Origin of the sequence: Acinetobacter sp. R933-2, assembly GCF_030325485.1 — a bacterium.
Lineage (GTDB): Bacteria > Pseudomonadota > Gammaproteobacteria > Pseudomonadales > Moraxellaceae > Acinetobacter > Acinetobacter sichuanensis.
Genome location: NZ_JACAIJ010000001.1, coordinates 332,712 through 390,382, shown reverse-complemented (window position 1 = coordinate 390,382; position 57,671 = coordinate 332,712). Strand labels below are relative to the sequence as shown.

The window sequence follows — 57,671 nt, the reverse complement described above, 5'->3', positions numbered from 1 at the left end:
TTCTTTACGAATCAAAAGCTGAAGCTTTGGGCAGCCGAGTGCGATTAAACGTTTTTCCAATTGTTGAATCAGTGCAGTTGCAACACCATTGCGCTGTGCATGTGGATGAACTGCCAAATAATTCACCCAACCACGATGCCCATCATAGCCGCCCATAACGGTTGCAATCAGTTGCTCATCTTTGACAGCCAATAAAAATAAGCCATCTTGCTGCGCTGTTTTGCGGAAAATATCAATTTCAGGATTATTCCACGGACGGGTTAAATCGCAGAGCTCCCAAAGGGCGATGACATTTTCCAGATCATTTTCCTGAAACTGACGAATCATAAACATAAGGTGTACTGACCTCTTGTTTTTTTAATGTTATTTGCTACAGATTAATCGAAAAATCAGGCAATGATAAGTGTGATTTTTATACAAATGAATCGAAAAATTATTGTTGCACATCATCATAATTGTTGAATTGTTCGGCTAAAATGATTCTTTAAACAGCAAATATGTGCATAATGAAAAAAAGCGTAAATTTAAAACAACAAGGATATCACGTGAATAAAATGGAATTTGATTACATCATCATTGGTGGGGGCAGTTCGGGCTGTGTTTTGGCTGGGCGTTTATCGGAAGACCCAAATGTCTCGGTCTGTTTACTTGAAGTTGGTGGTGGAGGCGATGGTTGGAAAGTGGAAGTGCCCTGTGCAGCGGTGATCAGTATTCCCACCAAGATCAATAATTGGGCATTTGAAACGGTACCGCAAAAAGGACTGAATGGACGCAAGGGCTATCAGCCTCGTGGTAAGTGCTTAGGAGGGTCATCTGCGATTAATGCCATGGTGTATATCCGTGGCAATGCACAGGATTATGATCATTGGGCAGCCTTGGGCAATGATGGATGGTCATATCAGGAAGTTTTGCCCTATTTTATAAAATCTGAGAATAATCAGCGTATTCACAATGCCTATCATGGCAATGAGGGTCCATTATCTGTCACCGATTTACAAAGTGAAAATCCTTTACAAGCGCGCTATTTGGCTGCGGCAAAAGAGCAAGGCTATAAAATTTTAGATGATTTTAATGGCGCAGAACAAGAGGGCTTAGGCGTTTATCAGGTCACACATATCAATGGTGAACGTTGTAGTTCAGCACGTGCATATTTATTTCCGCACCGTGAACGTAAAAATTTAACAGTTGAAATTCATGCACAGACCCAACGGATTTTGATTGAAAATGGTGTCGCTGTTGGTGTGGAATATAAACAAGCGGGTCAAGTGAAACAGATTTATGCACGCCGTGAAGTGTTACTGAGCGCAGGTGCGATGCAATCGCCTCAAATTCTGATGTTGTCAGGGGTGGGGGATCAGAAGGAATTGGCTCAACACGGCATTGAAGTGAAAAAGCATTTGGCAGGTGTAGGTAAAAATTTCCACGATCATCCTGACTTTATTTTTGGTTATAAAGTCGATGCCATCCCAGGCACATTTGGTCTTTCATTGAAAGGTTCGATGGATTTATGGGGGCAGATTCAGCGTTATCGTAAGGAACGTAAGGGACTCATTACTACTAACTTTGCTGAGTGTGGTGGTTTTTTAAAAAGTCCGTCTGAACAAACTTTACCGAATTTACAGTTACATTTTGTCGTAGCACTTGTCGATAACCATGCGCGGACCATGCATATGGGACATGGAATTTCTTGCCATGTGTGTTTACTCAATCCGAAAAGCCGTGGCACGATTAAAATCAGTGGTGCGAGTATTGATGATCCATTATTAATTGACCCTAATTTTTATAATGATGAGTCTGACTTGGAAGAAATGGTCAAAGGATTCAAACTGACTCAAAAATTGATGCATTCACAGGCATTCAAAGACATCATTAAAAAAGATTTATTCACTGCGGATGTGCAAACCGATGAAGAGATTCGCCACATTCTCAGAGAGCGTTCAGATACGGTTTACCATCCTGTCGGGAGTTGTAAGATGGGTGTGGATGAGATGGCGGTGGTTGATGCGCGTTTACGGGTTTATGGAGTTCAAAACCTACGTGTAGTTGATGCCTCGATTATGCCAACGGTGGTTAATGGCAATACCAATGCACCTGCCATTATGATTGCTGAAAAAGCGGTGGATATGATTCGTCAGGATCAGGCGAGTGTGGCGTTTATTGACAAGAAAGTACGAGTCGGTGAAGTTGCATAATTGATTGATCAATATTGAAAAAGTCCTCTCTCCCTTTGGGAGAGAGTTAGAGAGAGGGGCATATAAATTTTCTCCTACTTGTGCAATAAAAAACGCCCTCACGGGCGTTTTTTATTTCAACTCAAAACTGAAAATCTTAAGCAGATTTTTTCTCTTGAGTTTGTGCAGTCAACATATGACCTGTTTCTTCAAAGTTTGAGTGCCAAGAAAGCGCTTCACGAAGAATATGAGGAGTTTGACCACCTTTTTCACATGCACGATCAAAGTAATCATTCAATGCATCACGGTACATTGGGTGTGCACAGTTATCGATGATGGCACGAGCACGTTCACGTGGTGCAAGACCACGTAAGTCAGCAAGACCTTGTTCAGTCACAAGGATGTCAACGTCGTGTTCTGCATGGTCAATATGAGAAGCAAATGGAACAACAGAAGAAATGTCGCCACCTTTTGCAATTGATTTAGTAACGAAGATTGCAAGGTGAGCATTACGTGCGAAGTCACCTGAACCACCGATCCCGTTCATCATTTTGGTACCACAAACGTGAGTTGAGTTTACGTTACCGTAAATATCGAACTCTAATGCAGTATTAATACCAATAATACCTAAACGACGTACCAATTCAGGATGGTTTGAGATTTCTTGTGGACGTAATACAAGTTTGTCTTTGTATTGCTCAAGGTTATTAAATACTTTTTCGCCATATTTAGCAGAAAGTGTAATCGAAGAACCTGAAGCGAACTTCATTTTACCTGCATCGATTAATTCAAAAGTACAGTCTTGCAGTACTTCAGAATACATCACTAAATCTTCAAAATTAGAATCTTTAAGACCTGTTAATACCGCATTGGCAATAGAACCAATACCTGCTTGTAATGGACCTAAGTTTGGTGGTAAACGATCTTCAGCTACTTCTTTTTCAAGGAAAGCGATCAAGTGATTTGCAATACCTTGAGTTTCATCATCTGGTAATGTCACAGTTGATGGAGAATCATGGTATTCGCTGTTAATCACGATACCCACGATTTTCGCTGGATCGATATTGATTGCAGGTGTACCAATACGCTCATCGACTTGAGTCAATGGAATTGGTTGGCGTGTTGGGCGATAAGTTGGGATATAAATATCGTGTAAGCCTTCAAACGCAGGGCTTAAATTAGTGTTGATTTCAACAATCACTTTTTCAGCAAAAATTGCAAAACTTGCAGAGTTACCTACAGAAGTTGTTGGAATGATGCCACCATCTTCAGTGATCGCAACAGCTTCAATGACTGCAACATCAGGCTTTTTCAATTGAAGATTACGCATTTGTTCAACAGTTTCAGACAAGTGTTGATCGATGAACATTACTTCACCTTTGTTGATCGCTTTACGTAAAGTGTTATCAACTTGGAAAGGCAAACGACGTGCAAGCACACCAGCTTCTGTTAGTTGCTTATCTAGATCATTCCCCAGACTTGCACCCGTGATTAATGTGATTTTCAACGGGTTAGTTTGGGCTTGTTTAACTAGCGCTAAAGGAACAGCTTTCGCTTCACCTGCACGAGTAAAACCACTCATACCTACTGTCATACCATCTTGGATAAAAGTGGCAGCTTGTTCTGCACTCATGATTTTGTCATGGAGAGATGCTAAACGAATACGATCTAAAGACATGGTTTACGCTCAATTCTTGTTCAAAACTAGACGGATTGTACCGCCCTAAAAGTAAATTGTGCATGCCTCTAATGCTAAGGTCTAATTTTTTCAGTAAATGTGGGTATAAATTTTGGTGATGGTTTTTAAGTTGCTATTTTAAAAGGAAATAATAGTACCTGTTTGTTAAACAAACAATACTAAGTGTTTCTTTATTGAGCAATAGTTAAAAACGATCACTCAATGTTTGTTTAATCTTTTGAATTGGATTGTGATTTGGATTTTCTTCTGGCTCTACTGGGGAAATGGGTAAGGAAATAATTGCCTGTAAACCGCCTTCTGAACGATTGTGAATATCGAGTTGACCCTGATGAATATCGACAATTCTTTTTACAATAGCCAAGCCTAAACCACTGCCTTGTACAGTTCTTGCAGCATTTCCACGTACAAAAGGTTGCATCAGATCTGCAATTTGATCTTCAGGAATCCCTTCACCATGATCTGAAACACTGATTTTAATTTGCTCACCTTCTACATAGGCAGCCAGTTCAATCGGTTCAGCTCCATAGCGTTTTGAGTTATTAATCAAGTTACCAATCAGACGTTTTAACGATAATGAGCGGGCTGTAATTGTTGGAATTTCATGTGGAGTAAAACGGATATCTAAAGGTTTAAACTGAATGCTGAGCTCTTGCAAAAGGCTGTTGATATCCGTTTCTTGTAATTCTTCATCTGAACCATCACGCATATAAGAAATAAACTGATTTAAAATTGCATCCATATCCTCAACATCATAAATTAAGCCTTCTTTTAAAAAGTCTTCGTCAGGCATCATTTCAGCACTTAAACGAATACGTGTCAGTGGGGTACGCAAGTCATGAGAAATCCCTGCGAGCATGATTTGACGATCACGTTCAGTTTGCTCCAAGGTGTAAATCATATGGTTAAATGCTTGGTTTACTTCACGAATTTCTTGAGGTCCATGGTTGGTTTCCAGATAGGGCGCTTTTCCTGTTTTACTGTAGCTATTTGCTGCATTTTGCAAACGGCGTAATGGTCGATTTAACTGTCGAACCAAGGTCAAAATAATGGCTGCTGCAATGAGTGGAATACCCAAAAGCCAACCTAAAATGAGTTCAGGGCTATAATTTGCATAGGTTTTTAATGGCTCACGAACCCAATTGCCATTCATTTCAGGTGTTTGTACCCAAATACGTGGGCTTGGTTTAAATTGGAAATACACAGTTACATCTTTCATATCGAGTTCTTGTGCTAATTGATGCTCGATACGATTAGTAAAAAAGTCAGCAATCACTTTATCTTTTACATTTGGATATTCTTTAGGATCAGTGATGTATTCAACACCTACCCGCTGTTTTAGCCATTCATCAATATCAAGTTGAACTTCATCATGATAAATCTGCAAACGTGGGTTATTGACCATTTCTAATTCAACTGCTAAAAAACGTGCATGTTGTTGAATTTCAGGTAAATACAAGGTTTTCCAAAAAAACCACAAAGACATAAATAAACTGAAAAATACGACAAATAAAACCAAAACTGTTGTGCGCATGGCTGCCGAACGCGGTTTGATTTTATCGAGGAAACGTTCCCAAGGTGTACGTTTCTTTTCTTGATAAGCAGAAAATTCTGAAAAAGCTTGTGGGTCGATTGGATCTAATTTCACAGTGGCATTCCAATGCTGTGCAATATTTTGATTGATTTCAGTGTAATGTACGTGGCGTGTAGGTCAAGATCAAATATGTTGGGTTGTGCTTGTTTCAGCCATTATTGATAGCCAATCGTAAGATTGAGATGAGCTAGAGCTAAACTGAAAATAATAGAAATGAGCTTGGTTAAAATTAACTTATTAAATAAAATCAAAGTACTTAAGCTAGATAGAAGTAATGAACTAATGGTAAAAAGTTGCTCAAATGCAAAACTATAATGATTGTTATTGGTAGAAATTGATCAACCTAAAAGCAAAAAAATGCTGATGATATTCAAACTAGAGAATAGGATCAGCACTTTTTTACATAGACTCATAGCAATGAATCAGAGTGACTTATTCAGCACCATCTGGAACAAAGACGTAGCCCACACCCCAAACCGTCTGAATATAACGTGCACGTGCAGGATTTTCTTCAATCAAGCGACGTAAACGAGATACTTGAACATCAATAGAACGTTCCATTGCACCCCATTCACGACCACGCGCCAGATTCATCAGTTTATCGCGAGTCAAAGGCTCACGTGGATGCTGTACTAAAGCCTTGAGTACAGCAAATTCACCTGTCGTTAAAGTCACAACCTGACCTTCGCGCGTCAAGGTACGTGTAGATAAATCTAATGACCATGGACCAAATGAAACCACTTCAACATTTTGACTTGGTGCGCCTGGTACTTCACGCACTTGGCGACGTAAAACTGCACGAATACGTGCCAACAACTCATTTGGGTTAAATGGTTTTGGTAAATAGTCATCAGCGCCCGCTTCTAAGCCAGCAATACGGTCTGAGTCACTACCACGTGCGGTTAGCATGATGATCGGTGTGTCAATGTTAGATGAACGTAAACGACGACAAATGCTTAAACCATCTTCTACAGGAAGCATGAAGTCTAAAACAATCAATGAAAATAATTCACGTTGTAATAAACGATCCATTTGAGTGGCATCGTGGGCTGTTTTCACCACAAAGCCTTTATCTTCCAAGAAACGCTGCAAAAGGGTACGTAAACGCACATCATCATCGACAACTAAAATGCGTTCGACACGGTCAGTTTCATTTTGTACGACATCTGTATTTTCAGCAGGTACAACTAAACTCATGATGCACTCCCTTAATGTTGTAAATTATAAATATCGTAATCTCAGTATAATGCCTAAGTTCTTGTTAAGACTATGTATCAATTTGCTCAAAATTACAATTCTAAGCCTGTTTTTAAACCAAAAAACAACACCAAGCAATATTTAGAATGATTCTATGTTTATAAATAAAAAACGTGATCTATTGCAAACAAAATTTTCAAGTATTTTAGTATAAGTATTTCTTTCAATGGATGTAATTGAAACTTTATTGTCATCTGAAACCGTGTTGTGATATTGGAAATATTCATAAAACAAGAATGATTGAAATATATCACTAAAATAAACGATTATAGATGAGATTTTTTCTCATTTAAATGCAAGATCATCGCCTCTTTTGCCACGATTTAACTGCTTAAAATTGCTTTTCTGGACAAGAATAACGAAAAAGAATGAAATAATCGAAGCTGTCAGTCACATTAAATAAAAATATAGATGATAAAATAATGCCAGAATTATGTGATTACACGATGAAAAAACCAGAAATATGACCTTTTATCAATTTTTTCACTACTAATTTGCAAAACAATTGTGGATTTTATGGTCTTGGTCTTTATAATCACTAACTTTTAGTCCTTATCCTTGTGGAATTAAACACGATGACTGACTTAGTTCAGCAGTTGGCAAGTGAGCTTGCCGTACGAACAAACCAAGTAGAAGCTGCCATTAAACTGATTGATGAAGGTTCTAGTGTTCCATTTATTGCACGTTACCGTAAAGAAGTAACGCAGGGTTTAGATGACATTCAACTACGTCAACTTGACACACGACTCGTTTATTTACGTGATTTATTTGAACGCCGTGAAAAAGTCATTGAGTCGTTAAAAGAACAAAACAAATTATCTGATGATCTACTTGCACGTGTGAATGCAGCAGAAACAAAAAATGCATTAGAAGAAATTTACGCACCGTACCGTCCAAAACGTACCAGTAAATCATTTAAAGCAAAAGAAGCAGGGCTTGGTGCTATTGCTGAAAAAATTATTGCAGAAAATGTGGATCCAACTGAAGCATTGGCAGGTTTTAGCCATGAAGATTATGCCGATGTTGAAAGCCAACTTGATGCCATTCAGCACATTATTATTGATGATTGGGCGCAAAATATTGCGTTGACTACAGAGCTAAAAGCAACATTTGCAAAAACTGCGGTGCTAAAAAGCTTAGTGGCTTCAGATGAGAAAAAAGAAGTTGGTAAAAAATTCCGTGATTACTTCGATTTCTCTGAAAACTTAAATAAAGTCCCTTCACATCGTTTATTGGCGATGCTCCGTGGTCGTCAAGAAAATGTTTTAGGTTTAAAAGTGGATGGTGAAGACAATGCACCATTGACACGTATTGAAACTGAATATGATTTAGAGACTGTACAGCCACAATCTCGTCAGGATTTCCTAAAACAAACTGCGAAATTATTTTGGTTAGGTAAAGCTCGTCCAACGATTGAGCATTCATTGTTAACTGAAAAACGTCTTGCTGCCGAATCAGAAGCGATGGACGTTTTTGCAGAAAACTTACGTCATTTGTTACTTTCTGCACCTGCGGGTTCACGTACAACATTGGGTGTAGACCCTGGTATTCGTACTGGTGTGAAACTGGCTGTTGTGTCTAACTCAGGCGATGTTTTGGCACACAGCACAATCTATCCATTTGCGCCGAAAGAAGACAAAGAAGGTTCAATTGCTGAACTTGCTCGTCTTTGCCGTGAATACAATGTTGATTTAATCGCCATTGGTAATGGTACTGCAAGCCGTGAAACTGAAGCTGTGATCGCTGAAATGATGGCTGCAAATGCTGATCTGAAAATGACTCGTGTGACTGTGTCTGAAGCAGGTGCGTCAGTGTATTCAGCGTCAGAATTAGCATCTGCTGAGCTTCCTGAACTTGATGTTTCGATTCGTGGTGCAGTGTCTATTGCACGTCGTTTACAAGATCCTTTAGCTGAACTTGTGAAGATTGATCCTAAATCGATTGGTGTAGGTCAGTATCAACATGATGTGAACCAAACCAATTTGGCGAAAACACTTGATGCAGTGGTTGAAGACTGTGTGAATGCGGTTGGTGTTGATGTAAATACTGCATCTCCTGCAATTTTGGGTTATATCGCAGGTTTGAACAAAGCCATTGCGCAGCAAATTGTGGAATTCCGTAAAGAAAATGGTCGTTTTGATAATCGTCAAGCATTGAAAAATGTGCCTCGTTTAGGTGAGCGTACCTTTGAACAAGCGGCAGGTTTCTTGCGTATTCAGGATGGTTCTGAGCCATTGGATGCATCTTCTGTTCACCCAGAGTCTTATGGTTTAGTGAACAAGATTGTTGAAGCGAAAGCGACGACAGTGAAAGACATCATTGGCAATACTGAAATCATTCGTCAGGTCAATGCTGAAGAATTTGTTGATGAAACAGTAGGTTTACCAACGATTCAAGACGTATTAAGCGAACTGGAAAAACCAGGTCGTGACCCACGTCCAGAATTCCGTACAGCAAAATTCCGTGAAGACATTACCCAAGTCAGCCAATTGACCGAAGGTATGCAGCTTGAAGGTGTGATCACGAATGTGACGAACTTCGGTGCATTTGTCGATGTGGGTGTGCATCAGGATGGTTTGATTCATATTTCTGAACTTGCCAATGAATTCGTTTCTGATCCGCATAAAGTGGTGAAACCTGGTCAAATTGTTCAGGTTCGTGTATTGACTGTGGATGCTGAACGTAATCGTGTCAATATGTCGATGCGTCCTGAAGGTTCAGAAGCGCCAGCGAAAGCACCACGTCAAAAGCGTGAGTTTAATAATGCTAATGGCGAACAACGTGGCGAGCGTAAACCTCAGGGCAAACGTCCTCAAGGTGATCGTCCGCAACATGCACGCCATGACAATAAAGACAAAGCACCACGTCATGACAAAAAGCCTCAGGTAGCAAAACCACAGGAAAATAAAATTGGTGGTTTAGGTGCGTTGTTGTTACAAGCAGGCATTAAAGGTTCTAAATAAGTAACAGAACTGTAGTGTAAAAAATGTTAAATAAAAAAGCCTCTTTTGAGGCTTTTTTATATTTTAGCTAAACTAATTCTTTAAAATTTAATGATAAGTGATTCAAATTTTTAGTAAAAAATGTTAAATTAATAAATAAAATAAATGAAAAGAGGGGGGCATTTTTCAATTATGTTTTATTTTGATTAAACATATTAATTAAAAATAAATAGCCATTGTTATGTCATCAATTTTGCAATGGAACAAACACATTTTATATATTTTGACTTAAACAATAGAGAACAAAATGAGTCACGAATCTAGCGTTAATAAGAAGTTTTATCCGAGTGATTTACTTTCAGGATTAGTTGTTTTTTTAGTTGCTTTACCTTTATGTTTAGGAATTGCCAGTGCTTCTGGAGCACCATTGATTTCAGGCATTATTGCAGGGGTGATCGGGGGGATTGTTGTTGGTTTTTTAAGTGGCTCACATATTAGTGTATCAGGACCTGCCGCAGGTTTGGCTGCTATTGTATTGACGCAACTTGATCATTTAAATGGAAATTATCAAGCATTCCTATTTTGCCTTGTACTGGCTGGCATACTACAAATGGTTTTTGGGGTGTTGCGTGTTGGTACATTTTCAAATTTTATTCCAACAAATGTTATTTTGGGATTGTTAGCAGCGATTGGAATTATTCTCATTTTAAATCAATTTCCTATTTTGGTTGGCTTGGAGATTAGCTTATTAAAAATGAGTTGGCTTGCAAATACTGAAAGCATTTTGAATAAATTTGATGCAGGCGCATGTTTAATTGGCTTAATCAGTATCGCAATTATTTTATTGTGGGACAAATCACCACTCAAAAAACTGCCATTACCTTCAGCATTACTTGCAGTGATGGTAGCAGGTGGATTGAACTATTTATTTACTTTATTTGGCTCAAGTTTAGCTGTACGTTCTGAACATTTAATCCATTTACCCAATATTATCAGTGGTACTGAAACAATTTTTAGTTTTCCTGATTTTTCTTATTGGAATAATAGTGTGATTTATACAGGAGCAATTACTTTAGCTGTGGTTGCTTCTTTAGAAACATTACTTAATCTTGAAGCTGCCGATAAAATGGATCAGCAAAAACGTACCTCACCACAAAATAGAGAATTATTGGCGCAAGGTGTTGGTAATACTTTATCAGGCTTGATTGGTGGTATGCCGATCACCTCAGTGATTGTGCGTAGTTCAGTCAATGCGACCAGCGGTTCAAAGACCAAAAATTCTGCGATTTTTCATGGAGTTTTGTTGATTGTAGCGCTGTTAGTTTTAACCCCTCTGATTAATTTAGTGCCACTTTCTTCCTTAGCGGCGATCTTAATTTTAACGGGTTTTAAGTTGGCAAGCCCTCATTTATTTAAGCGCTTATATTCACAGGGATGGAAGCAATTTCTTCCATTTATTGTCACTGTGGTTGCAATTGTTGCGACAGATTTGTTGGTTGGTATTATTATTGGCTTGGTGTTAAGTGCTGTGATTATTTTAAAAAATAATTTAAAGCGCGGTGTTCGTATTATTCATGAAACGCATTTACATGGTAAATTGACCCGTATTGAACTTGCACCGAATATTAGTTTTTTAAATCGTTCCGCACTGGTTTCTGCTTTAGATAAAATTCAGGATGGTGAAACGGTTATTGTTGATGCATCAAATACTTACTATATAGATCCTGATGTTTATCAAGTCATTAAAGATTTTAAAGATGAGAGAGCACAAAAACATCAAATTAATTTTAAATTGATTGGTTTCAAATCGCATTATCCAGAAATTGTAGAAGAGGAACTGGATATCAATGTTTCGACCTCTGAGGTACAGCGTCAGTTGACCCCATCGCAAGTATTGCAGTTGCTCAAAGAGGGTAATCAGCGTTTTGTGAATCATGAGCGTTTGCATCACAATATTGCACGTCAGATTCAAGTCACTTCGCAGTCTGGTCAGCATCCATTTGCGGCTGTTTTAGGTTGTATGGATTCACGTGCACCAACAGAACGAATTTTTGATGTGGGGATTGGTGATTTATTTAGTTTACGTATCGCTGGTAATATTGCAGGGCAAAAGGTTTTGGGATCGTTGGAATTTGCTTGTAAAAGTAAAGGATCAAAGCTGATTCTTGTGTTGGGGCATACTGACTGTGGCGCAGTGACTGCCGCATGTCAAATGTATCAACAAAATATGGATATTAAACAAGTTAAAGAGACACCAAATGTACAGTATTTTTTAAAACCAATTATGCAAGCTGCTGAAACTGTACATAAAGAAATGACAACGTATCAGTTAACTTCTAATTTTGTACATGCTGTTACTTTGACGAATGTTAAAAATAATATTGCTTATATTTTACAAAATAGTGATGTATTAAGAACCATGGTTGAGCAAGGTGAAGTGGGTATTATTGGTGGAATTTATGATGTAAATACAGGAAAAGTCGAATTTCTTTGATCTTAATGTGCTTCAAAAAAAACCGCCTGTAGGCGGTTTTTTTTAGATTTAAGAAAAAGAATATTACCAGTGCTCGCCCGGAAATAAACGTGCATATGCTTTTTGCACGAGATTTAACTTTTCCTTTTTACCTACCGAAGCACTTGAACTTGGGAATAAATTAAAGCCAATCGACATCAGTTTATTATTAATATCTGGTGCAATTGAATAAGTAATAGAGGCTAAACGTCCAAGATGGGTGGCAACTTTTTTCGGACGTTTTACAATCGCATATGCCACTAAGTCTGCTGCTTGTTCAGGAGAAAGCGTAGGAACATATTTATAGATTTTGGTTGGTGCAATCATGGGTGTGCGCACCAAAGGCATATAAACAGAAGTAATGGCAATTTTATGTGAATGTACTTCAGCAGATAAACAGCGGCTAAAAGCATCTAAAGCAGCTTTGGAAGCGACATAAGCAGAAAAACGAGTCGCATTTGCTAAGACACCAATGGAACTGATATTGATGATCTGTCCATCTTTACGATGCATCATTTGCGGTAAAATATTCAAAACTAAGCGTACAGCACCAAAATAATTTAACTGCATGGTGCGTTCAAAATCATGAAAACGATCAACAGATTCGTGTACTGCACGACGAATTGAACGTCCAGCATTATTAATTAAAATATCAATATGATCTACAGAGGCGATAATTTGTTTAGATACCGCATCAATTGCATCCATATCATTTAAATCACATGGAAAAATATCAGCTTTTCCGCCATTGGCTTGAATATCGGCTTGGACTTCTTTCAGTGTTTCTTCTGTGCGCGCAACTAAAAGTACATGTGCTCCTGCTGCTGCAAGCTGTTTTGAAACAGTCAATCCAATACCACTCGATGCGCCTGTAATTAAAACGACTTTATCCTGTACTTTTTGTTGGAAAAGCTGTTGTAGTTTCTTATTCATATTTATTTCCCTGTAAATTAAATATGCAATGAAATTATGGGTGGGTGATCAATAAATTGAGCGGCAAGTTTAACCGAAAAAACAAGAAACACTATAAATAAATATATGAATACAAAGTAATTTTTAGAGTAAAAGCTCTATTTTTTAAATTTTTATAATAGAATGATCAACATACATGGAGTATGACTAAAAAGCAAAAAAGACCTGAGTTCAGGTCTTTTAAGTGTGTGAAAACTATACTTTGTCGAGTGCTTGTGCCAAATCTGCAATTAAATCATCAATATGTTCAATCCCGACAGACAAGCGCACCATATCAATGCTGACGCCCGCAGCTTTGAGTTCATCTTCATTGAGCTGGCGATGGGTCGTTGTCGCAGGGTGACATGCCAGACTTTTTGCATCACCGATATTTACTAAACGAGTGAACAGTTGCAAGGCATCAATAAAGCGAGTTCCACCTTCACGCCCATCCTGTACACCAAAGGATAAAATCCCTGATGGTTTGCCTTTGACATATTTTTGAGCCAAAGCATGCTGAGGATGATCCGTCAGACCCGCATAGTTGACCCATTTTACTTTAGGATGTGATTTTAAATATTCAGCGACTTTCTGAGCGTTATAGGTATGACGCTCGATACGCAAGTTCAGTGTTTCCAAACCTTGTAAAATTAAAAATACACTGAGTGGGCTGATTGCAGCGCCTGTATTACGTAGTGGCACCACACGTGCACGTGCAATATATGCCGCTTCGCCTAAAGCTTCCACATAGTTGACACCATGATAACTTGGATCAGGCGTATTCAGTACTTTAAAACGTTCAGGATATTTACCCCAAGGGAATTTACCGCTGTCTACAATCGCACCACCAATCGAGTTGCCGTGACCACCAATATATTTGGTCAATGAATGCACCACAATGTCCGCACCATGTTCAAATGGTTTGAGTAGGGCAGGTGTAGCAACGGTATTGTCTACGATCACAGGTACACCGTATTCATGGGCAATTTTTGAAATCGCTTCAAGGTCAATGATATTGCCCAATGGATTACCAATTGATTCAACAAAAACCAATTTGGTTTTTTCATCAATTAAGCCACGTAAAGCTTCAGGATTTTGATAATCGAAGAAACGAACTTCAATGCCTTGTTTAGGCAATGTATGGGCAAACAGATTATAAGTTCCGCCATAAAGTGTTGAAACCGATGCAATATTGTCACCTGCTTCTGCAATGGTCTGAATTGAATACGTAATGGCAGACATACCCGAAGCCAAAGCCAAAGCCCCAATGCCCCCTTCAAGTGCAGCAAGACGTTGCTCTAAAACAGCAGTGGTTGGGTTCATAATACGGGTATAAATATTGCCCTGAACTTTCAAGTCAAACAAATCTGCGCCGTGTTGAGTATCATCAAAAGCATAAGAAGTGGTTTGGTAAATAGGCACAGCCACAGCTTTGGTGGTGGCTTCTGGTGAATAGCCTGCGTGAATGGCGAGGGTTTCGTCCTTATATGTCATGGTTATATCATCTTCGTGAGTTAAATATAAAAATCAGTTTAGCATTTATGAATATGAAATAAAGCGCAAATATTGCGAATATTTATCACAAAAAATCATATAGATAATTATCCGTCATTAAATCATGTAAAGTGTTCAGTCGGTCAGGTTCTGTTTTAAATTTAAGCACAAGAATTGTTGTAACATTCTATGCCATATGAATGACATGCCTTATGTTTTCAGGACTTTCATCGTATAATGCAGCGATTGATTTTTTGCTCATTGAGCAGGGAGTTGGCAAATGCTTTGAATTTTAAAGCAGAATGCAAACTCCACCATTTGGTTTTCTATTGAGGAGTCCTGCGTGGCCCAATATATTTACACGATGAACCGTGTGTCGAAAATGGTTCCGCCTAAGCGCGAAATCTTAAAAGACATCTCTTTATCATTCTTTCCAGGTGCAAAAATTGGTGTGCTTGGTTTAAACGGTGCAGGTAAATCAACCTTACTCCGTATTATGGCTGGCGTAGATAAAGATTTCTCAGGTGAAGCACGTGCTCAACCGGGCATCAAAATCGGCTACCTTGAGCAAGAGCCACCTTTAGATGAAACAAAAGACGTGCGTGGTAACGTTGAAGATGGTTTACGTGAACCATTGGATGCTTTGGCTCGTCTTGACGAAGTATTTGCTGAATATGCGGCTGAAGATGCTGACTTTGATGCACTTGCAAAAGAGCAAGAAAAGTTGGAAGCCATTATCCATGCGTGGGATGCACACAACTTATCGAATCAAATGGATCAAGCGGCGGCTGCATTAAACCTACCTGCTTGGGATGCAGATGTATCTAAGTTGTCTGGTGGTGAGCGTCGCCGTGTTGCATTATGTCGTTTATTGCTGTCTAAGCCAGACATGTTGCTTCTGGACGAACCGACGAACCATTTAGATGCTTCATCTGTTGCTTGGTTAGAACGTTTCCTTAAAGATTTTGCGGGTACAATCGTTGCGATTACGCATGACCGTTATTTCTTAGACAACGTAGCTGAGTGGATTCTTGAGCTTGACCGTGGTATGGGTATTCCTTATCAAGGTAACTATTCTTCTTGGTTAGAGCAGAAAAATGCCCGCTTAGAGCAAGAGAATAAGCAAGAAGAATCTTTTGCGAAAGCATTGAAAAAAGAACTTGAATGGGTTCGTTCAAATGCCAAAGGTCAGCAAAAGAAAAACAAAGCACGTATGGAACGCTTTGAAGAGCTTAACTCACGTGAATTCCAACAGCGTAACGAAACTTCTGAAATCTATATTCCACCTGGTCCACGTCTGGGGAATAAGGTTGTAGAAGTTGAAGGCATCAGCAAATCATTTGGTGATCGTACGCTTTATAAAGATTTATCATTCGTTGTACCACCTGCTGCAATTGTCGGCATCGTGGGTGAGAATGGTGCAGGTAAAACCACACTATTCCGTATGATGACGGGCGAGCAACAACCAGATACAGGTTCTGTGGTGTTGGGTGAGTCAGTTAAAGTCGCTTATGTCGGTCAGATTCGTGACACGCTGGATAATAACAAAACTGTTTGGGAAGAAGTTTCTGGCGGTCTGGATATCCTGCGTATTGGTGAATATGAAATTGCATCTCGTGCGTACATTGGTCGCTTTAACTTTAAAGGTCAGGATCAGCAAAAACGTGTAGGTCAGTTGTCAGGTGGTGAGCGTAACCGTTTACAACTTGCAAAAATCCTGCAAATGGGCGCAAACGTGATCTTACTCGATGAACCATCAAACGACTTGGACATCGAAACCTTACGTGCACTTGAGGATGCGATTCTTGTATTCCCAGGTACTGTGATGGTGATCTCGCATGACCGTTGGTTCCTTGACCGTATCGCAACACACATCTTGTCATTTGAAGGTGAAACACCTGAATTCTTCACAGGTAACTATGCCGAGTTTGAAGAATACCGTCGCAAACGTGATGGTGATGATCTTGTTGCCAAACGTCAAAAGTATCGCAAAATTGGTGTTTAATCCCTTCTTTTGAAATTAAAAAAACCAGCCTTCGAGCTGGTTTTTTATGATATGAAATTTATCAGTTTGAATGATCTATTAGCATCATCATGGTAAGCATCACAAAATAATGATTTTAAGAAGGTCGTATTATTTTTGAAATTTCGTGCTGTGCTTCAAGATGACCTTGATCTGCTGCTAAATTTAACCATCTTAAAGCTTGTATTTCGTTCGAATCTAGACCGAGCTGACCATTTAAGTACAACATACCAAGTTTAAATTGTGCGGTACTATAGCCTTGTAAGGCTGCATTTAAAAAATACCAAACAGCATTGCGTTGATAGCTATCTTGATTTTCCTCAAGTTTTAAATTAGAAATGGCTGAGAAGCTATTTAAAGACAAATGTTCAAAATATTTCGCACGTTGATAACTTAAAAAGGCTCCAGAAAAATGCTGCGCTTGTAGAGCAATACGTGTTGCTAAATAAGAAAGAATAGATTTTTTTATATGATTATGTAATTTATTAAAATCCATTTTATTGTACTCGCCAGACAATAAGTTATTAAATATGAGAAAGCAAAAAAATAATATTTTCGCTTTCTCAGATGTTTTTTTGGCAAATCTTATATTAAGCTTTGCCAAATTGAGAATAATATTTTTATTTTAAACTTTTTGCTTAAATTATCCTTGATATTGACCCATATCAGAATAATTAAATTCGGTTTATGACGATTATGAAAATGCTAATTGATTATATGCTTTTTTAAGTTCTTCCTTCGCAAAAGGGTGACCTTGGTGTGCTGCTTGTTCAAGCCATTTTTCGGCATGAATATAACTGCGATCTAAACCGAACTGACCATTCAGATAGTTCAATCCCATTTGATATTGGGCTTCTTGATCACCACGTAAAGCCGCACGTAGGTATCCCCACATGATGTTACGAGTATTTTGTTCATCTGCTAAAGCAGCGTGTAATGGGTGCTTAATTGAGACCTCATCTTTCATATTGGTTGGAGCAATTGAATGTGATGAATTATTTCCCAAAAAGCGTTTTAAAATATGTACTAACATATAAACCTCCTTGCTAATCCATTAACAAAGCTATGAAATATCAAACTAGAAATTTAGTTTGTATATGTCTAATGTATCTATTTTTTTATGTTTTTCAAATAATAAATTGTAATTTGTCAATATATAAATGTATGAGTTTTTATATAAAAGGATAAAAGGTATGTAAATTGATTGAATATTCAATCAATTAAAGTGCATTATATAAAGCAGTGAGACTTAAAAATGGTATTTAATCAGTTTATTTAAATAGAAAAAATTGTAAAATAAATCATAAAAAATATGATTTTAAATATTATATCTTATTATTTTGTAATATTTTTTTATTTAAATTCAACTTAAGGTTAAATTTTTATTTAAAAAATCAGTGACTTATATTTCATTTATCCAGAAAAACGTGAATAAGAACATGAATGAAAAAGGTTGAAATTTAATCATTGGAAATGGTTTATTTTAAATATTGAAGCGCTACAATCAAAGTGGTTTAAAAAAGATCTATCTATATGAATTTTAGTTGAGGAAGATCAATGGCTGAGCATCATGGGCATGATCATAGTCATGCAGTCGTTACCGAAGAAAATGCAAAAAAACTGACTTTTGCACTCATACTCACCACCACTTTTTTAATTATTGAAGTGATTGCTGGATTTATAACGCAAAGTTTAGCGTTATTGTCTGATGCAGCACATATGTTTACTGATGCAGCAGCACTGGCGATTGCTTTGGTGGCGATTAAAGTGGGTAAGTTACCTGCGGATGATAAGCGAACTTTTGGTTACCAGCGTTTTGAAATTTTAGCTGCTTTATTTAATGCATCTATGTTGTTTATGGTTACAATTTATATCCTTTATGAGGCTTTTCAACGTTTTAGCAATCCTCCTGAAATTCAAAGCTTAGGCATGCTTGCCGTTGCTGTTGTAGGATTAATCATCAATTTAATTTCTATGAAAATACTCATGTCGAGTGCTAAAGACAGCTTAAATGTCAAAGGTGCTTATTTGGAAGTTCTGAGTGATGCTTTGGGTTCGGTGGGTGTGATTATCGCAGCGATCTTGATTTATTTCACTGGATGGGTATGGCTAGATACCATTATTGCAGTATTGATTGGTTTTTGGGTTTTACCTCGAGCATGGGTGTTGTTAAAGCAAAGTATCAATATTTTGTTAGAAGGTGTACCTGAAGAAATTGATATTGAAAAATTGCGACAAGATCTATTGGCTTTAAAAGGGGTTGAGAATATTCACCAACTGAAAGTCTGGGCGATTACATCAAAAAATGTCCATTTAACGGTTCACCTTTTTGCACCAAAAGCAGATCGTAACTTACTTTATCAGGAAGCTTTAGAATTACTTAGTCATGAGCATGGTATTACTGAAATGACTTTGCAAATCGAAGATGATGCTTGTGCTGTGCATTCACATCAGCCTGATATAGCGCATGATCAAAAAGATTCTGGACACTCACATCCACATTAAGTTGATGTGAGTCTTTATTTTTATAGATTAAATATGCCAATCGTGCTGGCATTCACGACATTTCCAGTGTTTGTTGGCACTCATAAATGATTGCATGGAGATTTTAAAATCGGGCAGATCACGCCAGAAAAAAATCCCTGCAACAACACAAAGTAAAAAAACGACCACAGTTGCAATTTGTAGGGTTTGACCTGCGCCATCGCCAAATAACCATAATGCAATACTGATAATGACCAAGAGTAATAAAACAAAAATTGCTGGAATTAAGACAACAAGGCTTTTAGGTACAACAGGGCGTACTGCTGGGGTTTGTGCATCAGCAACAGGTAAAATTTTAGGGCTTTGACATTTTGGGCAACGATACTGCATTACAACTCCACAAATATTTTATTATTTTGATTTTAGCGGATTGTCATCAAAATCAAAAATTTTTGGCAATAAAAAAGCCACTGAATATGTCAGTGGCTTTTTTGAATTTGGCGTTCCTACGGGGATTCGAACCCCGGTTACCGCCGTGAAAGGGCGATGTCCTAGGCCTCTAGACGATAGGAACTTGTGAGGCAACAGGATAAGTTTTTCAACCGTCTCTCTGTATGGGCGCTATATTAGGGATATAATGCCCATGCGTCAACTAAAAAATAACTTATGCTTCATCAACTGCATCATTTTTCGGCAATTTTAAGCTTTCATTGAGTTTTTCCCACACTTTTGCTTCTTTTTTGCTCGGACCACCAACAATTTCTAAAGCATGGCGTAAACGAGCAAAGGTAAGATCAGGACCTATAGTTACCATAGATTGCATTACTGGGGTTGATGAAGTTGAACCTGCAATGGCAATAAAGAATGTTGGCATAAAGTCACGTAGTTTAATTTCCATTTGGTTTGCCAAGTCCATTAAGGTTTGGCTCACCGTGTCATTATTCCATGTGAACATACTTTCTAAACGCCAAATTGCAAATTGTAAGCTTTGACGAACTTGTTCTTCAGAGAGTTTTTTACTTGCAAACTGTTCTTTGCTAATCGTTGGAAATTGGTTGAAATAGAAACCTGCCCAATTGACTGCTTCAGAAAGTAAATTAATACGAGGCTGAATTGCAGCAGCAATATCTTCTAAAGTTTGACGGTCAGATTTCCATGCCAATAAGGTATCTAAAAGCTCAGCAGGACTTAAGCCTTTGATCCATTGACCATTCAACCAATTGAGTTTTTCAACATCAAAAATTGGACCACCAAGCGACACACGTTGAATATCAAAATGCTCAATCATTTCAGCTAAAGTAAATTTTTCACGCTCATCTGGCATTGACCAGCCCATACGTCCTAAATAATTCAGCAAGGCTTCTGGTAATACACCAATATTTTTATAGTAGTTGATAGAGGTTGGATTTTTACGTTTAGAAAGTTTAGATTTATCTGGATTACGCAATAAAGGCATATGGCACAGTACTGGCATTTCCCAACCAAAATATTGGTAAAGTAATTGATGTTTTGGTGCGGATGGAATCCATTCTTCACCACGAATAACATGTGTGATTTCCATTAAGTGGTCATCAACTACGTTCGCAAGATGGTAAGTTGGTAAGCCATCTGTTTTAAGTAGAATTTGCATATCCACTTGTGCCCATGGAATTTCTACTTCACCACGTAGTAAGTCACTAAATTTGCAAATTCCTTCAGTTGGAATTTTCATACGAATAACGTGTGCTTCACCTGCCGCTAAACGACGCTGAACTTCTTCTTCTGATAATAATAAGCCACGACCATCGTAACGAGGCATTTCACCACGTGCTTGTTGTTCTGCACGCATTTGGTCTAGTTCTTCAGTCGTTGCAAAACAGTAAAAAGCATGACCTTTTTCAACTAAATCAAGTGCATATTGCTTATAGATTCCCATGCGTTCAGATTGGCGATAAGGTGCATGTGGTCCACCAATATCTGGACCTTCTGACCAGTTAAGACCTAACCAACGTAAAGAATCCAAAATCATTTTTTCTGATTCAGGTGTTGAACGTAGCTGGTCAGTATCTTCAATACGTAGAATAAATTCACCGCCATGTTGCTTTGCAAAACAAAGGTTAAACAAGGCGATATATGCTGTTCCTACATGAGGGAAGCCTGTTGGAGAAGGTGCAATACGAGTACGGATGGTCATAATCAACTATTATTCAGAATGTAAATTAGGGCTATTATAACGAAAAAGCCCAATCGCTTAAGGGTTAATTCACCAATAAACAATCGGGCATATTCATTCTTTGGGGGAGAATAACTTAGAACACTAAAATATATTTAAATTAAGAGTTATGTGGCTGGAAAATTGCTTGTACAAAACGTGAAAAGCGTTGATGTTGCTCTGCTAAAAAGTTTTGCGAAGCTGTTCCTTTTAATGATGCAAAAACTTTAAGCTCGTCTTGGGTCGAGATTAATTTATTGTCACGTTTTTGCTGACTTAATGCTTTTTCAATTGGAGATTGTTTTTCACTAATCACTGAAGATGAATTAACAGGTGTTGGATTTGTTGAAATCGCAGCTGCTTGAGTGACTTGTACGCTTAAGCCTAAAGTAAGACCTAAAGCAAATAATTTTAAGCTATGTTGTTTCATTGTCATATCCCCCCACCAAGGACATTATTCTTCATTAAGATTTTTCTATCACGCTGCTATTTTAACCATAAATAGTCACAATATGTACAATAGCGTCACATATTATTACAAAAATGACATTATTGGGCAGTTTGAATCAAAATTTGCTGTTCAATTGTAAGAGCGCACTATTATTAGCAAACAAATGTGTATTTATTGTGAAGGAATATACATTTTAGCTGCAACTTTTCAAAGTTCTATTTTGTATAAATAAGTCTGTATAAATGATATCTAAATAATAGATATAAATCTTATTTATTGATATAAGTTTATGATTGTAAGGTGAAAAAATAAATAATAAAGTGCTAAAAATTAAATTTAAAATGTGAATTGAAATGAAAAAAATTATACTTGTAAGTTTGTTGAGTTTTGTTGGGCTAAATAGTGTCAGTGTATATGCTACAAAAGATTTCTTAAATGTTTCTTATGATCCTACACGTGAATTTTATCAAGAATATAATAAAAGTTTTGGGCAGTTTTGGAAGTCTAAAACAGGGCAGGATATTGAATTTAAACAATCACATGGTGGCTCTGGTAAACAAGCACGTTCTGTGATTGATGGCTTACAAGCTGATGTAGTGACTTTGGCTTTAGCAAATGATATTGATGAAATAGTGAAAGCAGGATTAATTGAAAAAGATTGGCAAAAGGAGTTTCCAAATAATTCTGCACCTTATACATCCACAGTGGTTTTTTTAGTGCGTAAAGGTAATCCTAAAAATATTAAAGACTGGAATGATTTAACCAAACCTGGTGTGGAAATTATTACACCAAATCCTAAAACAGGTGGAGCACCACGTTGGATTTATTTATCAGCTTGGGGTTATGCGCTGAAGCAACCAGGTGGTAATGATGCAAAAGCACGAGAATTAGTGAAAAACTTATATAAAAATGTCAAAGTTTTAGATTCGGGTGCACGTGGCTCTCTAACAACATTTGCTGAACGTGGCATAGGTGATGTTTTATTATCTTGGGAGAATGAAGCAATTTTGGCGACTTCAGGACCAGATAAGGATAAATATCAAATTATTTATCCATCTATTTCAATTTTGGCAGAACCTTCTGTGGCAATTGTTGATAAAAATGTTGATAAAGATGGCAATCGTAATTTAGCCAAAGGTTATTTAAACTATTTGTATTCACCACAAGGGCAAGAATTGGCGGCGAAATATCATTTCCGTCCTCGTAATGCTCAAGTTGCTGCAAAATATGCAGCGAAATTTCCAAAAATTAAATTATTTACAATCAATGATGTATTTGGAGGATGGGCGAAAGCGCAGCAAACTCATTTTGTGAATGGTGCGATTTACGATCAAATTTCATCTGAAAAGTAAATAAAAACTTTAAATCGAGACTGGCAAAACAGAATATTTCTATATTCTGTTTTTGTATAAGTAAAGCTGAAAAACCTATAATGTGGATATATAATAATTTTAATTGGATTTTTATAAATAAAACAAACAATTAACACTTTAGTAATCTATAAAGTGAATTTGCTTTTTAAATTATTAAATTGCGGTTTATCTCTTGATTTCATATATTTATCATAATTCAAGATTTTAATGCTGAAACGTCATGAAAGCTCAAATTAAGACATGGCTGCAAGTTGCATTACTTGCAACAGGTGTTGCTGTTACTTCAAATGCAACCCAAGCAGCCGATCGTCAATTTTTAAATGTATCTTATGATGCAACACGTGAATTTTACGATGAATTTAATAAGTCTTTTGGTGCATATTGGCTTAAAAGAACAGGTAAAACTGTTGATTTTAAACAGTCGCATGGTGGTTCAGGTAAGCAAGCACGTGCAGTTGTCGATGGTCTCAATGGTGATGTTGTCACTTTAGCCTTAGCAAATGATATTAATGAAATTGTAAAATCAGGTCAGATTAATGCGGGTTGGGAAAAAGAGTTTCCTTATAACTCAGCACCTTATACTTCAACGATCGTTTTTATGGTGCGTAAAGGCAACCCTAAAAATATTAAAGATTGGACTGACTTAACAAAATCAGGTGTGCAAATCATTACTCCAAATCCAAAAACAGGTGGCTTACCACGTTGGATTTATTTATCTGCATGGGGATATGCTTTAAAACAACCAGCTGGTAATGATACGACTGCTCGTGATTTTGTTTCTAAAATGTACCATAACGTAAAGGTGATGGATCCTGCGGCACGTGCATCTATGACAACTTTTGCTGAGCGTGGCATAGGTGATGTATTACTGACTTGGGAAAATGAAGCCATGATCAGTAAAAAAACCTTGGGTGATAAGTTTGATATTGTGTATCCATCTATGTCAATTTTAACTGAGCCATCAGTTGCAATTGTGGATAAAACAGTCGCAAAAAATGGAAATAAATGGTTAGCAACAGGTTATATCAACTATTTATATTCGCCAATTGGTCAGGAAATGGCGGCAAAACATTTTTATCGCCCACGTAATGAAAAAGTTTTAGCAAAATACGCAAAACAATTTCCTGCATTAAAAACATTTACCATTGATGAAGTCTTTGGTGGATGGGCAAAAGCACAACAGACACATTTTGTAAATGGTGGTGTGTTTGATCAGATTTATAATGCAAAACGTTAATTTTTAGGCGTTTTAAACCTCCATACGTGGAGGTTTTTTATTTGATAAATTGAGTAGAAGAAATAGTGAAAAACAGATAGGCATAGAAGGGTAATCAGCGTGTTAAATTGTATCATTAAGCTGAAATACAGTGAAGCCTAGCTAAAAAATCACTTTAAAACGGTTTTCTCTATAAAAAGTAATATTTCCCTACAAAAAGTCGTTTGGAGCTTTTACAAAACAAGGTAATAATGTGCAGTTACTTTTTTGATTGAATTGAAAGCATAGTTATGTCCCATATTTCTGTATTACTCCATGAAACAGTTGATGCTTTACTCGCAAATCGTAATACGGGGATCTATGTAGATGGGACATTTGGACGAGGTGGACACACCCGTTTATTGCTCTCAAAATTAGATGAAAATGCACGTGTTTATGCCTTTGATAAAGACCCACAAGCTTTAGAAGTTGCATATCAACTTGAAAAAGAAGATCCACGTTTTAAAATTATTCATGCCAGCTTTGCAGATTTACAACAAGAACTGAATCAACTTGATATTTATCAAGTGGATGGTGTTATGGCAGATTTAGGGGTGTCATCGCCACAGTTAGATCAAGCAGATCGTGGCTTTAGTTTTATGAAAGATGGACCCCTAGATATGCGTATGGATAACTCTCAAGGACAAACTGCTGCTGAATGGTTGGTTGACGTTGAGGAAGAGCATTTAGCCAATATTATTTTTCAGTATGGCGAAGAACGTTATAGTCGTCGTATTGCAAGAGCAATTAAAAATGCAGGTTATATTGAAACAACAGGACAATTGGCTGAAATTGTAAAAGTTGCTCATCCAAAGTGGGAAAAAAATAAACACGCTGCAACACGTACTTTTCAGGCGATTCGTATTGAAATCAATAAAGAATTAGAAGATGTACATTTATTCTTACCCCAAGCGGTAGATTTGTTAAAAGATCATGCACGTTTAGCCGTGATTAGTTTTCATTCTTTAGAAGATCGAATTATTAAGCAATTTATTCAAAAAGAATCAACATTAGCAGAAGATAATGGCTGGGGTTTACCACAAAAAGTGCAAGATACACGTAGATTGAAAAAGGTTGACCGAATTCGTGCAAGTGATGCAGAGGTGAAAGAAAATCCTCGTTCACGTAGTGCTTGGCTTCGAGTTGCAGAACGCTTAGAACATAAAGGCGCAGAATGAAAGAAGAAATTGTAGAAGAGCAAAGCCATCGACTTGCAGTTAAAAAAACGATTCTATACACAATTTTAGTGATTGCTGTATTAGTGAGTGCATTTATGGTTGTACTGCAAGTATTTGCTTATCGTCATGATTTTCGTGAATTGAATGGTTATATGCGTGAAAGGGAAACGATTAATACAGAGTGGGGACGTTTGTTGATTGAACAACAAACCTTTGGTGCAACAGCACAAATTGGTACACGTGCAGTGACTCAACTTAGAATGTATTCTCCTCCTGCTGCGCAAACCGTCGTGATTTCATTACCGTCCGAAACTGAGCAGAAGAAATAGGCAAGCTGTTATGGTAGATAAGCAAAGCAAGCAAACACGTCAGCCGAGAAAAAAACAGCAGTCTATTTCAGCTAAGCCTTCTGTTGCTGTAGACATGTGGCGTTATTATTTGATGTGGGCTGTGGTCTTACTGTGTTTTATTATGTTGGTTGGTCGAGCTTTTTATGTGCAAGTCATTAATAAAGACTTTTTACAAAATAAAGCGAATGCCAATATTTTAAGAACAGAAAAGTTGAAGGCGATGCGTGGCGTGATCAGTGATCGTCATGGTGTGCCTTTAGCAATTAGTACACCAATTATGAAAGTGGTGATTGATCCACGTGAGTATTTTGAGACTAAAGCGCAGTTTGAAAAAGTCACAGAAGAACTGAAAAAAACACCTGAAAGCCGTAAATTAAAACGTCAATTACCTGATGAAAATTTAAATTTAGATGAACTTGCTGATGCAGTCGGCATTGATCGTGCTGATTTAAAGAAAAAATTGGCAGAGCGTCCGCGTTCTCGTTATTTGGTATTAAAAAAAGAAGTTCCACCACCTCAAGCTGACTTAATTACTGAGCGTAAATTTGCTGGCGTTTATTCGGAAAAAACCTATAAGCGTTATTATCCACAACCTCAACCGAATGCGCAGATTATTGGACTGACCAATAGTGAAGGTACGGGTATTGAGGGGCTAGAAATGCAGCTTAATACGCGTCTGGCAGGTGAAGATGGTGAACAAAAGATTTCCCGTGATAAACATGGTAATCGTATTACGATTCCTGAAGTGGTCAAAGAAGTTAACCCAGGTGAAAATATCACGCTGAGTATTGACTCGCGTTTACAATATATTATGTATCGTGAATTGACAGCCGTTGGTGTAGCCAATAATGCACGTTCAGCTTCTGCAATAGCAGTCGATGTAAAAACAGGTGAAATCTTAGCGATGGGCAGTTGGCCATCTTATAATCCAAATGATAAAAATGGATTAAAAAACAAAGATGCTATGCGTAACCGTGGTGCAATTGATATGTTTGAACCAGGTTCAACCATGAAGCCATTTACAGTTGCAGCAGGTTTGGAAAGTGGCAAATACACACCAAATTCTATTGTTAATACCAGTCCGGGTTCAATGCGTTTAGGTTCACATACCATTCGTGATACGCATAACTATGGTTCACTGACAGTAACAGGGGTGATTATTAAGTCATCTAACGTAGGGTCAGCAAAAATTGCATTATCTTTACCGAAAGAAGCATTACCAAGTTTCTTTAGAAAGGTCGGTTTTGGTCAGCGCTCAGCAGTAAAATTCCCTGGTGAAAGTGGTGGTTTAGTATTACCGCCAAGTAAATTAAACTCTTCACAAATTGGAACTATGGCTTATGGCTATGGTCTAAATGCAACAATTTTACAGTTGGCACAAGGTTATGCCATGTTGGCAAATCATGGTGTTGAATATCCATTGAGTTTATATAAGTTGGATGATCAACCTCAAGGTAAACAGGTGCTTGAGCCAAAAATCGCTGATGATGTGTTGTTAATGTTAGAGCAAGTCACCATGCCTGGTGGTACAGCAAAACAAGCCAATATTCCAGGTTATCGTGTTGGCGGTAAAACAGGAACAGCACATAAATTACGTCCTGATCATCGTGGTTATTCAAATACGGAATACCGTGCTTTATTTGCAGGGGTTGCACCAATTAGCGACCCACGTTTAGCAATTATTGTCGTCGTAGAAAACCCACGTGGGCAATATTATGGTGGTCTTGTTGCAGCCCCTGTTTTTGCAAAAATTATGCAAGAGTCTTTGCGTTTATTGAACGTGCCTCTTGATAAACCTTTAGATTCTGTAAATCCATCCAAATAGGTGAATGATGATTCATTTCCAAGACATTAATGATGTTGAAAACCCAAAAGCTTGGATGTCTGAGCCTTTTCATGGATTTAGTCTAGACAGCCGTGAGATTCAGCAAGGGCAAATTTTCATTGCTTTAACCAGTTATTCTCAGCCTGAAAAAACGCTCCAATTTGCACAGTCTGCTTTACAAAATGGTGCTTTGGCGGTGATCAGTGAGACTGATCTGGGTATTGAAAATGCATGGATTTGTCCTGATGTACGTCAGCGTATGGGGCAGTGGCAAAAACAGTATTTACAAGCAACGCAGCCTGTACAAGCAGCGCATATTTTAGCTGTGACTGGAACCAATGGTAAAACCACAATTTCTCGTTTGGTTGCAGAATTGTTGATGTTGCAAGGCAAAAAGTGTGCCGTGATGGGAACGACAGGCAACGGCATTTTACCGAATCTTGAGGCATCTTCACACACCACACTCGATGCATTGCAAATGCAAAATTCGTTGCATCAATTTGCAAAAAATGGTGCAGAATTTGTGTCTTTGGAAGCCAGTTCACATGGTTTGGAGCAAGGGCGTTTAAATGGTTGTGAGATTGAAATTGCTGCATATAGCAATTTGAGTCGTGATCATCTTGATTATCATGGAACGCTTGAGGCTTATGCTGAAGCCAAGTCATTATTGTTTAAGTTCGCTACTTTAAAAGTGGCTGTCATCAATATGGATGATGCGCATGCAGATGTGATGCTCAATGCAGCAAGCAGTAATTTATCACATCCTAAAGTATTGACTTATTCTACTTCTAAAGCTGCCGATTATCAGGTTTTTGGTATTAAGTACAGTCTGGAAGGGGCATCTTTTCATTTAAAGACAAGCAAAGGCGAATTTACAGTGCATAGTCCTTTGCTTGGACATTTTAATATTGAAAATCTGGTTGCTAGTCTGATTGTGGCAGAGCAGGCAGGTTTTGATCTGAAACAGTTGATTGCAGATGTACCCAAGCTCAAAGGTGCGCCTGGACGTATGCAGGTAATTCGTGATGCAGATCGTTTGTTTGTGGTGGATTATGCACATACACCTGATGCGCTGACACAGGTGTTAAAGACACTGAAACGTCATGTTGAAAATCAGTTATGGGCAGTGTTTGGTTGTGGCGGCGATCGTGATCGTGGCAAGCGTCCATTGATGACCAAAGCTGCTTTGGAACAAGCCAATCCGATCATCATCACATCAGATAATCCGCGTACTGAAGATCCTGAACAAATTTTTGCAGATATGAAACGTGATGTTGACTTTAGTCAGCATGATGTTCATGAAATCCGTGATCGTCGTGAAGCGATTAAATATGCGGTAAAACATGCCCAATCAGGCGACATTGTTGTGATTGCAGGAAAAGGGCATGAAGATTATCAGGAAATTGATGGCGTACGTCATTGGTTTGATGATGTCATTGAAGTGCAGTCTGCAGTAGATATGCACCGCCATAAAACAAATTCTCCAGTTCAGTAGGAATAGAGATGCACACCTCGACCACCAGTACTGTACCTTTAGAGCCATGGTCAGCAGCTGAGCTTGCTGAAGCGACTCAAGGTTATTGGTATTTAGACAAAGCACCCCAAGGTGAAATAAAACGTATTTTGACAGATTCGCGTGATGCCGAATCAGGTGATGCATTTCTTGCGCTTAAAGGTGAGCGTTTTGATGCACACAACTTTGTGGCACAAGTAGCACAAAATGGTTGTCAGGTTGCCATTGTCAGCCAACCTGTCGAAGCCAATATTTGTCAGCTTGTGGTTACAGATACACGCTTGGCTTTGGGGCATTTAGGTGCATTTCGTCGTGCTCAGCACACACAGTTGAAAGTGATTGCATTAACGGGCAGTAGTGGTAAAACCACCACCAAAGAAATGTTGGGCAGTATTCTTTCACGTCTGGCACCGACCTTAATTACCCGTGGTAATTTGAATAATGATCTGGGTGTGCCGATGATGCTTTTAGAGCTTCGTGCTGAGCATCAGTATGCTGTGATGGAACTCGGTGCAAGCCATCAAGGTGAAATTGATTATACCTCGAAGCTTGTGCAACCACATGTTGCAGGTATTTTAAATATTGGTACTGCACATTTGGGCGAGTTTGGCGGTCGTGATGGTATTTGCCGTGCCAAGTCTGAAATTTATGCCCATATAGATTTAGCAGGCACTTCAATTGTTCCTGCGCAGGATGACTTTAGCGATCACATTCGCCAAGCTGTAAAAACTGAACAGGTGCTTAGCTTTGGTCAGGGCGGTGAAGTTTTTGCAACTGATGTGCAATTACATGCTCAAGCAGCCACATTTACACTCAACACACCTCAAGGCACACGAACAGTGAATCTGCCGTTTGCAGGTGAGCATAATGTACACAATGCCGAGGCTGCGACTGCTTTTGCTTTGGCAATTGGTGTAGCTTTGGATGATATTGTTATCGGACTTGAGCAAGCACAAGGTGCAAAAGGTCGGCTAAATTTCATTCAGAAAGACAATTACTTGTTTATTGATGACACTTATAATGCTAACCCGACTTCAATGCGTGCTGCGGCTGAGGTCTTGGCACAGCAAGATGGCATCAAAGTCATGGTGATTGGAGATATTGGAGAATTAGGGGCTACGGCTGCACAACAACATTATATGTTGGGTCGTGACCTTGTTTCGGTTAAAGGAATTAACTTTGTGGTTGCAGTGGGTGAGTTTTCACCTGCAATCCAAGAGGGTGCACGTAGCACGCAATATGGTAAAAAATTGCAGGCGTTTTTAACGCAAGCGCAAGCATTACCCCTTTTAATGAGTTTAATTGAGACACATCAACCGCAGTCCATGAGTTTCCTGTTTAAAGGTTCTCGTTTTACCCACATGGAAACGTTGATGACTGACTTGATGGAGAAAGTTTAATGCTGTTTTGGTTGTTTCAACATTTGGCAGGCTATGAGAATGCCTTTCAAGTGGTTCGGTATTTGTCATTACGTGCCTTGCTTAGTGTCTTAACTGCACTTGCAATTGGTTGGGCTTTAGGTCCTGTGATGATCCGTAAACTACAAGCTTTAAAATATGGTCAAGCAGTCAGTTCTTTTGCACCAGAAAATCATGCGAAGAAAATGGGTACACCTACAATGGGGGGGATTTTAATCCTATTGTCCATTGGGATTAGTACTTTACTTTGGGCAGATTTATCCAATCCTTATGTCTGGATTGTCTTGGCAGTCATGGTGATTTTTGGTGCTGTGGGTTGGGCAGATGACTGGATCAAAGTGCGTTATAAAGACAATGCTGGTCTACCTGCAAAGAAAAAGTTTTTCTGGACATCGGTAGGTTCATTAGGTGCAGGTATTGCTTTATATATCATTTCAACGCAACAGGAAAATCCTGTACATGCAGCGAATATGTTGGATTTACTGATTCCATTCTTTAAAAACCTCAGCATTCCTTTATCATCAATTCCACTAGGTATTGGCTTCATTATTTTCACTTATTTAGTGATTAATGGTGGATCAAATGCAGTCAACCTAACCGATGGTTTAGATGGGTTAGCGATCATGCCGATCGTACTGGTTGCGGCAGGTTTGGGTGTGTTTGCTTACTTGGCAGGTGATATTCGTTTTGCCAATTATTTACATATTCCTTATGTAAAATATACCTCAGAACTTGTGATTATCTGTGCGGCAATGATTGGTGCGGGTTTGGCTTTCCTTTGGTATAACGCACATCCTGCACAGGTGTTTATGGGTGATGTTGGCGCATTATCACTCGGTGCGATGCTTGGTACAATTGCAGTCATGGTTCGCCAAGAAATCGTATTTGCGATCATGGGCGGTGTATTTGTCGTAGAAGCAATTTCGGTATTCCTACAAATTGGTTCATTACGTATGCGTAATAAACGTGTGTTTTTAATGGCACCTTTGCATCACCATTATGAGAAAAAAGGCTGGCGTGAAACCCAAGTCGTGATCCGTTTCTGGATTATTACAATTATGCTGGTAGTTTTAGGTCTAATGACTTTAAAATTGCGTTAAGCAAAAGTTGTTGAAGAGAGTCGGCATCTGCCGACTTTTTTTATAGCTTTAAAATGAGTTTGGAGAAGGTTTTGAAACAAATCAGGAATGTGTTGATGTGTCCCGTGTGCCGTGAAGCACTCAGCTTAACTGAACGCACATGGCGCTGTATAAATAATCATAGCTATGATGTTGCTAAACAAGGCTATGTCAATTTGCATGTGGTTCAGCATAAACACAGCAAAAATCCGGGCGATACACCTGAGTCTGTTCAAGCCCGTCGTGCATTTTTAAGTGGTGGTTTTTATGCACCACTACAACAAAGTGTCGTAAATAAGATCCGTGCTTTACGTATTGAAAACTTACTCGATATCGGTTGTGGTGAAGGCTATTACACCGATGCGATGCAACAGGAAGTCATGCAATGTGTGGGTGTGGACATTGCCAAAAATGCAGTTCAAGTTGCAGCTAAACTCAATAAAGAAGTGGATTGGGTCGTCGGTACTGGCGCAACTTTGCCTGTATTAGATCATTCAATCGACCTATGTACCAGTTTGTTTAGCCCAATTCCACAAGAAGAAATTTTGCGTGTATTAAAACCTGAAGGCTATTTAATGGTGGTGACACCTGCACCAAATCATTTATATGCAATGCGTGAAGCGTTGTTTGATGAAGTAAATGCCCATGATCCGCATAAGTTTGTGGAACAGTTACAAGCACATTTCACTTTGGTTGAGCAACCGATTGTAGAATCTACATTTGAGTTGGATCAGACACAATTGAAAAATTTAATTGCAATGACGCCTTATGCCTATAAAGCCAAGTCTGAAAAACGCCAAGCGCTTGAGCAGCTTGAAAAGATCAGTCTAACTGCAAGTTTTCAGGTGTATTTATTTCAGAAAAATTGATGTGATTTTTAAAATGTCTTAACAGCATTGACTCGAAAATGACAATCATCAGGTGCTTAAGTCGTTATTATTGATTGAATCGCGGATCGATGCTTAAGTACCTAAAAATAATAACAAGATACATCACATAAATACATTTCTAATGGTGGCTGTTATTCCTGCCAAGTAGGGCGTAATAATTTATATGAAGACTTTGATAAATCATCTAAAAAAGTATTAGGTTTTGATAAAATCATCGAAAATTATTTTGGATTTTCTATGCCCAACCTCCCTTGCCCTTGCGGTTCACCATGCTATAGCGAATGCTGTCAGCCTTTACATCTAGGACAGAAAAAAGCCGAAAGTGCAGAACAACTCATGCGTTCACGCTATAGTGCATTTGCAATGCAAGAGATTGATTACATCGTCAAAACGACTGCATTGGGGCAACAACAAGCTTTAGATGTCAACGCTATTGCAGAGTGGAGCAAAGCTAATCTGTGGTTAAAATTGGACGTGGTGCAAGCCAAAGAAAAACTGGCTAAAAACCATGCCCAAGTTGAGTTTAAAGCACATTATGCAGATGCCAATGATCAAGCTCACAAAGAGCAAATTCACCATGAAGTTTCACATTTTGTAAAACATGATGGTGCTTGGTATTTCCTTGATCCAACCACAGATCAGCAGATCACCATGAAACAGCCATGTATTTGTGGTTCAGCTAAAAAATTTAAGCAATGTTGCGCTGAATTTTTATAACTTTTCATGCAATTTACCTTAGAATAGCGCGCATCGATAACCCTCAGTGGAAGAAGGGCAATGTTGCTGTTAGTCATCTATATTATTGCAATCACGGCTGAAGCTATGACAGGTGCACTGTCGGCAGGTCGACGTAGTATGGACTGGTTTGGTGTGGTGCTGATCGCCTGCGTAACCGCTTTGGGTGGGGGTTCAGTACGTGATGTACTGTTAGGACACTATCCATTGACATGGGTCAAGCATCCTGAATATTTGGTGCTGACCTGTTGTGCAGCCTTTGTCACGATTCTGATCGCCAAATGGATGAAACATTTACATTCCATTTTCCTTTTATTGGATGCTTTGGGACTGATTGGCTTTACCATTATTGGCTGTCAAATCGCTTTAGATATGGGACATGGCTTTGTGGTGTCTGCGGTTGCAGGCGTGTTGACAGGCGTTTCGGGCGGTATTTTGCGTGATATTTTGTGTAATGACGTACCGTTAGTGTTCCGCCGCGAACTCTATGCCTCGATTTCTTTTGTTGCAGTGATCTTTTATTGGTTCTGTATGGATGTCGGTTTGTCATTGGAAGTGACTGTGATTTCGACTTTGGTTTTTGGTTTTTCACTACGCTGTATTGCGATTTATTTTGGTTTGGAAATGCCGAAATTTATCTATAAAGATGATGATGAACAGTCTGCGTCTTCCAAAGATGAAACTGTTTAAAAGCTTTAATTTTTTTAAATAAGTTTTTGAATTAGATGTTTTTGGGTTGTGATTTCCAGACAATGTTTGATTTGTTTTGGAAGTTCCCTCTCTTTTTAAAGGAGAGAGCAAGGGAGAGGTTTTTTGAATGATTTTCCTCAACCTTTTGCGGAGCATACTCCTCACCGTAAAGGGACAAGGAATTCCTTTTTTCAAAATAAATATTGTTCTAAAATGGTCAATGAATAAAAGATTTCCAATGAATACAATTATAAATCCTGTTGTGAAAGCAGTATCTCCAACGTTCACCGACACAGATCATTCATGTAGAGCACTCTTATGGATTTAGTTTCACGCGTACAACGCCTACCGATTGGAAAATTTCACTATACCTTGCTGTGGGTCATCGGACTCGGTTGGATGTTCGATGCTATGGATACAGGACTAATCTCGTTTATCCTGACCAAAATGGCAGAAGAGTGGCAAATGACACCGTCTGAAAAAGGCTGGGTGGTGTCGATTGGTTTCGTTGGTATGGCGATTGGTGCTGTATTTTCAGGTGGTTTAGCAGATCGGATCGGGCGTCGGACCGTATTTGCCATTACTTTAGTGACCTATAGTATTGCTACGGCATTATGTGCATTTGCACCAAATCTGACATGGTTATTGGTGTTTCGCTTTATCGTTGGGCTTGGTTTGGGTGGGCAATTGCCTGTTGCTGTGACTTTGGTTAGTGAATACATTCCTGCACAAGTACGTGGTCGTTTCATTGTTTTACTTGAAAGTTTTTGGGGCTTAGGTTGGCTCGTTGCTGCACTGATTTCCTATTTTGTGATTCCTGATTATGGTTGGCATATTGCATTTTTGATCGGTGGTTTGCCTGCAATTTATGTGTTTATGATTTTGAAAAAAGTCCCTGAATCTGTACCGTATTTGATCAATCGTGGACGAATCGAAGAAGCACATGCTTTAGTACAAAAGCTTGAACGTCAATGTGGTGTTGAAGTAATTGAAACCATTGAAGTAAAACCTGTTGCAGAAAAACAAAATATTTCATTTTCACAGCTTTGGTCAAATCCTTTTGCTAAACGCACCCTAATGTTGTGGCTGATTTGGTTTGGTATTGTATTTTCCTACTATGGCATTTTTACATGGCTACCAAGTTTATTGGTCAAACAAGGCTATAGCATCGTTCAGTCATTTGAATATGTGTTGGGTATGATTTTGGCACAACTGCCGGGTTATGTGGCGGCTGCTTGGTTGGTGGAAAAGTTAGGACGTAAAGCGACATTAGCAGGTTTTATTGGCATGTGTGCTGTGTCGGCTTATTTTTTTGGACAAGCCACTTCGGTCAGTATGATTATGCTGTGGGGTTGTTTGATGTCTTTCTTTAATTTGGGGGCTTGGGGTGTTTTATATACTTACACACCTGAGCAATATCCAACCAATATTCGTGCATTTGGTTCAGGATGGGCATCTGCGATTGGACGCATTGGAGGTATTGTTGCGCCTTTAGTCGTCACGCATATGATGGTGGCAACGAATGGTTTTAGCGCTGTCTTTATGATGTTTACTGCTGTGCTTTTAGGTGTGGCTGCGGTGATTTTGGTTTTGGGTGAAGAAACCAAAGGCAAGACTTTGGAAGAGATGGGGTTGTGATGCTTTAACTGTATTTTATGTACAGAATATTGTACATTATATTTATTCATCTATACTTAGATGGTTGAGCAAAGCTGTATTTATTGTTGTGTCAGTAACTTAGGTAGGTATTCAAATGCAAGTATTTACATATACCGATGCACGTAACAATCTAAAAACTGTTTTAGATAAAGTAATTGATGATGCTGATGTTGCTGTAATTACCCGTAAAGAAGGACAACATGCTGTTGTGATGGGACAAGACTATTACAATAGTTTAATGGAAACATTACATCTTATGTCTTCACCAAGTAATGCAGCGCATTTAGCACAGTCTATTGCGGAATTACGGGCATCTAAAGCCATTGAAAGAGAGCTTTTGGATGAGCAGGACGATTAATTTTACACCTTCAGCTTGGGCTGATTATGTGTATTGGCAGAGCCAAGATAAAAAGACATTGAAAAGAATAAATAGCTTAATTAAAGAATGTTTACGTGAGCCATTTGAAGGGATTGGAAAGCCTGAACCATTACTTGGTGATTTATCTGGATTATGGAGTAGACGAATTGATGAAAAGAATAGATTGGTTTATGAAATTACCGATCGTGCAATAACAGTCGTTTCTTGTCGCTATCATTATGAATAGCTGTAAAGCTCTTAAACGCTAAGAGCTTTTTCATTTTATAAAAATAATCAGTTGCTCATTTTCCTAAAAGTGGATAATTTTACAACGCTGGAATTATAAGAAGACGCAAATTGTCGCAGAGTTACAAGACTGCCCCTTGTGTCGTCTCAGTATGCGACTTAGCATAAGAACATAGAGTTATAAATTTTTAGAACGCATTTATTTAGGATTAAAGGTTGTTATGACAAGCCTTGCGCATCATGCGACAGAAAACCGTTCCGTAGCAGAATTTACCGAACAAGCTTACCTTAACTATGCGATGTACGTGATTATGGATCGTGCATTGCCACATATCAGTGATGGTCTAAAACCCGTACAGCGTCGTATTGTCTATGCGATGAGTGAATTGGGTTTAAAACCAAGTGGTAAGCCGAAAAAATCGGCACGTACCGTCGGCGATGTATTGGGTAAATACCATCCACATGGTGACTATGCTTGTTATGAAGCGATGGTGTTGATGGCACAACCCTTCAGTTATCGCTACCCATTTATTGAAGGTCAGGGCAATTGGGGTTCTCCTGACGATCCTAAGTCATTCGCAGCAATGCGTTATACTGAAGCGAAACTCTCACAGTACAGTGATTTATTACTGTCTGAATTGGGTCAAGGCACGTGTGACTGGCAAGATAACTTTGATGGTTCGATGAAAGAACCTGTCACTTTACCTGCACGTGTACCCAATATTTTGTTGAATGGTACGACAGGTATTGCAGTGGGAATGGCAACGGACATTCCACCGCATAACTTACGTGAAGTGGTTAAAGGCACGATTGCCTTAATTCGTAATCCAAATTTAACCGATGAAAAAGTCGCAGAATACATTCCTGCACCTGATTTACCGACCAAAGCAGAAATTATTACCCCACCTGAAGAATTGTTGAAAATACAAACCACAGGGCGTGGTAGTTACCGTATGCGTGCCATTTATACGGTAGAAAAAAATGAAATTGTGATCACTGAATTGCCTTATCAGGTTTCAGGTTCAAAAGTCATTACCCAGATTGCAGACCAAATGCAGGCGAAAAAATTGCCTTTTGTCAGTGATTTACGTGATGAGTCAGATCATAGAAATCCAACCCGTTTAGTGATTGTATTACGTTCCAATCGAATTGATGCTGAAGCGGTGATGAGTCATCTATTTGCAACGACTGATTTAGAGTCAAGCTATCGTGTCAATATGAACATGATCGGTGCAGATGCTCGTCCGCAAGTTAAATCTATTCGTAAAATTTTATTGGAATGGATTGAAATTCGTAAACAAACGGTCACACGCCGTCTGCAATATCATCTCAACAAGATTGAAAAGCGTTTACACATTCTTGGTGGTTTGATTATTGCCTTCCTTAATATTGATGAAGTGATTCAAATTATTCGTGAAGAAGATCAGCCTAAATCTGAGTTGATGTCACGTTTTAATATTGATGAAATCCAAGCAGAAGCGATTTTAGAACTCAAGTTACGTCATTTGGCAAAACTTGAAGAAATGGAAATGCGTCGTGAGCAAGAAGAACTTGAAGCGAAAGCAGCGGTGATTCGTGAGCAATTGGCAAATCCAGAATCTTTAAAATCTCTAATCATTTCTGAACTCAAAGACGATGCGAAAAAGTTTGGTGATGATCGCCGTTCTCCAGTGGTACAACGCTCAGATGCCCATGCCATTAGTGAACAAGATTTAATGCCAGCAGAACCTGTAACCGTTATTTTGTCAGAAGCAGGTTGGATTCGTTCAGCTAAAGGGCACGACATCGATGTAGAAAAGTTGAATTTCCGTGCAGGGGATCAGTACTTAAGTTCAGCGCAAGGTAAATCTAATCAAAAAGCCTATATTTTAGATGAAACGGGGCGCAGCTATGCCTTAGCAATTAATAGCTTACCTTCGGCACGTGGTTTTGGTGAACCTTTGAGTTCAAAACTTGCACCTGCCAATGGTGTTGGTTTTATTCAAATTTTAGTTGAGGAAGATGAAAAAGAAATTATTGCTATAAGTTCAAATGGTTATGGTTTTAAAACACAAGCAAAACAATTAGATACCAATGCTAAAGCAGGTAAATCCTTCCTAAATGTTGCTGAAAATGCTCAAGCAATGCCGTTGATAGTGATTGAAAATCATACGCATTTAGCTATACTCAGCTCAGCTGGGCGTGTACTTCTTATTGATTTGTCAGAATTGCCAATATTAAATAAAGGTAAAGGAAATAAGTTGATACAACTTGAAGCTGATGATCAGATTCAAAGTCTACTTACTTTTAATTTAGATGATACAATTCAATTGCTTGCGGGGCAGAAGCAATTAAAAATAAAAGGTGAAGATTTACAGAAGTACATCGGCAAGCGTGCGTCGAAGGGGCAACTCTTACCACGTGGATATCAAAAAGCAAATAGACTGTTCATTCAAAGATAAAACTAGCATCCATTGATCGAAATACGTTATATATGAAAGGTGTTCGTGAAAATGGATGCAATATTAAGCACAACAAGCCAAAAAACTATGCTTAATGTTGAAAAAAACAGCTTAAAACTAAGGATTACTAATTGGAGAATATGGCAATGGAAAAGATTTGGTACGCAGAATATCAAAAAACAGGCATTCCTGAGACTGTAGAATTGCCACAGGAAAATACATCGCTTATTGATATTTTTGAGCGTAATTTCCAAAAATTTGGTTCACGAGATGCATTTATCTTTATGGATAAAGCCTTATCTTTTAGTGAATTAGAACTTGCTAGTCGCAAATTTGCCACATATCTTCAAAGTTTAGGTTTGGCAAAAGGCAGTCGTGTTGCTGTGATGATGCCAAACGTACTACAGTATCCTGTGGTTGCATTAGGTGTGTTCAGAGCTGGCTTGGTTTTAGTGAACGTTAACCCACTTTATACTGCACGTGAGCTTGAGCATCAACTCAATGATGCAAGTGTTGAAGCGTTAGTGATCATTGAAAATTTTGCGACTGTTTACCAAGCAATTATTGGTAAAACACCTGTTAAGCATGTCATTGTCGCGTCTGTAGGTGATATGTTAGGAACACTCAAAGGTACATTGGTTAATTTTGTACTGCGTTCTGTTCGTAAACAAATTCCTGCTTGGAATATTCCAGGTCACATTAAATTTAATGCGGCTATGTCAAAAGTGAGTGCAAATAACTATAAGCGTCCAACGATGACATTAAGTGATACAGCCGTTCTACAATATACAGGTGGAACAACGGGTGTATCTAAAGGTGCAGAATTAACACATCGTAATCTTGTAGCGAACTTATTACAAAGTGATGCTATTTTCCAAAGTAAATTTGGTAAAGGTGACGGTGCTAAAGACGATCGTATTTTCTGTGCTTTACCGCTCTATCATATCTTTGCATTCATGGTGTGTGCTCTTTATGGTATGTATAAAGGTCAAGCCAATATTCTAATTCCTAATCCGCGTGATTTGCCTGCGGTCATGAAAGAATTACGCAAATATCAACCGACATTCTTCCCTGCTGTAAATACTTTGTTTAATGCTTTAGTACATAATGAAGAATTTAAACAACTTGACCATAGCAAACTTAAAATGGCAATGGGTGGTGGTATGGCAGTATTACCATCTACAGCAGAAGCATGGAAAAAAATTACCAATACCATCATTATTGAAGGTTATGGTTTATCTGAGACGTCGCCTGTTGCAACTGCAAATCCACCAGCAACTAAAGAATTTAGCGGCACAATTGGTATTCCATTGCCATTAACGGATGTTGCAATCTTAGATGATGATGGCAATCATTTGGCTCAAGGTGAGCAAGGTGAAATTTCGATTCGTGGTCCACAGGTGATGAAGGGTTATTGGAACCGTCCTGACGAAACTGCAAAAGTGATGACTGCTGATGGTTATTTCCGTACAGGTGATATTGGGATCATGAATGAGCGTGGTTACTTTAAAATTGTAGATCGTAAAAAAGATATGATTTTAGTTTCAGGCTTTAACGTTTATCCATCTGAAATTGAAGAAGTGATTGCACAGCATCCAAAAGTATTGGAAGTTGCTGCAATTGGTGTTGCTGATGAAAAATCAGGTGAAGTACCTAAGCTTTTTGTAGTGAAAAAAGATCCATCTTTAACCACTGAAGAAGTTTTAGCATATGCAAAAGAAAACTTAACAGGTTATAAGCGTCCTCGTTATGTTGAGTTTATGGATGAATTACCAAAATCAAACGTAGGTAAAATCTTACGTAAAGATTTGCGTAAATAATCTAAATTTGAATAAAAAAGCGCCAAAACGGCGCTTTTTTATTTAGAAAAAGTCTGTTTTAACTTTTTCCCTGACTTTTTAAATACCATTGGTCAATATAGGGACGGCTATAACCCACAATAGCGGTAAAGGTAAGCATCGTACCCATTTGTCGACCAATTGCAGAAGGCGGTAAACCTGCATATGTAAAATAAATATCAATTAAACAATAAATAGCAACGATAAATAGCCAGAGATACAGATTCATTCGAGCAATGCCGACCGCATAAAATGCGATGAGCAAAATAATAAATGTACCTAAAGTCGATTGCCAATTAAAATTTGCACAAATAACACAGAGTAAAAATGCGGCAATCGGTAATACAATTTTTAAAACACGATCAATATGTTGGAGTTGTTGCTTCTGTTGCTCTAATACATTTAATAGATCTTGTTGATCTGAAGGTTTCATGTTTTCTCCATTACACAATTTTTGCAAAACTCTATATTTCTTGAAAATTATAACAACATTGCCGTGCTATGATGTCTAACTTAGAAATTTCATGAGAATAAATTCATGTCTGGGATAGATGGCATCATATATCTAATTTTAATTGCCTGTTTATTGCCTTATGTATTTACCATTATTGCCAAAGTTGCGGGTGGTTTTAGCATGAGAGATAACCAAGCTCCACGTGAATTTTTAGCAAAAACAACAGGCTTGGCTGCACGTGCAAATGCTGCACAGCAAAATAGTTTTGAAAGCTTACCTTTATTTATTGCTGCGATTTTGATGGCAGAATATATGGTTGTACCGCAGTATTTTACGATGATGATGGGTAGTGCTTATATAGTATTAAGAATTATCTATGCGATTTGCTATTTACTCAATTTAGCAACATTACGTTCAATTATCTGGTTTTTATCAATGGCATGCCCAATTATTTTGTTGATCACGATTATTCGAATGCTCTAATAAAATTTACAATGAGCAGCATATCCAATTTTATGCTGCAAATTGTATAATGGCTCCCTGTTCGCTAAATTAGCGTTATAATCGACCAGATTTTTTATTGGTTTTCACTAAAAAGAGTATCCTATGAGCTATAGCAATATCCCAGCAGGCAAAGATGCACCTAACGACATCTATGTAATTATTGAAATTCCTGCAAATGCATCTCCAATCAAATACGAAGTAGATAAAGATTCTGATGCGTTGTTCGTAGACCGTTTTATGGGTACTGCAATGTTCTACCCTGCAAACTATGGCTATGTGCCAAACACATTGTCTGAAGATGGTGACCCATTAGATGTATTGGTTGTAACACCACATCCTTTAGTACATGGTTCTGTCATTCGTTGCCGCCCAGTTGGTAAATTGAACATGGAAGATGACGGTGGTATCGATGCTAAACTGGTTGCAGTTCCGCATGAAAAATTAACACCGCTTTATAAAGATGTTCAAGAATATACAGATCTTCCACCATTGTTGATCAACCAAATTGAACATTTCTTCCAACACTACAAAGATTTAGAGCCTGGTAAATGGGTTAAATTGACAGGTTGGGAAGGTTCTGAAGTTGCTAAAGCTGAAGTATTGAAGTCAATCGAAGCTGCTAAAAAATAATTTGAATTATTGATGATTCAAATACATTGGGCGATTAAATTAATCGCCCAATTTTTTTATGAAAAATCTTAAAATTTAATAAAATGAAGATAAAAAGACTCAATCAGCTTATAAAATTTTCATTTGATAAATCGGTAAAATAAATAAAAATACTGAAAAATTAAGGCGTAAGACCTTCAGGATGACGATACCAACTTTCAATAAATAAAGCCGCAGCAACACTATCAGCAGCCAGTTTTTTTGCACGACCTTGGGTTTGATAATGTTCTAATTCATCTCGTGCTTCACGTGTGGTCAAACGTTCATCGACCATGAGGGTTTCGATATTGGTTTGATGACGCAAGCGACGCGCAAACTTACGTGCACGTGCAGATAATTCTGATTCAGAATCATCCATATTTAAAGGCAAACCCACTAAAAATAAATTGGGTTGATGTTGTTTCACAATCTTTAAAAGCTCATCCCAATTGGGAATACCATCTTTCATTGCAAATAAACTGAGTGGGGTAGCACTCTCAATCAATGAGGAGCCTACAGCCATCCCCATTTTTTGAGTACCAAAATCAAAAGCAAGAATTAGTTGTGGTTGGGATAAATCAGGCATGTCCAATCTCAGAAGATAACCAAGTACGATCGATTCCTATTTTACGGTATGCGGCATCCCAACGCTCGTCATAGGGTAAATTAAAAATCAAATCCATATCTGAATCACAAATGAGCCAATCACCACGAGAGATTTCATTCTCTAATTGATTTTTCTCCCAACTGGCGTAGCCCAAGGCAATTTGATAACGTCCAACGCCTTCATTATGTGCAATTGCATCCAAAATATCTTTACTTGTGGTAATACAAATATTTTCACCTACCGCAATAGAAGAATGCCACGTCGGCTGACCTGTATGTAAAACAAAGCCTGCTTCAGGTCGTAAAGGTCCACCTTGTAAAACTTCATGTGGATGAACATGATCTGCTTCAATTTCTAAATCACTAAGTAACTCTTTAATTTGTAAACCTGTTGGACGGTTAATGATCAAGCCTTGTGCGCCATCTTCATCATGTCTAGCCAGATAAATGACTGTATTCGAAAAAAAATGATCAGCCAAGTCAGGTGGCGCAATCAGACAACGATGTTTTAAGTATTGTTTAGTCACTGAAAAAGCCGCTCCTTATTTCTCAATTTTTAAATTAAATTACTTTAAAATACCATAACTTATTTATGTTGTAATAGGTCAATCTTTCATGCTAAAGCAGTATATTTTTACAGTTTTAAGTCAAGAATGGTACATTTTGGTTAAGGTTGCGTTTAAAATATAAACAAATGACAATATTTTAAATGTACATGATTTATGCTGTATTTTGCATCTTATCTTAATAAAAAAGAGATATAAGTTTGTTTTTTTAAATCATAATCGTATTTTGGTTTAGCTTTTTTAATGAATAAAATAAGTAAATATTCAGTATTTTTCGTTTACTTATTGAAACAAATCACTTAAATTTGTATGATTCATGTACTAAAATTCTAAAATCTAACTTTATGAAGCGTTTGAATAATAAATTTCTAGTTATTTTATTGGCTGTTTCAGTAAATTCACAAGCAGGAATTTTTGGAAATTATGAGGATGAAGGCTCAGCATTTAGAAGTAGTTTAAATGCAACGCTGCCAACAGCATTTGCAACGAATATTGATAAAAAAATGGATTCAAAAGACGCTATTTTATATCATTTAGAAAAAGCACGTATTTTACAGGTCAATCAACAGTACGAAGAAAGTAGCCAGTTATATAAAAAAGCCTTTGAATTACTAGATAAACAAAACAATCGTGCTACTGTCAGCGCCTCTCGCTTAGGTTTTAAAGCGCTTTCAATGTTGAGTAATGATTCTATTGTTCCTTATCATGTACCACCTTATGAGCAGGTACTGGCTCATATTTCTCAGGCAAAAAATTATATTCAATTAAACAATGCCGAAGCTGCAAGTGTAGAAATGCGTGTTGCACAGCGTATTCAGCGTGAAATTGAAATTGAACATGAAAAAGAGCTACAAAAAAAGTCTGAAAAAGAAAAGGCTAAACAAGAAAATCCTCAAGCAGTTAATAATTTAGATGAAGCTTTTGCAGGTTTAGACCCAATTGCAGGACGTATTAAAAATACCTATCAAAATGCCTATGCGTTTTATATGGCTGCAAATCTGTGGGAAGCTTTAGGTGAATATAATGATGCTTTGGTCGATTATAAAAAAGCCTATGAACTACAAGCAGATAGTAATATTGCAAAAGATGTACAACGTCTAGATCGTATGACCAGTAAAAATAAAGATACTGTGCCTGTGGTTGTTTTTATTGAACAAGGAATTGTGCCGAAAAAAATTGAAAATAAACTGGCGATTCCTGTACCTAATGGCATTGTTAATATTGCTTTTGCGACTTATGAGCCAAGTACATATACCATACCAAAAAGTTTAAATGTGCGTTTAGGTGATCGTACAACTCAACAAAGTTTTGTACTCAATGACATTGGCGCATTGGCAGTCAAAGAATTAAAAGAACGCACTGTGGGCAATGTATCTGGTCAAATTGTTCGGGCGACTACAAAATTTGTTGCTCAACAACAATTAGGACAGCATTTAGGCGCTTTAGGTCAACTTGCAGGTAACTTGATGAATGTCGCAACTGAACGTGCAGATCTAAGAGCATGGTCAACATTGCCAAGTAATACACAAATTGCGCGTTTTGAAGTTAAACCTGGAACACATCATTTACAAATCTCTGGTAATGGTACTGTAAGTGACACGATTCAGGTCAATGCGACAGCGAATCAAACCGTATTTGTTTATGTCAATGATGTCAATAATAAGATTTCAACCAGTGTTAGTGCGATTAACCATTCATTTTAAAAACTGAGAAAATATATGAAAACAGCTTTGAAACTTGTTTTTGCAAGCATGCTCACTGCAACAATGGTAGGGTGTACAGCACCTAACTCGCTTTCGACGCAAACTGCTGCGGATGGTAGTTATAGTGTAAAAACGATCAGTAATAACCCGATATTAAGCACTAAAGTTGGTGTTGATCGTATCAACATGGTTTATGTGGGCGACTTAAAAAAAGTATCACTTGCTATTAAAGATCGTTGGTTTGTCAGTCGCTCTTTTGAGTACAAAATTGTTTGGGTTGATGCACAAGGCATGGAAATTAATCCAGAAGGGTCACGTTGGAAACCGATTCAACTCACAGGGCGTGAAGTCAAAACAGTGCAATCTGTTGCGCCAAACCCATCTGCTGTCGATATTGTTGTTTATTTAAAAAATGATTAAAAAGGGTAAAAAATTCATGAAAATGAAATTCGTTGTTGCTTCACTTTTTGCAGCTTCTGTTTTAACAGGTTGTGCGAGTACAAATGTTAGTTATGGCGATGCGCAAGCTGTTGAGTCTTTAACAAAAGACTTTGGTTCAACTGATTTGCAAATGATTGCAGATAAGATGGTTGACGATATGTTGACTTTCCCTGTTGTTGTACAATTGACACAAAATCGTCGTCCAGTCATGTTTGTTGAGCGTATTCGTAATAAAACTCAAGAACATATTGATACCGAATCAATCACAGATACAATTCAAAATAAATTAATTAACTCAGGTAAATTCCGTTTTGTTGATATGACTTCTGCAAATGCGATGGCAGAACAATTGGCATATCAAAAAAATAGCGGTTTGGTGAACCAAGCAACTTCTGTGAAAGCAGGTGGTCATATTGGTGCTGAATATATGCTGAATGGTAACTTATCAAGCATCGTGAAAAACGCTGGCAATAAGAGTGATGTGTACTATAAATTCACTTTAAAACTACAAAATGTTCAAACAGGTATTGTGGAATGGACGAGTGAAAAAGAAATTCGTAAATCGTCTAAACGCTCTGCTTTTGGTTTGTAATTTACTCAAAGTGCAACTGTAATTGGGCAGTTGCATGAGATCACGAGAATGATGAAAAAAATTATATTTTCTGCATTATTTGCAGCATGCTTGAGTTCTTCGGCATTTGCAGCATTAAAAGAAGTTGTCAAAGAGGCTTCGGGCAGTGGAGCAACACAACATCAAGCTATTTCTGAAGCATTACTTGTGGCTGTACAATCTGTGAATGGTGCAACGGTTTCTCCACGTGCTGACCTTGAAGAAACAGTGAATATGTCGATGAATGGCAATAACTGGAACTATTCAGGCAAAGTTTCACCAGTATTTAGTGTGGACAGCGTAGGTTCTGGCTCTGTTACAAAATTTCAAGTTTTAAGTGTAAGTGGTTCTAAAAATAATTATCGTGCACGTGTCCGTGCGCATGTTGTGCAATATCAATCTACAGTACAAGATCAACATTTAAGACGTATTGTTGTATTGCCTTTTCAGTTTTATGAAAAAAATAATCGCTCCGCACAGGCAGATTCTGCAGGTGAGTTTAGTGAAGAACTTGCAGATGCTTTAGGAAATTATATTGCTCAATCTGGACAGTTAAGTTTATTAGATCGTCATTATATTGATGAAATGCAATATGAAAATGCATTTTTACAATGGGATGGTGCACCGCATGAAATGGCACGTATTGGGCAAAAAGTGGGTGCAGACTATTTATTAGTTGGACGGATCAATGATCTTTCTGCTGCAAACTCACAGCAAATGTATGGTTTAAATCAAGGTTCTGAACAAGTTCGTTTAACATGGCGTGTGATTGAAGCGAATAGTAGTAAAGTTGTGGCTTCAGGAACATTTAACCGCGCATTACCTAAAAACTCAGTACAGAATATTTTAAACAATACTTTAAATGACAGTAGCGCAGAAACATTAGCACAAAATTTAAGTCAGGAAATTTTGGTGGGCTTGAAATTGCAACCCAACACATCTTATGGCAATCAGAGTACAACCTTTACACCAACATATGACATGACACCAGGTTCAAGTGAGCAGCCAATTAAATGGTAGTTTTACTCATTCATCATGTACATTTAAGTATAAAAAACCAGTGAATTATTCACTGGTTTTTTATTTATTTACAGGGCTATACATGGATTAGCTATGTTGAAACTTAAGCTGACGTAATTGTTTGGCATGCTGCAAAGTCGTTTCATTAATTTCTACGCCACCCGTCATACGAGCTAGCTCTAAAACTAATTGTTCTTCTTCAAGTTCAATGATCGTACTGCTTGCAGGGTCTGTCTGAAGCTTTTTGACTAATAAATGTTGATCAGACTGAGCTGCAACTTGAGCTTGATGGGTAATACATAAAATTTGTACATGCTGTCCCAAACTTGCCAATAAACGCCCAACAATTTCAGCTGTTCCACCACTGATTCCAACATCAATTTCATCAAATACTAAAACTTCAGATTCGGTTTTTTCAGCATTCATGACTTGCATAATCAAGGCGATACGAGATAGTTCACCTCCAGATGCGACACGTGCTAAAGGTTGTGCTGGTATACCTTTATTTGCTGTAAAAAGTAACTGAATAAAGCTTAAGCCTTCAGCCGATGCTTGTTCAAGCGGATCAAAACGGAACTCAAAATAAGCTTCTGGTAATGCCAATTGTTTAACTTGTTCTGTTAATTGTTTTGCCAGTGGTGGTGCTGCTTCACGACGAATTTGGTCAAGATATTGGGCTTTATTTAAAAAATCTTGCTGTGATAATTCCACTTGCTCCGCTAAAGTTTCGGGGTCTTCAAGTTGATGTAATTTTTGTAACTCTTGTTGCCATTCGTCAAATTCGGTTTTGAGTAACTCAGGTTGAGTACGATATTTGCGTGCTAAACGATGGAAAATTTCCAATTGAGCATTTAGTTGCTCCATACGTTCAGGGTCAAAACTTTGACGATCAATGAATTGACGTAAATTTGCTGTGGCATCTTCAAGTTCACTTTGCGCATTTAACATCGAATTATAAATTTCAGAGAGTTGTTCACTGCGTCCTGCATGCGATTCAATACGACGCAATAAAGACGATAATTCTTGCGTAATATTTTGTTCAGAGTCATCCAAAACATTTAAGCTATAACTACAGTCTTGCATAATATGCTCATGATGACTCAGACGATCAAATTCTTGCTCAGTCTCTTTATAATCAATAGAAATGACTTCTTCGAGTTCTTCAAGTTGCCGCTCTAAAGTTTCAATGCGTTGTAAACGCGTGGCTTGGGCATCTAAAGCAGCCTGATGCATTTTAATGTTTTTTTGCCAAATGCTATAGGCATCTCGCACCGCTTGAGCAGGTAGATGAAAGTCGCTATAACGGTCAAGCCAATGTTTAGGATAAGGCGGTTCTAACAGTTGTTGCTGACTATGCTGACTATAAAGCTGGACTAATAAGCGTCCAATTTCTTTTAGTTCAGACAAGCTGCTTGGGCGACCATTAATCCATGCTTTGCTACGACCTGTCGCAAAAATCACACGACGTAGATGAATTTCACCAGATTCGTCATCAAGTTCATGTGTTTTGAGCCAAAGCGCTTCAGGGCTGTCAGCTTGATAACTAAAAATAGCAGTAACATCTGCTTTTTCAGTACCATAGCGTACATAGTTGGTGTCAGTGCGTTCTCCTAAGCATGCTGATAATGCATCTAAAAGTAACGATTTACCAGCACCAGTTTCACCTGTTAAAACATTAAAACCTTGTTCGATATCAATCGCAAGGTGATCTGCCAGAGCAAAGTTAAGTAGATTTAAATGTGTCAGCATACACGCATCCAAGCTGCGGAAAGTTCGGTTCTAAGATAGTCAAATTTTGTTTTAGTCACAAGTCAGAACAAATTCTAAAGGGTGATGAATTTTAGATATTTTAGCTTAATTTAAAAGAAAAAATAATGATCTGACTGATAATTTCATTTTCTGTAAAATAGCACATTTTTACTTCATTTATTTTGCTTAAACAATAGATTGATTAGTTTGACCAGTACAATTAAACTAGCGCAACGACTATAAATTTTAGTGTGCATTATCTGGAGATACGCATGCCTACTCAGTTTGATCATGTATCAGTGATAAAAAAATCAAACGTTTATTTTGGTGGTTTATGTATTAGCCACACAGTACAGTTTGAAGACGGAACGAAAAAAACTTTAGGGGTAATTTTACCAACTGAAGAAGCGCTTACCTTTGAAACTCATGTGCCTGAGCGTATGGAGATCATTTCAGGTGAATGCCGTGTCAAAATCGCAGACAATGAAGAAAGCGAGCTTTTCCGTGCTGGACAATCATTTTATGTACCAGGCAATAGCCGTTTTAAAATTGAGACAGATGATGTGCTCGATTATGTTTGCCATTTAGAAGGCTAAATTCAACAAAGTGCAATGCAGATAAGCAAGGTAATTTGAGCTTAAATCGGTTAAACTAGATATTCAATGAAATCCTGTAAAGTTGGCTTTGCAGGATTTTTCTTTTCTATTTTGATAAGTCACTTGAGGTCGTTCATGGCGAAGCCCGAATATTATTATGGCGTGCATTCAGTTGAGTCATTATTGGAGTTAGAACCAGAACGTGTTTTAACTCTTTTTACTTTAAAAGGTCGAGAAGACCAACGCTTACAACATATTTTACAAATGGCTGAACCTTTTGGTATTAGTGTTCAAAAAGCCAGTCGTGATAGTTTGGAAAAGTTAGCAGGATTGCCATTTCATCAAGGTGTTGTGGCAGCAGTACGCCCACATCCAGTATTGAATGAAAAAGATTTAGAGCAGTTGTTACAAGGTGAACAGCAACCGTTGTTGCTCGCTTTAGATCATATTACTGATCCGCATAATTTAGGTGCATGTATTCGTACTGCGGCAGCGATGGGTGTTGCAGCCGTGATCGTGCCACGTGATCGTGCGGCAAGCTTGACACCAACAGCACGAAAAGTTGCGGCAGGTGGTGCTGAAAAAGTAAAATTTATTCAAGTCACCAATTTGGCACGTACTTTAGGGCAAATCAAACAAGAATTTAATGTTCGTGTTGTAGGTACGATGCTTGATGAAAAAGCCTTGCCTATTCAACAATTTGACTTTACAGGAACACCTGTTTGTGTCGTGATGGGAGCAGAGGATACAGGTTTGCGTCCTATTACACAGTCACAATGTGATCAAACAGTTTATATTCCAATGTCAGGTAACTTACAGAGTTTAAATGTGAGTGTAGCGACAGGCATGGCGCTTTATGAGGCATGTCGTCAACGCCAAAGTCATTAATTTTACTATTTTTTAATTTTATCCGAGAAAGATCATGATGACCTCCCGCACGCAAGGCTATGTTTTTGTAGCAATCACGATGTGTATATGGGGAGGTTTCACGATTACATCAAGGCTAAATGCACTTTGGCATATTAGCCCTTGGGATATTACAGCTTTACGCTTTTCTTTGGCATTTTGTATTTTAATGCCTATTTTGATTATCAAAAAAGACACCGCATTTTTGTGGAAGAAAGAGCCTTTTATCTTGGCAATGTTGGGTGGTGTGATTTACTGCTTAACCTCCTATAGTGCTTTTCATTATGTCCCTGCGGCACATGCAGCTATTTTTTTAAATGGCTGTATTCCCTTAACCACAGCGATTGCGGCATTCTTTTTATTTCAGCAACCTTTTGACCGAAATACATGGATTAGTCTTGTCATTATGATCAGTGCAGTGGTTTTAATGAGTACGCTAATGTATCAAGAAACAGGGGTTGCTTTTGGTTTTGGTGATGGATTATTTTTTCTAAGTGCAATTTGGTGGGGCATTTTTACAGTTTTATTAAAGCAATGGAAATTGTCTGCATGGCACAGTATGGCAGGCGTCGCAATTTGGTCTGCGATTATTTACATTCCTATTTATTTATTATTTTTACCGAAACATTTAGATCAAGCGAGTTTTTCTCATTTGGCGATTCAGACTATTTTTCATGGTATTTTTGTCGTTATTATTGCAACTTTAAGCTATGTAGAAGCGATTAAACGTTTGGGTGCATTTCAAACAGGAAGTATTGTGACACTGGCTCCTTTTATTGCTGCAATTATTGCTGTGCCATTGTTAAATGAGCCTTTAAGTTTGGCTATGTTGTGTGGTCTAGTTGGTATGGGAATTGGCGCACTACAACCTTGGCGTTGGCTGGGGCGTAAAGATACTTTACAAGTAAAATTAGATCAGCAAAAAAATGAACAATAGCGTTTAATTATCGTGAAAGTGATCATTAAAATATGCTCACTTTTTACTGATTCTTAATTACTCAATGTGTTGTGCGAGTTTTAAATAGCTTTGGTGTAAAGGTTTTAGTTTTGCATACAAATGTTCTAGCTGCCCATCATTCATTACAATATCATCTGCAATCGTATGCTTTTGTGTTCGAGGCATTTGTGCTTCAATAATTTTTTTAATCTGTTCAATATCTTGACCATCACGTTGTGACGATCTTGCAATTTGTAACTCTTCTGTCGCATCAATCAATAATGTATGTTGAGTTAATTCATGCTGATTGGTTTCAAATAGCAGTGGAGATACTAAAATGACATAAGGGCTTGTTGCTGCCTTCAATTGCTCAATGATTGAGTGTCGAATAGCAGGGTGTGTAATGGCTTCAAGCTGTTGGCGTGCTTGAGAGTCTTTGAAGATGTGGTCACGTAAGGCTCTACGGTTGAGTTCACCATTTTCGAGTAATACCCAAGTACCAAAAGTTTCAGCAATTTTTTGTAAGGCAGGTTCACCTTGAGCAACAATTTCACGGGCAACAAGATCTGCATCAACCACTTGAATGCCTTGAGACTCAAACCATTGAGTTGCTGCTGTTTTTCCGCTACCAATACCACCTGTTAAGCCCAAAATAAATGTCATTATTAAACCCTGTTATGATTGACCGAGGTAAATTTTCATAATTTGTTCGCCCCATAAAAAAGCAATCCAACCTGCAATAGCAATGTAAGGGCCAAAAGCGAAAGGCTGATTTTCTTTGCGAACTTTGAGTAAAATAATACCAATGATTGCGCCGACTAAGGAAGACAATAAAACAATGAGTGGGAGCATGAGAGGACCCATCCATGCGCCTAGAGCAGCGAGTAATTTGAAATCACCATAGCCCATGCCTTCTTTACCAGTAATGATTTTAAAGAGATAGTAAACGATCCATAAGCATAAAAAGCCAATGATATATCCCCAAATCGCAGAATTTGCTGAGGTATAAATTGCGAAACTGTTAATACCTAAGCCAAGTGCTGCAAGGGGTAAGGTAAAACGATCAGGTAATAGTTGAGTGTCAAAATCAATAAAGGTTAAAGCAATAAGTACCCAAGTGAGTATAAGACCAAACAACATAGCAAGTGTAGGTCCATAAACTGCAACGACAATTAAAGAACATGCAGCAGTCAATAACTCAATAAACGGGTAACGAAAATTGATCGGGTTTTGGCAAGTACCACATTTACCTTTTAGAAATAACCAGCTTATAACAGGAATATTTTGATACCAATGGATTGGTGATTTACATTTTGGGCAAGTAGAAGCAGGTGTACTTAATGTTAATTTACTTTGATCAATGATTGGCTGTTCAGGATGAAGCAAAAATTGACATTCTTGATGCCATTCTTGCTCCATCATTTTGGGTGTTCTATAAATGACAACATTTAAAAAACTACCAATACATAAACCGAGTAGACCAATAGCAATATAAAGGGCACTCGGTGTTGAAATAAAATAGTTAAGGATTTCGGTCATTAGACTACTGAGCCCATTTGGAAAATTGGTAGATACATTGCAATGACCAGTCCACCAACAAGCACACCGAGTACAGCCATAATTAAAGGCTCCATCATAGAAGTAAGTCCATCGACAGCATTATCTACTTCATTTTCAAAGTGTGTTGCAACCTTATCAAGCATGGCATCTAGAGAACCTGATTCCTCACCAATAGCCACCATTTGGATTGCCATAGATGGGAATTTGTTGGTTAAACGCATAGCAAACTGTAATTGTTGACCTGTTGCGACATCATCACGAATTTTCATTACAGCTTCTTCATAGACGACATTATTCGTTGCACCTGCTGTAGACTCGAGAGCATCAATTAATGGAACACCCGCTGCAAAAGTTGTTGCGAGTGTACGGCTATAACGCGCAATAATTGCCTTATAAACTAAATCGCCAAAAATAGGGGCTTTAAGTGCGGCTTTGTCTAAAAAGTCACGGAATTTTTTACTTCGTTTTTTGGTTTCTAAGAAAGCCGTAATTACTACAGCAATGCCAATGAGTAAGGCAAACCAATAACTTTGCATCCATTTGGACATATTTACGACCATTTGGGTAAAGGCAGGTAAGTCAGCACCAAAGGAAGAGAATAGATCTTGGAAGACAGGAACAACCTTCACCATTAGAATCATGGTTACCACAATTGCAACGACAATAACTGCTGCTGGATATTTCATAGCTTTTTTAATTTTTTGTTTTAGAAGTTCACTTTTTTCTTTATAAATTGCAACACGATCTAGCATCGTTTCTAAAGCACCCGATTGTTCACCCGACTCAACTAAGGAGCAAAATAAACGGTCAAAATGTTGGGGATATTTCTTGAGCGCGCCTGCGAAAGTATTTCCGCCTTCAACTTCGCCTTTAATTCCAAGTACAACTTCACGCATTGCAGGGTTATCTAGACCTTCAGCAACAATTTCAAAACTTTGTACTAACGGCACACCCGCTTTCATCATGGTTGCAAGTTGTCGTGTAAAAATCGTGATGTCTAAAGTACTCACTTTTTTCTTCATTAAACCTTCGAGAATATTTTTCTTTTTTTCTCGAATTGTTTTAATGTTAATGCCTTGTTTTCTTAAGGTAACTTTAGCCAATGCCATATTGCGGGCAGGCAACTCTCCTTTAACTTTGACCCCTTTACGGTCAACCCCGTCATAAATGAATGTTGGCATCATTTGAGCTTTCTTGATCGCCATAACGATATTCCTTTTTTTAATTTGTTTATTCGCTAGTTACGCGATTGATTTCTTGTAGTGATGTTAAGCCATTCATGACTTTGATTAAGCCTGAACGTCGCAAATTATTAAACCCCAATCTGTTCGATGCTTCTGCAATTTCAAGTGCATTGCCATCTTCCATAATAATTTTTGAAATTTCAGGTGTAACTTTCATAACCTCATAGACACCGACTCGACCTTTATATCCTTCTCGACATTCAGGACAACCGACAGGCTGGAAGATTTGAAAATCTGGATTGGATAAATCTTGTTCAGTAAATCCCATTTCTAACAGGCTATTTTTTGGAATTTCTACAGTTGTTTTACAATGTGAGCATAAGCGGCGAGCAAGACGTTGCGCAATCACTAAGTTGACTGATGTTGCAATATTAAAAGAAGGCACGCCCATATTTCTTAAACGGGTTAATGTTTCAGGTGCGCTATTGGTATGTAATGTAGACATAACCATGTGACCTGTCTGTGCGGCTTTAATCGCAATTTCGGCTGTCTCTAGGTCTCGAATCTCCCCCACCATGATAATGTCAGGATCCTGACGTAAAAATGATTTGAGCGCGACAGAAAAAGAAAGTCCGACTTTAGGGTTCACGTTAACTTGGTTAATACCTTCTAAGTTAATCTCAACAGGGTCTTCGGCTGTAGAGATATTAGAATTTTCTGTATTTAAAATATTTAAACCCGTATATAGCGAAACTGTTTTACCCGAACCTGTGGGTCCGGTAATCAGTAACATGCCTTGAGGTTTATCTAAAGCCTCCATAAACAAAGCTTTTTGTTCTTCTTCGTATCCTAAAGCATCAATACCTAACATTGCACTGGAAGGGTCAAGAATACGCAGTACAAGCTTTTCACCAAAAAGGGTTGGAAGAGAGTTTACACGGAAATCAATGGCTTTGGTTTTAGACAGTTTGAGCTTAATACGACCATCTTGGGGAATACGTTTTTCAGAAATGTCCATTTGTGACATGACTTTTAAACGAGAAGCAAGTCGAGTTGCAAGTTGTAGTGGGGGATTTGTAATACTTCTTAATACACCATCGACACGATAACGTACCCGATATGACTTTTCATATGGTTCAAAGTGTAAATCTGATGCACCCATACGAATCGCATCTACAAGAAGTTTATTGATGTATTTGACAATCGGCGCTTCTTCACCTGACTGATTATCATCTTGCTCTTCAGTGGTATTGGCTTCATCTGTTGAAATAATATCAACGTCAATGTCATCACCACCAAAATCGAAATTTACTTGTTCAGTAAAATGCTTTTCTAAACAGTTAACTAACTTATTATGTTCAACAATAACAACTTCAATATTTAAGCGGCTATTTAAGCGAGCTGCATCTAATGCTTCAATATTGGTTGGGTCACTGATTGCAATGTATAAGACATTTCCACGTTGTACGAGAGGAACCATCAAATGCTTATGCAAAAGACTACTTTCAATCAAATCTTTTGAAAATTGAGTGGAATCAAAGCTATCTAAGTCAAATAATGGCTCAGCAAACTCTAAAGCAATTGTTTCTGCAATCATCAAAGGCTTTAAATTTGCGTGCTCAATGAGATAAGCCACGATATTGAGCTTATTTTTCTTAGCATTATCTAAAGCAGACTGCATTTGTTGTGCAGAAATTGCCCCATCATCTACTAAGCGACGAATAAACCCCGAAAACTTCGGTGAGCCTTGCTGTTGTACCATCCCCAATACACCTTTAATTTATTCATTTTATAATTTAAATACTTAGCATTAAAAAACACTGTCTATCTTAGACTTCTTTGCTTTGGTCTTTGTTGTCGATAGTTCAATATTTTTACATTTTAAATTGATTTATCTAGGTTTTTAGTATCCCCATACCAAAACCGTTGTATAAAAAATTTGAAATGTGATCTAAAGTATTTTGAATAATAATTATATTAACCAAAGATGCTCAGAAGCTAAAGCGCTTGATCTACTTTTTTGGTTGTAAAATGCAAATAAATCACCCAATTCAATGGTCACTGGTCGTTTTGTTACAAAAATGTCAGAATTATGCAAGATGAAAGCCAAAAAATTAAAACAAGCCAAGAAAGAAAAAAGCATAAATACTTAAAAATCCGTGTAGAATGTGGGCATTTTTCGAGAATAGGGTTAAGTGTATGTCGGGTTCGACGATTATTCCTTGGGTTGTCGGCAATTGGAAAATGAACCCAATGCAAGCGAATTCGCAGCAACTCATCCAAGACTTAAAGCAACAATTAAAGCAAAATCCTATTTCTGAACAGCAATGTCGCATAGGCATCGCCCCGATTTCTATTGCATTACTTTCTGTTCAGCAACAATTACTAGATGCTTCTTGTGAAATTTTAAGTGTTGCACAAGATCTTTCGCGTATAGCAGGTACAGGTGCATATACAGGTGAGGTCAGTGCTGAGTTACTTAAAGATAGTCATATTGACTATGTTTTAATTGGTCATTCTGAGCGCCGTGAAATTTTTGGTGACAATGTGAATGTCATTCAAGAAAAAGTAAAAAATGCACTCAATGCAGAAATGAAAATCATCTACTGTGTGGGTGAAAGCTTAGAACAACGCGAAGCTGGGCAAGCAGAGCAAGTCGTTTTGCAACAAATTTGTGATATTGCAGCGCTTGTAAAAGCAGAACAATGGAACAATATTATTGTTGCTTATGAGCCGATTTGGGCGATTGGTACAGGTAAAACGGCCTCTCCTGAAGATGCTCAGACCATGCATGCGAAAATTCGTGAAGGTTTATCACAAATCACACCATTAGGAGCAGAGATTGCAATTTTATATGGTGGTAGTGTAAAACCTGAAAATGCAGCTGAGTTAGCAGCATGTGCAGATATTAATGGTGCACTCGTTGGTGGTGCCTCTTTGAATGCTGAGTCTTTCTATCAAATTGCTCAAGCATTTGCAAAATCAAAATAATAGGAGTTCAGCATGCATAATTTTGTGCTGGTGGTACATATCATTTTAGCCGTATTGATGATTGTACTGATTCTTGTACAACACGGTAAAGGTGCAGACGCTGGCGCTTCTTTTGGTGGTGGTGGCGCAGCAACTGTATTTGGTGCATCAGGTTCAGCAAACTTTTTGACACGTTTAACTGCAATTTTAACTGCCTTATTTTTTGTGACCAGTATTAGTTTGGCAGTATTTGCAAAAAAACAGACCACAGATGCTTATGGTTTAAAAACTGTACAAAGCACATCGCAGCCAGCAGCCCCTTTACAGCAGAATACGGGTGAAACTTCGCCAGCTGCACCAAAATAAATGTAAAATTTGCAATTAAACCTTTCAATTTGTGACACAAGCTACTAGAATGCGTCACAGCTGCGGTGGTGGTGGAATTGGTAGACACGCTACCTTGAGGTGGTAGTGCTTTCGGGCGTGGGGGTTCAAGTCCCCCCTTCCGCACCAAATTTATATCCAGAATTTATAAATTTGGTGTTTGCAGCAAAATCTGTTGAT

Annotated in this window: 51 protein-coding genes and 2 tRNA genes (1 of these 53 only partly in view); 33 read left to right on the top strand and 20 right to left on the bottom strand. The window is 38.0% G+C overall.

Going from position 1 to position 57,671, the window contains the following annotated elements; all coding sequences use genetic code 11:
• Positions 1 to 333, bottom strand: partial view of a GNAT family acetyltransferase gene (locus tag HX005_RS01935; protein ID WP_107007185.1) — the 5' portion only. It extends 87 nt beyond the left edge of the window; the window shows 333 of its 420 coding nt (coding positions 1-333); the start codon lies at positions 331 to 333; its stop codon lies beyond the left edge, outside the window.
• Between the two features lie 221 nt (positions 334 to 554).
• On the opposite strand from HX005_RS01935, the gene HX005_RS01930 reads away from it, so the two are divergent.
• Positions 555 to 2,192, top strand: coding sequence for a GMC family oxidoreductase (locus HX005_RS01930; RefSeq protein WP_502872713.1), 1,638 nt, complete (start codon positions 555 to 557; stop codon positions 2,190 to 2,192).
• A gap of 136 nt (positions 2,193 to 2,328) precedes the next feature.
• Here HX005_RS01930 and scpC read toward each other — a convergent pair whose 3' ends face one another.
• The 3 genes from scpC to ompR form a co-directional block, all read right to left on the bottom strand.
• Positions 2,329 to 3,849, bottom strand: a complete 1,521-nt coding sequence (scpC, locus tag HX005_RS01925) for a succinyl-CoA:acetate CoA-transferase ScpC (RefSeq protein WP_286376100.1) — start codon at positions 3,847 to 3,849, stop codon at positions 2,329 to 2,331.
• Positions 3,850 to 4,054: 205 nt separating this feature from the next.
• Positions 4,055 to 5,515, bottom strand: coding sequence for an ATP-binding protein (locus tag HX005_RS01920; protein WP_286376099.1), 1,461 nt, complete (start codon positions 5,513 to 5,515; stop codon positions 4,055 to 4,057).
• A 378-nt stretch (positions 5,516 to 5,893) separates the two neighbouring features.
• The gene (gene ompR, locus HX005_RS01915) at positions 5,894 to 6,658 is read right to left on the bottom strand and encodes an osmolarity response regulator transcription factor OmpR (RefSeq protein WP_107007182.1); all 765 of its coding nucleotides are present in this window, start codon (positions 6,656 to 6,658) and stop codon (positions 5,894 to 5,896) included.
• A gap of 635 nt (positions 6,659 to 7,293) precedes the next feature.
• Between ompR and HX005_RS01910 the strand changes: the two genes are divergently transcribed.
• Together HX005_RS01910 and HX005_RS01905 are read left to right on the top strand one after the other, a co-directional pair.
• Entirely contained in the window at positions 7,294 to 9,681 is a 2,388-nt protein-coding gene (locus HX005_RS01910) for a Tex family protein (protein WP_286376098.1), read from the top strand.
• A 286-nt stretch (positions 9,682 to 9,967) separates the two neighbouring features.
• A complete protein-coding gene (locus HX005_RS01905) occupies positions 9,968 to 12,154 on the top strand; it encodes a solute carrier family 23 protein (protein ID WP_107007180.1) in 2,187 nt (728 codons plus the stop codon).
• A gap of 63 nt (positions 12,155 to 12,217) precedes the next feature.
• Here HX005_RS01905 and HX005_RS01900 read toward each other — a convergent pair whose 3' ends face one another.
• Together HX005_RS01900 and HX005_RS01895 are read right to left on the bottom strand one after the other, a co-directional pair.
• Positions 12,218 to 13,105 (bottom strand): SDR family NAD(P)-dependent oxidoreductase, encoded by an 888-nt coding sequence (locus HX005_RS01900; protein ID WP_107007179.1) that lies wholly within the window; start codon positions 13,103 to 13,105, stop codon positions 12,218 to 12,220.
• Positions 13,106 to 13,339: 234 nt separating this feature from the next.
• Positions 13,340 to 14,617 (bottom strand): O-acetylhomoserine aminocarboxypropyltransferase/cysteine synthase family protein, encoded by a 1,278-nt coding sequence (locus HX005_RS01895; RefSeq protein ID WP_107007178.1) that lies wholly within the window; start codon positions 14,615 to 14,617, stop codon positions 13,340 to 13,342.
• 343 nt (positions 14,618 to 14,960) lie between these two features.
• Here HX005_RS01895 and ettA point away from each other — a divergent pair, with 343 nt between their 5' ends.
• Positions 14,961 to 16,622 (top strand): energy-dependent translational throttle protein EttA, encoded by a 1,662-nt coding sequence (gene ettA / locus HX005_RS01890; protein WP_107007177.1) that lies wholly within the window; start codon positions 14,961 to 14,963, stop codon positions 16,620 to 16,622.
• A gap of 115 nt (positions 16,623 to 16,737) precedes the next feature.
• Here ettA and HX005_RS01885 read toward each other — a convergent pair whose 3' ends face one another.
• Together HX005_RS01885 and HX005_RS01880 are read right to left on the bottom strand one after the other, a co-directional pair.
• A complete protein-coding gene (locus HX005_RS01885; RefSeq protein ID WP_107007176.1) occupies positions 16,738 to 17,136 on the bottom strand; it encodes a tetratricopeptide repeat protein in 399 nt (132 codons plus the stop codon).
• 198 nt (positions 17,137 to 17,334) lie between these two features.
• Positions 17,335 to 17,673: an SEL1-like repeat protein gene (locus HX005_RS01880; RefSeq protein WP_107007175.1), complete on the bottom strand. Its 339-nt coding sequence runs from the start codon at positions 17,671 to 17,673 to the stop codon at positions 17,335 to 17,337.
• Between the two features lie 524 nt (positions 17,674 to 18,197).
• On the opposite strand from HX005_RS01880, the gene HX005_RS01875 reads away from it, so the two are divergent.
• A complete protein-coding gene (locus HX005_RS01875) occupies positions 18,198 to 19,145 on the top strand; it encodes a cation diffusion facilitator family transporter (protein WP_286376097.1) in 948 nt (315 codons plus the stop codon).
• Positions 19,146 to 19,172: 27 nt separating this feature from the next.
• On the opposite strand, the gene HX005_RS01870 is transcribed toward HX005_RS01875, so the two are convergent.
• The 4 genes from HX005_RS01870 to HX005_RS01855 form a co-directional block, all read right to left on the bottom strand.
• A complete protein-coding gene (locus HX005_RS01870) occupies positions 19,173 to 19,514 on the bottom strand; it encodes a hypothetical protein (RefSeq protein WP_107007173.1) in 342 nt (113 codons plus the stop codon).
• A 108-nt stretch (positions 19,515 to 19,622) separates the two neighbouring features.
• Positions 19,623 to 19,698, bottom strand: a tRNA-Glu gene (locus tag HX005_RS01865).
• A gap of 90 nt (positions 19,699 to 19,788) precedes the next feature.
• The gene (gene gltX / locus HX005_RS01860) at positions 19,789 to 21,297 is read right to left on the bottom strand and encodes a glutamate--tRNA ligase (RefSeq protein WP_107007172.1); all 1,509 of its coding nucleotides are present in this window, start codon (positions 21,295 to 21,297) and stop codon (positions 19,789 to 19,791) included.
• Between the two features lie 139 nt (positions 21,298 to 21,436).
• Complete coding sequence (locus HX005_RS01855; RefSeq protein WP_107007274.1) at positions 21,437 to 21,745, bottom strand: hypothetical protein; 309 nt, start codon at positions 21,743 to 21,745, stop codon at positions 21,437 to 21,439.
• A gap of 374 nt (positions 21,746 to 22,119) precedes the next feature.
• Here HX005_RS01855 and HX005_RS01850 point away from each other — a divergent pair, with 374 nt between their 5' ends.
• The 16 genes from HX005_RS01850 (at position 22,120) to HX005_RS01775 (ending at position 40,635) form a co-directional block, all read left to right on the top strand.
• Complete coding sequence (locus HX005_RS01850; RefSeq protein ID WP_107007171.1) at positions 22,120 to 23,118, top strand: sulfate ABC transporter substrate-binding protein; 999 nt, start codon at positions 22,120 to 22,122, stop codon at positions 23,116 to 23,118.
• Positions 23,119 to 23,359: 241 nt separating this feature from the next.
• A complete protein-coding gene (locus HX005_RS01845) occupies positions 23,360 to 24,376 on the top strand; it encodes a sulfate ABC transporter substrate-binding protein (RefSeq protein WP_107007170.1) in 1,017 nt (338 codons plus the stop codon).
• Between the two features lie 269 nt (positions 24,377 to 24,645).
• The gene (rsmH, locus tag HX005_RS01840; protein WP_107007169.1) at positions 24,646 to 25,572 is read left to right on the top strand and encodes a 16S rRNA (cytosine(1402)-N(4))-methyltransferase RsmH; all 927 of its coding nucleotides are present in this window, start codon (positions 24,646 to 24,648) and stop codon (positions 25,570 to 25,572) included.
• Positions 25,569 to 25,901, top strand: a complete 333-nt coding sequence (ftsL, locus tag HX005_RS01835) for a cell division protein FtsL (RefSeq protein ID WP_286376096.1) — start codon at positions 25,569 to 25,571, stop codon at positions 25,899 to 25,901. Before rsmH ends, ftsL begins: the two co-directional genes overlap by 4 nt.
• Before the next feature lie 10 nt (positions 25,902 to 25,911).
• Positions 25,912 to 27,747 carry a penicillin-binding protein PBP3 gene (ftsI, locus tag HX005_RS01830; RefSeq protein WP_107007167.1) on the top strand — a complete coding sequence of 612 codons (1,836 nt, stop codon included), beginning with the start codon at positions 25,912 to 25,914 and terminating at the stop codon, positions 27,745 to 27,747.
• 4 nt (positions 27,748 to 27,751) lie between these two features.
• Positions 27,752 to 29,242, top strand: coding sequence for a UDP-N-acetylmuramoyl-L-alanyl-D-glutamate--2,6-diaminopimelate ligase (locus HX005_RS01825; protein WP_286376095.1), 1,491 nt, complete (start codon positions 27,752 to 27,754; stop codon positions 29,240 to 29,242).
• Positions 29,243 to 29,250: 8 nt separating this feature from the next.
• Entirely contained in the window at positions 29,251 to 30,660 is a 1,410-nt protein-coding gene (locus HX005_RS01820) for a UDP-N-acetylmuramoyl-tripeptide--D-alanyl-D-alanine ligase (protein ID WP_107007165.1), read from the top strand.
• Positions 30,660 to 31,778: a phospho-N-acetylmuramoyl-pentapeptide-transferase gene (mraY, locus tag HX005_RS01815; RefSeq protein ID WP_107007164.1), complete on the top strand. Its 1,119-nt coding sequence runs from the start codon at positions 30,660 to 30,662 to the stop codon at positions 31,776 to 31,778. Before HX005_RS01820 ends, mraY begins: the two co-directional genes overlap by 1 nt.
• Positions 31,779 to 31,831: 53 nt before the next feature.
• Positions 31,832 to 32,665: a putative RNA methyltransferase gene (locus HX005_RS01810; protein ID WP_286376094.1), complete on the top strand. Its 834-nt coding sequence runs from the start codon at positions 31,832 to 31,834 to the stop codon at positions 32,663 to 32,665.
• 258 nt (positions 32,666 to 32,923) lie between these two features.
• Positions 32,924 to 33,403: a YchJ family protein gene (locus HX005_RS01805; RefSeq protein WP_286376093.1), complete on the top strand. Its 480-nt coding sequence runs from the start codon at positions 32,924 to 32,926 to the stop codon at positions 33,401 to 33,403.
• 60 nt (positions 33,404 to 33,463) lie between these two features.
• A complete protein-coding gene (locus tag HX005_RS01800; RefSeq protein WP_107007161.1) occupies positions 33,464 to 34,111 on the top strand; it encodes a trimeric intracellular cation channel family protein in 648 nt (215 codons plus the stop codon).
• A 318-nt stretch (positions 34,112 to 34,429) separates the two neighbouring features.
• A complete protein-coding gene (niaP, locus tag HX005_RS01795; protein WP_286376092.1) occupies positions 34,430 to 35,749 on the top strand; it encodes a niacin transporter NiaP in 1,320 nt (439 codons plus the stop codon).
• 115 nt (positions 35,750 to 35,864) lie between these two features.
• Positions 35,865 to 36,128 carry a type II toxin-antitoxin system Phd/YefM family antitoxin gene (locus HX005_RS01790; RefSeq protein ID WP_286376091.1) on the top strand — a complete coding sequence of 88 codons (264 nt, stop codon included), beginning with the start codon at positions 35,865 to 35,867 and terminating at the stop codon, positions 36,126 to 36,128.
• Complete coding sequence (locus tag HX005_RS01785; RefSeq protein ID WP_286376090.1) at positions 36,112 to 36,375, top strand: Txe/YoeB family addiction module toxin; 264 nt, start codon at positions 36,112 to 36,114, stop codon at positions 36,373 to 36,375. Before HX005_RS01790 ends, HX005_RS01785 begins: the two co-directional genes overlap by 17 nt.
• A 220-nt stretch (positions 36,376 to 36,595) precedes the next feature.
• Positions 36,596 to 38,815 (top strand): DNA topoisomerase IV subunit A, encoded by a 2,220-nt coding sequence (gene parC, locus HX005_RS01780; protein WP_286376089.1) that lies wholly within the window; start codon positions 36,596 to 36,598, stop codon positions 38,813 to 38,815.
• Positions 38,816 to 38,961: 146 nt separating this feature from the next.
• The gene (locus tag HX005_RS01775; RefSeq protein ID WP_286376088.1) at positions 38,962 to 40,635 is read left to right on the top strand and encodes an AMP-binding protein; all 1,674 of its coding nucleotides are present in this window, start codon (positions 38,962 to 38,964) and stop codon (positions 40,633 to 40,635) included.
• A gap of 58 nt (positions 40,636 to 40,693) precedes the next feature.
• Here HX005_RS01775 and HX005_RS01770 read toward each other — a convergent pair whose 3' ends face one another.
• Positions 40,694 to 41,086 (bottom strand): hypothetical protein, encoded by a 393-nt coding sequence (locus HX005_RS01770; protein WP_286376087.1) that lies wholly within the window; start codon positions 41,084 to 41,086, stop codon positions 40,694 to 40,696.
• Positions 41,087 to 41,191: 105 nt separating this feature from the next.
• Between HX005_RS01770 and HX005_RS01765 the strand changes: the two genes are divergently transcribed.
• Complete coding sequence (locus HX005_RS01765) at positions 41,192 to 41,590, top strand: MAPEG family protein (protein ID WP_286376086.1); 399 nt, start codon at positions 41,192 to 41,194, stop codon at positions 41,588 to 41,590.
• 123 nt (positions 41,591 to 41,713) lie between these two features.
• The gene (gene ppa / locus HX005_RS01760; protein ID WP_065993797.1) at positions 41,714 to 42,241 is read left to right on the top strand and encodes an inorganic diphosphatase; all 528 of its coding nucleotides are present in this window, start codon (positions 41,714 to 41,716) and stop codon (positions 42,239 to 42,241) included.
• 160 nt (positions 42,242 to 42,401) lie between these two features.
• Here ppa and ruvX read toward each other — a convergent pair whose 3' ends face one another.
• Both ruvX and HX005_RS01750 read right to left on the bottom strand, forming a co-directional pair.
• The gene (gene ruvX / locus HX005_RS01755) at positions 42,402 to 42,845 is read right to left on the bottom strand and encodes a Holliday junction resolvase RuvX (RefSeq protein WP_107007154.1); all 444 of its coding nucleotides are present in this window, start codon (positions 42,843 to 42,845) and stop codon (positions 42,402 to 42,404) included.
• A complete protein-coding gene (locus tag HX005_RS01750; RefSeq protein ID WP_107007153.1) occupies positions 42,838 to 43,392 on the bottom strand; it encodes a YqgE/AlgH family protein in 555 nt (184 codons plus the stop codon). The genes ruvX and HX005_RS01750 overlap by 8 nt, the downstream gene beginning before the upstream one ends.
• Positions 43,393 to 43,775: 383 nt before the next feature.
• Between HX005_RS01750 and HX005_RS01745 the strand changes: the two genes are divergently transcribed.
• Genes HX005_RS01745 through HX005_RS01730 form a run of 4 tightly spaced genes read left to right on the top strand, consistent with a single transcriptional unit; the run spans position 43,776 to position 47,205 of the window.
• On the top strand, positions 43,776 to 45,134 hold the full coding sequence (locus HX005_RS01745; protein WP_286376085.1) for a COG3014 family protein: 1,359 nt from the start codon (positions 43,776 to 43,778) through the stop codon (positions 45,132 to 45,134).
• 15 nt (positions 45,135 to 45,149) lie between these two features.
• Positions 45,150 to 45,554 (top strand): DUF1425 domain-containing protein, encoded by a 405-nt coding sequence (locus HX005_RS01740; protein WP_286376084.1) that lies wholly within the window; start codon positions 45,150 to 45,152, stop codon positions 45,552 to 45,554.
• A 16-nt stretch (positions 45,555 to 45,570) separates the two neighbouring features.
• Positions 45,571 to 46,167: a penicillin-binding protein activator LpoB gene (gene lpoB, locus HX005_RS01735; protein WP_107007273.1), complete on the top strand. Its 597-nt coding sequence runs from the start codon at positions 45,571 to 45,573 to the stop codon at positions 46,165 to 46,167.
• Positions 46,168 to 46,218: 51 nt separating this feature from the next.
• Positions 46,219 to 47,205 (top strand): LpoB-related protein, encoded by a 987-nt coding sequence (locus HX005_RS01730; RefSeq protein WP_286376083.1) that lies wholly within the window; start codon positions 46,219 to 46,221, stop codon positions 47,203 to 47,205.
• 87 nt (positions 47,206 to 47,292) lie between these two features.
• Here the strand turns inward: HX005_RS01730 and recN are convergent, their stop codons facing one another.
• Entirely contained in the window at positions 47,293 to 48,954 is a 1,662-nt protein-coding gene (gene recN, locus HX005_RS01725) for a DNA repair protein RecN (protein WP_286376082.1), read from the bottom strand.
• 272 nt (positions 48,955 to 49,226) lie between these two features.
• Between recN and ppnP the strand changes: the two genes are divergently transcribed.
• The 3 genes from ppnP (at position 49,227) to HX005_RS01710 (ending at position 51,393) form a co-directional block, all read left to right on the top strand.
• On the top strand, positions 49,227 to 49,550 hold the full coding sequence (gene ppnP / locus HX005_RS01720) for a pyrimidine/purine nucleoside phosphorylase (protein ID WP_107007149.1): 324 nt from the start codon (positions 49,227 to 49,229) through the stop codon (positions 49,548 to 49,550).
• Positions 49,551 to 49,685: 135 nt separating this feature from the next.
• A complete protein-coding gene (gene rlmB / locus HX005_RS01715; protein ID WP_286376081.1) occupies positions 49,686 to 50,438 on the top strand; it encodes a 23S rRNA (guanosine(2251)-2'-O)-methyltransferase RlmB in 753 nt (250 codons plus the stop codon).
• 37 nt (positions 50,439 to 50,475) lie between these two features.
• Entirely contained in the window at positions 50,476 to 51,393 is a 918-nt protein-coding gene (locus HX005_RS01710; RefSeq protein WP_502872712.1) for a DMT family transporter, read from the top strand.
• A 57-nt stretch (positions 51,394 to 51,450) separates the two neighbouring features.
• Here HX005_RS01710 and coaE read toward each other — a convergent pair whose 3' ends face one another.
• Genes coaE through pilB form a run of 4 tightly spaced genes read right to left on the bottom strand, consistent with a single transcriptional unit; the run spans position 51,451 to position 55,899 of the window.
• Complete coding sequence (coaE, locus tag HX005_RS01705) at positions 51,451 to 52,056, bottom strand: dephospho-CoA kinase (RefSeq protein WP_286376079.1); 606 nt, start codon at positions 52,054 to 52,056, stop codon at positions 51,451 to 51,453.
• 12 nt (positions 52,057 to 52,068) lie between these two features.
• Complete coding sequence (locus HX005_RS01700) at positions 52,069 to 52,932, bottom strand: prepilin peptidase (protein WP_286376078.1); 864 nt, start codon at positions 52,930 to 52,932, stop codon at positions 52,069 to 52,071.
• On the bottom strand, positions 52,932 to 54,158 hold the full coding sequence (locus HX005_RS01695) for a type II secretion system F family protein (RefSeq protein ID WP_286376077.1): 1,227 nt from the start codon (positions 54,156 to 54,158) through the stop codon (positions 52,932 to 52,934). Before HX005_RS01695 ends, HX005_RS01700 begins: the two co-directional genes overlap by 1 nt.
• A 25-nt stretch (positions 54,159 to 54,183) precedes the next feature.
• Positions 54,184 to 55,899, bottom strand: a complete 1,716-nt coding sequence (gene pilB / locus HX005_RS01690) for a type IV-A pilus assembly ATPase PilB (RefSeq protein WP_286376076.1) — start codon at positions 55,897 to 55,899, stop codon at positions 54,184 to 54,186.
• 437 nt (positions 55,900 to 56,336) lie between these two features.
• On the opposite strand from pilB, the gene tpiA reads away from it, so the two are divergent.
• From tpiA to HX005_RS01675, 3 genes are all read left to right on the top strand, one after another.
• On the top strand, positions 56,337 to 57,128 hold the full coding sequence (gene tpiA / locus HX005_RS01685; protein WP_107007142.1) for a triose-phosphate isomerase: 792 nt from the start codon (positions 56,337 to 56,339) through the stop codon (positions 57,126 to 57,128).
• 12 nt (positions 57,129 to 57,140) lie between these two features.
• Positions 57,141 to 57,473, top strand: coding sequence for a preprotein translocase subunit SecG (secG, locus tag HX005_RS01680; protein ID WP_107007141.1), 333 nt, complete (start codon positions 57,141 to 57,143; stop codon positions 57,471 to 57,473).
• A 62-nt stretch (positions 57,474 to 57,535) separates the two neighbouring features.
• Positions 57,536 to 57,620 (top strand) — tRNA-Leu (locus tag HX005_RS01675).
• Positions 57,621 to 57,671: the final 51 nt, after the last annotated feature.

Excerpts from the sequence above, each read along its gene's own strand:
- HX005_RS01930 (WP_502872713.1), top strand. The coding sequence starts at position 555 with ATGGAATTTGATTACATCATCATTGGTGGGGGCAGTTCGGGCTGTGTT.
- scpC (WP_286376100.1), bottom strand. The coding sequence starts at position 3,849 with ATGTCTTTAGATCGTATTCGTTTAGCATCTCTCCATGACAAAATCATG.
- ompR (WP_107007182.1), bottom strand. The coding sequence starts at position 6,658 with ATGAGTTTAGTTGTACCTGCTGAAAATACAGATGTCGTACAAAATGAA.
- HX005_RS01910 (WP_286376098.1), top strand. The coding sequence starts at position 7,294 with ATGACTGACTTAGTTCAGCAGTTGGCAAGTGAGCTTGCCGTACGAACA.
- HX005_RS01905 (WP_107007180.1), top strand. The coding sequence starts at position 9,968 with ATGAGTCACGAATCTAGCGTTAATAAGAAGTTTTATCCGAGTGATTTA.
- HX005_RS01900 (WP_107007179.1), bottom strand. The coding sequence starts at position 13,105 with ATGAATAAGAAACTACAACAGCTTTTCCAACAAAAAGTACAGGATAAA.
- HX005_RS01895 (WP_107007178.1), bottom strand. The coding sequence starts at position 14,617 with ATGACATATAAGGACGAAACCCTCGCCATTCACGCAGGCTATTCACCA.
- HX005_RS01885 (WP_107007176.1), bottom strand. The coding sequence starts at position 17,136 with ATGGATTTTAATAAATTACATAATCATATAAAAAAATCTATTCTTTCT.
- HX005_RS01880 (WP_107007175.1), bottom strand. The coding sequence starts at position 17,673 with ATGTTAGTACATATTTTAAAACGCTTTTTGGGAAATAATTCATCACAT.
- HX005_RS01875 (WP_286376097.1), top strand. The coding sequence starts at position 18,198 with ATGGCTGAGCATCATGGGCATGATCATAGTCATGCAGTCGTTACCGAA.
- HX005_RS01870 (WP_107007173.1), bottom strand. The coding sequence starts at position 19,514 with ATGCAGTATCGTTGCCCAAAATGTCAAAGCCCTAAAATTTTACCTGTT.
- gltX (WP_107007172.1), bottom strand. The coding sequence starts at position 21,297 with ATGACCATCCGTACTCGTATTGCACCTTCTCCAACAGGCTTCCCTCAT.
- HX005_RS01855 (WP_107007274.1), bottom strand. The coding sequence starts at position 21,745 with ATGAAACAACATAGCTTAAAATTATTTGCTTTAGGTCTTACTTTAGGC.
- HX005_RS01850 (WP_107007171.1), top strand. The coding sequence starts at position 22,120 with ATGAAAAAAATTATACTTGTAAGTTTGTTGAGTTTTGTTGGGCTAAAT.
- HX005_RS01845 (WP_107007170.1), top strand. The coding sequence starts at position 23,360 with ATGAAAGCTCAAATTAAGACATGGCTGCAAGTTGCATTACTTGCAACA.
- rsmH (WP_107007169.1), top strand. The coding sequence starts at position 24,646 with ATGTCCCATATTTCTGTATTACTCCATGAAACAGTTGATGCTTTACTC.
- ftsL (WP_286376096.1), top strand. The coding sequence starts at position 25,569 with ATGAAAGAAGAAATTGTAGAAGAGCAAAGCCATCGACTTGCAGTTAAA.
- ftsI (WP_107007167.1), top strand. The coding sequence starts at position 25,912 with ATGGTAGATAAGCAAAGCAAGCAAACACGTCAGCCGAGAAAAAAACAG.
- HX005_RS01825 (WP_286376095.1), top strand. The coding sequence starts at position 27,752 with ATGATGATTCATTTCCAAGACATTAATGATGTTGAAAACCCAAAAGCT.
- HX005_RS01820 (WP_107007165.1), top strand. The coding sequence starts at position 29,251 with ATGCACACCTCGACCACCAGTACTGTACCTTTAGAGCCATGGTCAGCA.
- mraY (WP_107007164.1), top strand. The coding sequence starts at position 30,660 with ATGCTGTTTTGGTTGTTTCAACATTTGGCAGGCTATGAGAATGCCTTT.
- HX005_RS01810 (WP_286376094.1), top strand. The coding sequence starts at position 31,832 with ATGAGTTTGGAGAAGGTTTTGAAACAAATCAGGAATGTGTTGATGTGT.
- HX005_RS01805 (WP_286376093.1), top strand. The coding sequence starts at position 32,924 with ATGCCCAACCTCCCTTGCCCTTGCGGTTCACCATGCTATAGCGAATGC.
- HX005_RS01800 (WP_107007161.1), top strand. The coding sequence starts at position 33,464 with ATGTTGCTGTTAGTCATCTATATTATTGCAATCACGGCTGAAGCTATG.
- niaP (WP_286376092.1), top strand. The coding sequence starts at position 34,430 with ATGGATTTAGTTTCACGCGTACAACGCCTACCGATTGGAAAATTTCAC.
- HX005_RS01790 (WP_286376091.1), top strand. The coding sequence starts at position 35,865 with ATGCAAGTATTTACATATACCGATGCACGTAACAATCTAAAAACTGTT.
- HX005_RS01785 (WP_286376090.1), top strand. The coding sequence starts at position 36,112 with ATGAGCAGGACGATTAATTTTACACCTTCAGCTTGGGCTGATTATGTG.
- parC (WP_286376089.1), top strand. The coding sequence starts at position 36,596 with ATGACAAGCCTTGCGCATCATGCGACAGAAAACCGTTCCGTAGCAGAA.
- HX005_RS01775 (WP_286376088.1), top strand. The coding sequence starts at position 38,962 with ATGGAAAAGATTTGGTACGCAGAATATCAAAAAACAGGCATTCCTGAG.
- HX005_RS01770 (WP_286376087.1), bottom strand. The coding sequence starts at position 41,086 with ATGAAACCTTCAGATCAACAAGATCTATTAAATGTATTAGAGCAACAG.
- HX005_RS01765 (WP_286376086.1), top strand. The coding sequence starts at position 41,192 with ATGTCTGGGATAGATGGCATCATATATCTAATTTTAATTGCCTGTTTA.
- ppa (WP_065993797.1), top strand. The coding sequence starts at position 41,714 with ATGAGCTATAGCAATATCCCAGCAGGCAAAGATGCACCTAACGACATC.
- ruvX (WP_107007154.1), bottom strand. The coding sequence starts at position 42,845 with ATGCCTGATTTATCCCAACCACAACTAATTCTTGCTTTTGATTTTGGT.
- HX005_RS01745 (WP_286376085.1), top strand. The coding sequence starts at position 43,776 with ATGAAGCGTTTGAATAATAAATTTCTAGTTATTTTATTGGCTGTTTCA.
- HX005_RS01740 (WP_286376084.1), top strand. The coding sequence starts at position 45,150 with ATGAAAACAGCTTTGAAACTTGTTTTTGCAAGCATGCTCACTGCAACA.
- lpoB (WP_107007273.1), top strand. The coding sequence starts at position 45,571 with ATGAAAATGAAATTCGTTGTTGCTTCACTTTTTGCAGCTTCTGTTTTA.
- HX005_RS01730 (WP_286376083.1), top strand. The coding sequence starts at position 46,219 with ATGAAAAAAATTATATTTTCTGCATTATTTGCAGCATGCTTGAGTTCT.
- recN (WP_286376082.1), bottom strand. The coding sequence starts at position 48,954 with ATGCTGACACATTTAAATCTACTTAACTTTGCTCTGGCAGATCACCTT.
- ppnP (WP_107007149.1), top strand. The coding sequence starts at position 49,227 with ATGCCTACTCAGTTTGATCATGTATCAGTGATAAAAAAATCAAACGTT.
- rlmB (WP_286376081.1), top strand. The coding sequence starts at position 49,686 with ATGGCGAAGCCCGAATATTATTATGGCGTGCATTCAGTTGAGTCATTA.
- HX005_RS01710 (WP_502872712.1), top strand. The coding sequence starts at position 50,476 with ATGACCTCCCGCACGCAAGGCTATGTTTTTGTAGCAATCACGATGTGT.
- coaE (WP_286376079.1), bottom strand. The coding sequence starts at position 52,056 with ATGACATTTATTTTGGGCTTAACAGGTGGTATTGGTAGCGGAAAAACA.
- HX005_RS01700 (WP_286376078.1), bottom strand. The coding sequence starts at position 52,932 with ATGACCGAAATCCTTAACTATTTTATTTCAACACCGAGTGCCCTTTAT.
- HX005_RS01695 (WP_286376077.1), bottom strand. The coding sequence starts at position 54,158 with ATGGCGATCAAGAAAGCTCAAATGATGCCAACATTCATTTATGACGGG.
- pilB (WP_286376076.1), bottom strand. The coding sequence starts at position 55,899 with ATGGTACAACAGCAAGGCTCACCGAAGTTTTCGGGGTTTATTCGTCGC.
- tpiA (WP_107007142.1), top strand. The coding sequence starts at position 56,337 with ATGTCGGGTTCGACGATTATTCCTTGGGTTGTCGGCAATTGGAAAATG.
- secG (WP_107007141.1), top strand. The coding sequence starts at position 57,141 with ATGCATAATTTTGTGCTGGTGGTACATATCATTTTAGCCGTATTGATG.